The 57252-nt window shown below is 44.3% G+C and carries 63 protein-coding genes and 1 pseudogene (2 of these 64 cut by a window edge); 49 read left to right on the plus strand and 15 right to left on the minus strand.

Annotated elements, in window-relative coordinates:
- Window positions 1–510: the 3' portion of an FtsX-like permease family protein gene (locus ABXS75_06505; GenBank protein ID XCP86441.1), read on the plus strand. Its footprint begins 3126 nt before the window's first position; only the last 510 of its 3636 coding nucleotides appear in the window; its start codon lies off the left edge, out of view; the stop codon is at window positions 508–510.
- 255 nt (window positions 511–765) lie between these two features.
- The gene (gene htpG / locus ABXS75_06510; GenBank protein XCP86442.1) at window positions 766–2829 is read left to right on the plus strand and encodes a molecular chaperone HtpG; all 2064 of its coding nucleotides are present in this window, start codon (window positions 766–768) and stop codon (window positions 2827–2829) included.
- Between the two features lie 163 nt (window positions 2830–2992).
- On the opposite strand, the gene ABXS75_06515 is transcribed toward htpG, so the two are convergent.
- Window positions 2993–3889, minus strand: a complete 897-nt coding sequence (locus ABXS75_06515) for an AraC family transcriptional regulator (protein XCP86443.1) — start codon at window positions 3887–3889, stop codon at window positions 2993–2995.
- Between the two features lie 300 nt (window positions 3890–4189).
- Between ABXS75_06515 and ABXS75_06520 the strand changes: the two genes are divergently transcribed.
- The 4 genes from ABXS75_06520 to ABXS75_06535 are packed head-to-tail and all read left to right on the plus strand — an operon-like array spanning window position 4190 to window position 9130.
- The gene (locus ABXS75_06520; protein XCP86444.1) at window positions 4190–5470 is read left to right on the plus strand and encodes an ABC transporter substrate-binding protein; all 1281 of its coding nucleotides are present in this window, start codon (window positions 4190–4192) and stop codon (window positions 5468–5470) included.
- 28 nt (window positions 5471–5498) lie between these two features.
- A complete protein-coding gene (locus ABXS75_06525) occupies window positions 5499–6377 on the plus strand; it encodes a sugar ABC transporter permease (GenBank protein ID XCP86445.1) in 879 nt (292 codons plus the stop codon).
- Between the two features lie 12 nt (window positions 6378–6389).
- The gene (locus ABXS75_06530) at window positions 6390–7214 is read left to right on the plus strand and encodes a carbohydrate ABC transporter permease (GenBank protein XCP86446.1); all 825 of its coding nucleotides are present in this window, start codon (window positions 6390–6392) and stop codon (window positions 7212–7214) included.
- Window positions 7215–7234: 20 nt separating this feature from the next.
- Entirely contained in the window at window positions 7235–9130 is a 1896-nt protein-coding gene (locus ABXS75_06535) for a beta-L-arabinofuranosidase domain-containing protein (GenBank protein ID XCP86447.1), read from the plus strand.
- A gap of 151 nt (window positions 9131–9281) precedes the next feature.
- On the opposite strand, the gene ABXS75_06540 is transcribed toward ABXS75_06535, so the two are convergent.
- Entirely contained in the window at window positions 9282–9782 is a 501-nt protein-coding gene (locus ABXS75_06540) for a DUF5721 family protein (GenBank protein XCP86448.1), read from the minus strand.
- Window positions 9783–9950: 168 nt separating this feature from the next.
- Here ABXS75_06540 and ABXS75_06545 point away from each other — a divergent pair, with 168 nt between their 5' ends.
- From ABXS75_06545 to ABXS75_06615, 15 genes are all read left to right on the plus strand, one after another.
- The gene (locus ABXS75_06545) at window positions 9951–10817 is read left to right on the plus strand and encodes a GDSL-type esterase/lipase family protein (GenBank protein ID XCP86449.1); all 867 of its coding nucleotides are present in this window, start codon (window positions 9951–9953) and stop codon (window positions 10815–10817) included.
- Window positions 10814–11323 carry a DUF4358 domain-containing protein gene (locus tag ABXS75_06550; GenBank protein XCP86450.1) on the plus strand — a complete coding sequence of 170 codons (510 nt, stop codon included), beginning with the start codon at window positions 10814–10816 and terminating at the stop codon, window positions 11321–11323. The genes ABXS75_06545 and ABXS75_06550 overlap by 4 nt, the downstream gene beginning before the upstream one ends.
- Window positions 11324–11349: 26 nt before the next feature.
- Complete coding sequence (locus ABXS75_06555; protein XCP86451.1) at window positions 11350–12750, plus strand: MBOAT family protein; 1401 nt, start codon at window positions 11350–11352, stop codon at window positions 12748–12750.
- Between the two features lie 9 nt (window positions 12751–12759).
- Window positions 12760–14115 (plus strand): DHHW family protein, encoded by a 1356-nt coding sequence (locus ABXS75_06560; GenBank protein XCP86452.1) that lies wholly within the window; start codon window positions 12760–12762, stop codon window positions 14113–14115.
- A gap of 9 nt (window positions 14116–14124) precedes the next feature.
- Window positions 14125–14913 carry a pseudouridine synthase gene (locus tag ABXS75_06565; GenBank protein XCP86453.1) on the plus strand — a complete coding sequence of 263 codons (789 nt, stop codon included), beginning with the start codon at window positions 14125–14127 and terminating at the stop codon, window positions 14911–14913.
- Between the two features lie 112 nt (window positions 14914–15025).
- A complete protein-coding gene (ligA, locus tag ABXS75_06570; GenBank protein XCP86454.1) occupies window positions 15026–16990 on the plus strand; it encodes an NAD-dependent DNA ligase LigA in 1965 nt (654 codons plus the stop codon).
- A 253-nt stretch (window positions 16991–17243) separates the two neighbouring features.
- Complete coding sequence (gene clpX, locus ABXS75_06575; protein ID XCP86455.1) at window positions 17244–18677, plus strand: ATP-dependent Clp protease ATP-binding subunit ClpX; 1434 nt, start codon at window positions 17244–17246, stop codon at window positions 18675–18677.
- 51 nt (window positions 18678–18728) lie between these two features.
- Window positions 18729–20417, plus strand: a complete 1689-nt coding sequence (locus tag ABXS75_06580; protein XCP86456.1) for a S8 family peptidase — start codon at window positions 18729–18731, stop codon at window positions 20415–20417.
- Window positions 20418–20436: 19 nt separating this feature from the next.
- Window positions 20437–20724 carry a hypothetical protein gene (locus ABXS75_06585; GenBank protein XCP86457.1) on the plus strand — a complete coding sequence of 96 codons (288 nt, stop codon included), beginning with the start codon at window positions 20437–20439 and terminating at the stop codon, window positions 20722–20724.
- A gap of 3 nt (window positions 20725–20727) precedes the next feature.
- Window positions 20728–21213 (plus strand): signal peptidase II, encoded by a 486-nt coding sequence (locus ABXS75_06590; GenBank protein XCP86458.1) that lies wholly within the window; start codon window positions 20728–20730, stop codon window positions 21211–21213.
- A gap of 4 nt (window positions 21214–21217) precedes the next feature.
- Window positions 21218–21943: a response regulator transcription factor gene (locus tag ABXS75_06595; protein XCP86459.1), complete on the plus strand. Its 726-nt coding sequence runs from the start codon at window positions 21218–21220 to the stop codon at window positions 21941–21943.
- Complete coding sequence (locus ABXS75_06600; protein ID XCP86460.1) at window positions 21936–22994, plus strand: HAMP domain-containing sensor histidine kinase; 1059 nt, start codon at window positions 21936–21938, stop codon at window positions 22992–22994. Before ABXS75_06595 ends, ABXS75_06600 begins: the two co-directional genes overlap by 8 nt.
- 250 nt (window positions 22995–23244) lie before the next feature.
- Window positions 23245–23958 carry an ABC transporter ATP-binding protein gene (locus tag ABXS75_06605; protein ID XCP86461.1) on the plus strand — a complete coding sequence of 238 codons (714 nt, stop codon included), beginning with the start codon at window positions 23245–23247 and terminating at the stop codon, window positions 23956–23958.
- Window positions 23955–26411, plus strand: coding sequence for an ABC transporter permease (locus ABXS75_06610; protein XCP86462.1), 2457 nt, complete (start codon window positions 23955–23957; stop codon window positions 26409–26411). Before ABXS75_06605 ends, ABXS75_06610 begins: the two co-directional genes overlap by 4 nt.
- Before the next feature lie 349 nt (window positions 26412–26760).
- On the plus strand, window positions 26761–28311 hold the full coding sequence (locus ABXS75_06615; GenBank protein ID XCP86463.1) for an L-glutamate gamma-semialdehyde dehydrogenase: 1551 nt from the start codon (window positions 26761–26763) through the stop codon (window positions 28309–28311).
- 179 nt (window positions 28312–28490) lie between these two features.
- Here the strand turns inward: ABXS75_06615 and ABXS75_06620 are convergent, their stop codons facing one another.
- From ABXS75_06620 to ABXS75_06630, 3 genes and pseudogenes are all read right to left on the minus strand, one after another.
- Window positions 28491–29102, minus strand: a complete 612-nt coding sequence (locus ABXS75_06620; protein XCP86464.1) for a DUF1349 domain-containing protein — start codon at window positions 29100–29102, stop codon at window positions 28491–28493.
- Between the two features lie 178 nt (window positions 29103–29280).
- Entirely contained in the window at window positions 29281–31056 is a 1776-nt protein-coding gene (locus ABXS75_06625) for an IS1634 family transposase (protein ID XCP86465.1), read from the minus strand.
- Between the two features lie 136 nt (window positions 31057–31192).
- Window positions 31193–31438: pseudogene (locus ABXS75_06630) on the minus strand (DUF1349 domain-containing protein).
- Window positions 31439–31472: 34 nt separating this feature from the next.
- On the opposite strand from ABXS75_06630, the gene ABXS75_06635 reads away from it, so the two are divergent.
- From ABXS75_06635 to ABXS75_06675, 9 genes are all read left to right on the plus strand, one after another.
- The gene (locus tag ABXS75_06635) at window positions 31473–31679 is read left to right on the plus strand and encodes a DUF2200 family protein (protein XCP86466.1); all 207 of its coding nucleotides are present in this window, start codon (window positions 31473–31475) and stop codon (window positions 31677–31679) included.
- A gap of 342 nt (window positions 31680–32021) precedes the next feature.
- On the plus strand, window positions 32022–32477 hold the full coding sequence (locus ABXS75_06640) for a GNAT family N-acetyltransferase (protein XCP86467.1): 456 nt from the start codon (window positions 32022–32024) through the stop codon (window positions 32475–32477).
- A 90-nt stretch (window positions 32478–32567) separates the two neighbouring features.
- Window positions 32568–33296: a class I SAM-dependent methyltransferase gene (locus ABXS75_06645; protein ID XCP86468.1), complete on the plus strand. Its 729-nt coding sequence runs from the start codon at window positions 32568–32570 to the stop codon at window positions 33294–33296.
- 30 nt (window positions 33297–33326) lie between these two features.
- Window positions 33327–33983 (plus strand): phage head-tail adapter protein, encoded by a 657-nt coding sequence (locus ABXS75_06650; GenBank protein ID XCP86469.1) that lies wholly within the window; start codon window positions 33327–33329, stop codon window positions 33981–33983.
- A gap of 257 nt (window positions 33984–34240) precedes the next feature.
- Window positions 34241–34546, plus strand: a complete 306-nt coding sequence (locus tag ABXS75_06655) for a CD3324 family protein (protein XCP86470.1) — start codon at window positions 34241–34243, stop codon at window positions 34544–34546.
- Window positions 34539–34961: an RNHCP domain-containing protein gene (locus tag ABXS75_06660; protein ID XCP86471.1), complete on the plus strand. Its 423-nt coding sequence runs from the start codon at window positions 34539–34541 to the stop codon at window positions 34959–34961. The genes ABXS75_06655 and ABXS75_06660 overlap by 8 nt, the downstream gene beginning before the upstream one ends.
- 14 nt (window positions 34962–34975) lie before the next feature.
- Complete coding sequence (locus ABXS75_06665) at window positions 34976–35170, plus strand: hypothetical protein (protein ID XCP86472.1); 195 nt, start codon at window positions 34976–34978, stop codon at window positions 35168–35170.
- A 76-nt stretch (window positions 35171–35246) separates the two neighbouring features.
- A complete protein-coding gene (locus ABXS75_06670; GenBank protein ID XCP86473.1) occupies window positions 35247–35804 on the plus strand; it encodes a GNAT family N-acetyltransferase in 558 nt (185 codons plus the stop codon).
- Between the two features lie 60 nt (window positions 35805–35864).
- Window positions 35865–36479: a Type 1 glutamine amidotransferase-like domain-containing protein gene (locus ABXS75_06675; protein XCP86474.1), complete on the plus strand. Its 615-nt coding sequence runs from the start codon at window positions 35865–35867 to the stop codon at window positions 36477–36479.
- 365 nt (window positions 36480–36844) lie between these two features.
- Here ABXS75_06675 and ABXS75_06680 read toward each other — a convergent pair whose 3' ends face one another.
- Together ABXS75_06680 and ABXS75_06685 are read right to left on the minus strand one after the other, a co-directional pair.
- Window positions 36845–38020 (minus strand): IS91 family transposase, encoded by a 1176-nt coding sequence (locus ABXS75_06680; protein ID XCP86475.1) that lies wholly within the window; start codon window positions 38018–38020, stop codon window positions 36845–36847.
- Window positions 38017–38865, minus strand: a complete 849-nt coding sequence (locus tag ABXS75_06685) for a site-specific integrase (GenBank protein ID XCP86476.1) — start codon at window positions 38863–38865, stop codon at window positions 38017–38019. Before ABXS75_06685 ends, ABXS75_06680 begins: the two co-directional genes overlap by 4 nt.
- Window positions 38866–39012: 147 nt before the next feature.
- On the opposite strand from ABXS75_06685, the gene ABXS75_06690 reads away from it, so the two are divergent.
- Entirely contained in the window at window positions 39013–39621 is a 609-nt protein-coding gene (locus tag ABXS75_06690; GenBank protein XCP87100.1) for a GNAT family N-acetyltransferase, read from the plus strand.
- A 420-nt stretch (window positions 39622–40041) separates the two neighbouring features.
- On the opposite strand, the gene ABXS75_06695 is transcribed toward ABXS75_06690, so the two are convergent.
- Window positions 40042–41337, minus strand: coding sequence for an IS110 family transposase (locus ABXS75_06695; GenBank protein XCP86477.1), 1296 nt, complete (start codon window positions 41335–41337; stop codon window positions 40042–40044).
- 385 nt (window positions 41338–41722) lie between these two features.
- Here ABXS75_06695 and ABXS75_06700 point away from each other — a divergent pair, with 385 nt between their 5' ends.
- The 4 genes from ABXS75_06700 to ABXS75_06715 all read left to right on the plus strand — a co-directional run bounded on the left by ABXS75_06700 (window position 41723) and on the right by ABXS75_06715 (window position 44383).
- Window positions 41723–42643, plus strand: a complete 921-nt coding sequence (locus ABXS75_06700; protein ID XCP86478.1) for an alpha/beta hydrolase — start codon at window positions 41723–41725, stop codon at window positions 42641–42643.
- A 32-nt stretch (window positions 42644–42675) separates the two neighbouring features.
- Complete coding sequence (locus ABXS75_06705) at window positions 42676–43233, plus strand: GNAT family N-acetyltransferase (GenBank protein ID XCP86479.1); 558 nt, start codon at window positions 42676–42678, stop codon at window positions 43231–43233.
- A gap of 106 nt (window positions 43234–43339) precedes the next feature.
- A complete protein-coding gene (locus ABXS75_06710) occupies window positions 43340–43519 on the plus strand; it encodes a hypothetical protein (protein XCP86480.1) in 180 nt (59 codons plus the stop codon).
- A gap of 84 nt (window positions 43520–43603) precedes the next feature.
- Window positions 43604–44383 carry an EFR1 family ferrodoxin gene (locus ABXS75_06715; protein ID XCP86481.1) on the plus strand — a complete coding sequence of 260 codons (780 nt, stop codon included), beginning with the start codon at window positions 43604–43606 and terminating at the stop codon, window positions 44381–44383.
- 349 nt (window positions 44384–44732) lie between these two features.
- Here ABXS75_06715 and ABXS75_06720 read toward each other — a convergent pair whose 3' ends face one another.
- The 4 genes from ABXS75_06720 to ABXS75_06735 all read right to left on the minus strand — a co-directional run bounded on the left by ABXS75_06720 (window position 44733) and on the right by ABXS75_06735 (window position 48016).
- Window positions 44733–45047, minus strand: coding sequence for a DUF6618 family protein (locus ABXS75_06720; GenBank protein XCP86482.1), 315 nt, complete (start codon window positions 45045–45047; stop codon window positions 44733–44735).
- Between the two features lie 19 nt (window positions 45048–45066).
- A complete protein-coding gene (locus ABXS75_06725; GenBank protein ID XCP86483.1) occupies window positions 45067–45873 on the minus strand; it encodes an AAA family ATPase in 807 nt (268 codons plus the stop codon).
- Entirely contained in the window at window positions 45873–47141 is a 1269-nt protein-coding gene (locus ABXS75_06730) for a DDE-type integrase/transposase/recombinase (GenBank protein ID XCP86484.1), read from the minus strand. Before ABXS75_06730 ends, ABXS75_06725 begins: the two co-directional genes overlap by 1 nt.
- An 89-nt stretch (window positions 47142–47230) precedes the next feature.
- The gene (locus ABXS75_06735) at window positions 47231–48016 is read right to left on the minus strand and encodes a DUF6431 domain-containing protein (GenBank protein ID XCP86485.1); all 786 of its coding nucleotides are present in this window, start codon (window positions 48014–48016) and stop codon (window positions 47231–47233) included.
- Between the two features lie 76 nt (window positions 48017–48092).
- Between ABXS75_06735 and ABXS75_06740 the strand changes: the two genes are divergently transcribed.
- From ABXS75_06740 to ABXS75_06805, 14 genes are all read left to right on the plus strand, one after another.
- Entirely contained in the window at window positions 48093–48728 is a 636-nt protein-coding gene (locus ABXS75_06740) for a flavodoxin family protein (GenBank protein XCP86486.1), read from the plus strand.
- 92 nt (window positions 48729–48820) lie between these two features.
- Window positions 48821–48964, plus strand: a complete 144-nt coding sequence (locus ABXS75_06745) for a hypothetical protein (protein ID XCP86487.1) — start codon at window positions 48821–48823, stop codon at window positions 48962–48964.
- Window positions 48948–49421 (plus strand): LURP-one-related family protein, encoded by a 474-nt coding sequence (locus ABXS75_06750; protein ID XCP86488.1) that lies wholly within the window; start codon window positions 48948–48950, stop codon window positions 49419–49421. Before ABXS75_06745 ends, ABXS75_06750 begins: the two co-directional genes overlap by 17 nt.
- Window positions 49422–49470: 49 nt before the next feature.
- The gene (locus ABXS75_06755) at window positions 49471–50025 is read left to right on the plus strand and encodes a GNAT family protein (GenBank protein XCP86489.1); all 555 of its coding nucleotides are present in this window, start codon (window positions 49471–49473) and stop codon (window positions 50023–50025) included.
- Between the two features lie 57 nt (window positions 50026–50082).
- A complete protein-coding gene (locus ABXS75_06760) occupies window positions 50083–50649 on the plus strand; it encodes a hypothetical protein (GenBank protein XCP86490.1) in 567 nt (188 codons plus the stop codon).
- A 48-nt stretch (window positions 50650–50697) separates the two neighbouring features.
- Window positions 50698–51558 carry an alpha/beta hydrolase gene (locus ABXS75_06765; protein ID XCP86491.1) on the plus strand — a complete coding sequence of 287 codons (861 nt, stop codon included), beginning with the start codon at window positions 50698–50700 and terminating at the stop codon, window positions 51556–51558.
- Window positions 51559–51614: 56 nt separating this feature from the next.
- Window positions 51615–51872, plus strand: a complete 258-nt coding sequence (locus ABXS75_06770) for a TfoX/Sxy family DNA transformation protein (GenBank protein XCP86492.1) — start codon at window positions 51615–51617, stop codon at window positions 51870–51872.
- 108 nt (window positions 51873–51980) lie between these two features.
- Entirely contained in the window at window positions 51981–52469 is a 489-nt protein-coding gene (locus ABXS75_06775) for a flavodoxin family protein (protein XCP86493.1), read from the plus strand.
- Complete coding sequence (locus ABXS75_06780; protein ID XCP86494.1) at window positions 52466–53098, plus strand: hypothetical protein; 633 nt, start codon at window positions 52466–52468, stop codon at window positions 53096–53098. Before ABXS75_06775 ends, ABXS75_06780 begins: the two co-directional genes overlap by 4 nt.
- A 76-nt stretch (window positions 53099–53174) precedes the next feature.
- Window positions 53175–53549 (plus strand): DUF3795 domain-containing protein, encoded by a 375-nt coding sequence (locus ABXS75_06785; GenBank protein XCP87101.1) that lies wholly within the window; start codon window positions 53175–53177, stop codon window positions 53547–53549.
- Window positions 53550–53578: 29 nt separating this feature from the next.
- Complete coding sequence (locus ABXS75_06790; GenBank protein ID XCP86495.1) at window positions 53579–53704, plus strand: hypothetical protein; 126 nt, start codon at window positions 53579–53581, stop codon at window positions 53702–53704.
- An 876-nt stretch (window positions 53705–54580) separates the two neighbouring features.
- Window positions 54581–54811: a PF20097 family protein gene (locus ABXS75_06795; GenBank protein XCP86496.1), complete on the plus strand. Its 231-nt coding sequence runs from the start codon at window positions 54581–54583 to the stop codon at window positions 54809–54811.
- 57 nt (window positions 54812–54868) lie between these two features.
- On the plus strand, window positions 54869–55018 hold the full coding sequence (locus tag ABXS75_06800) for an AAA family ATPase (protein XCP86497.1): 150 nt from the start codon (window positions 54869–54871) through the stop codon (window positions 55016–55018).
- A 130-nt stretch (window positions 55019–55148) separates the two neighbouring features.
- Window positions 55149–55580 carry a GNAT family N-acetyltransferase gene (locus tag ABXS75_06805; GenBank protein XCP86498.1) on the plus strand — a complete coding sequence of 144 codons (432 nt, stop codon included), beginning with the start codon at window positions 55149–55151 and terminating at the stop codon, window positions 55578–55580.
- Window positions 55581–56021: 441 nt separating this feature from the next.
- Here ABXS75_06805 and ABXS75_06810 read toward each other — a convergent pair whose 3' ends face one another.
- The 3 genes in view from ABXS75_06810 to ABXS75_06820 are tightly spaced (at most 19 nt apart) and all read right to left on the minus strand, a layout consistent with a single transcriptional unit that may run on beyond the window.
- Window positions 56022–56336 carry a DUF6618 family protein gene (locus ABXS75_06810; GenBank protein ID XCP86499.1) on the minus strand — a complete coding sequence of 105 codons (315 nt, stop codon included), beginning with the start codon at window positions 56334–56336 and terminating at the stop codon, window positions 56022–56024.
- 19 nt (window positions 56337–56355) lie between these two features.
- The gene (locus ABXS75_06815) at window positions 56356–57162 is read right to left on the minus strand and encodes an AAA family ATPase (protein ID XCP86500.1); all 807 of its coding nucleotides are present in this window, start codon (window positions 57160–57162) and stop codon (window positions 56356–56358) included.
- Window positions 57162–57252, minus strand: the final stretch of a protein-coding gene (locus ABXS75_06820) for a DDE-type integrase/transposase/recombinase (protein ID XCP86501.1). The gene runs 1178 nt beyond the window's last position; only the last 91 of its 1269 coding nucleotides appear in the window; its start codon lies beyond the right edge, outside the window; the stop codon is at window positions 57162–57164. Before ABXS75_06820 ends, ABXS75_06815 begins: the two co-directional genes overlap by 1 nt.

Consider the following 57252-nt stretch of genomic DNA (forward strand, 5'->3'; position numbering starts at 1 on the left):
GAAAAGGAAATCGAAGAGATAGGAACGACGCTCCTTTCCCATGATCAGGTGCTGAACGTAAGTTATACCAGCAGTATTGAGAGCCGTCTGGACGATATGTTAAAGAGCCTCAACCTGGTAATCGTGGTGCTGATCATTTCGGCCGGATTACTTGCGTTCGTCGTGCTCTATAATCTGAATAATATCAATATCACGGAGAGGCGGCGGGAGCTTGCCACGCTCAAGGTTCTGGGATTTTACGATATGGAAGTGGCCTCCTATGTTTATAGGGAAAATGTGCTGCTTACCATCATCGGAGCTGTTTTAGGAATGGGGCTTGGAAATTTACTGCATCGTTACGTAATCGTGACAGTCGAAGTGGAGGAGGCCATGTTCGGAAGAACCATTCACTGGCCCAGCTACTTATACAGCTTCCTGTTTACCGTGGCGTTTTCTGTATTTGTAAACCTGATCATGTTCTACAAGCTCAGGAAAATCGATATGGTGGAATCTTTGAAGAGCGTGGAGTAGGCGCCAGGGGAAGTTTATAAATTGTTTATAATTTTAAGAGAATTATTAGCACTCATATTAAATGAGTGCTAATTTTCTATTGACATTTGGAAATTTGGGTATTAAGATATTTCATAGACAAGATAAGAAGGTATCGGTCGGGCGTGAGACTGGAAGGTTTCGGACGTAAAAGACCGGAATTTTATGGCGCAGAAAGGGATACGCTTTACTCTAAGATACCTGCAAATATAAAAATATTTTAAGGAGTGAATCAAAATGGCAGCAAAAAAAGGAAGTCTTTCTATCAGCAGCGAAAACATTTTCCCGATTATTAAAAAATGGGTGTATTCAGACCACGACATTTTCGTGCGTGAGTTGGTTTCCAATGGTTGTGATGCGATTACTAAATTAAAGAAACTGGATATGATGGGCGAATACGAGATACCCGATGATTATATGGCTAAGATTCAGGTACTCGTGAACCCGGAAGAGAAGACCCTCAAATTCATCGACAATGGTCTTGGTATGACGGCGGAAGAAGTAGAGGAATATATTACGCAGATCGCATTCTCAGGGGCGACGGAATTCCTGGAGAAATATAAGGATAAGACGACGGACGATGAGATGATCGGACACTTTGGTCTGGGATTTTATTCTGCATTTATGGTTGCGGACGAAGTTCATATCGATACGCTTTCCTATAGAGAAGGTGCTTCTCCGGTACATTGGGTGAGCAACGGCGGAACCGAGTACGAGATGGAAGAGGGAAGTAAAGAGGGCGTCGGTACAGAGATTACCCTGTTCCTGAATGAGGACAGCGTGCAGTTCGCGAATGAATACCGCGTCCGCGAGGTCCTGGAAAAATATTGTTCCTTTATGCCGGTAGAGATTTTCCTTGCCAAGGAGAACGCCGAGCCGGAGTATGAGACGATTCCGGAGGAAGAGCTTCTGGATACGGACGAGGTCGTAGAACATATTCATGAAGACGCCAAGATGGAAGAAAAAGAGAATGAGAACGGCGAGAAGGAAATGGTAGAGGTTTCCCCGGCGTCTGACAAGGTGAAGATCATAAAGCGCCCGGTTTCCTTAAGCGACACAAAACCTCTTTGGACCAAGCACCCGAATGAATGCAGCAAGGAGGACTATATCGAGTTCTACCGCAAGGTATTTTTAGATTACAAGGAGCCGTTATTCTGGATTCATCTGAATATGGATTATCCATTCAACCTGAAAGGAATCCTGTATTTCCCGAAGATTAATACGGAGTACGATTCCATTGAAGGTACAATCAAGCTGTATAACAACCAGGTATTTATCGCGGACAATATTAAAGAGGTCATTCCGGAATTCTTGATGGTATTAAAGGGCGTGATCGACTGCCCGGATCTGCCGCTGAACGTATCAAGAAGCGCTTTACAGAATGATGGATTTGTACAGAAGGTGGCGGACTACATTTCCAAGAAGGTAGCGGATAAGCTGTCCGGTATGTGCAAGACGGATAAGGAAAACTACGAGAAATACTGGGACGATATCAGTCCGTTCATCAAGTTCGGCTGCCTGAAGGACGAGAAGTTCTGCGACAAGATGATGGATTATGTTCTGTTCAAGAATCTGGATCATAATTACCTGACTTTAAAAGAGTGCATCGAGAAAAACGGCGGCACGATCGTGGAGCCGAATGAGGACAAGGAAAAAGACGGGGAAGATGCAAATAAGGTGACAGAGGACACCAAGACTACCGTTTACTACGTGACCGACGAGCAGCAGCAGAGCCAGTATATCAATATGTTCAAGAAAGAGGGATTAGATGCGGTGATTCTTTCCCACAATATTGACTCTCCGTTTATCACACAGTTAGAGCAGAAGAACGAGCATGTACGGTTCCAGAGAATTGATGCGGATCTGACGGATCACTTTAAAGAAGAGGTTTCGGAGGAAGAGAAAGAGGCGTTCAAAGAAAAGACTGACAGCCTGATGGAGATTTTCCGGAAAGCTCTTGGAAATGACAAGCTGAACGTGAATGTGGAGAAGATGAAAGATGACAGCGTTGCCGCTATGATCACGCTGTCCGAGCAGTCACGCCGTATGCAGGAAATGATAAAGATGTACGGCATGGGCGGTATGGACGCATCAATGTTCGGAACGGATTCCACTCTGGTGCTGAATGCAAATCACCCGCTGGTACAGTATGTGGTGGAGAATAAGGAAGGTGAAAACACCGACATGATCTGCCATCAGCTCTATGATCTGGCTATGCTGGCGCATAAGCCGCTCAGCCCGGAAGAGATGACAGCGTTTGTAAAACGAAGCAATGATATTATGATGATGCTGACAAAATAATAAGAAATATAAAATGTTTAGTGAGGGTCTAAGAAAAAATGTGGACATTTTGAGGAAGATTCTATTGGAATTTAGATAGCGATAGTTGAAATAAGACCGCTCCGTCGGAAAGCCCGTGCCAAAAGGCATGGATTTCTGCGGGGCGGTCTTATTGGGTTGAAAATCAGGTGGCTTCCGGCTCCTTAGCTTCCCGAAAAGCTTTCGGAGATATGCCGGTATGTTCCCGGAACACTTTATTGAAATAGGAAGGCGTAGAAAATCCGACCAATTCGGAAATTTTGCTGATGTTTAAATCCGAAGTGATCAATAATTTTTTGGAGTTTTCGATCCGAACCTGCATGATTACCTTGTTCGGGGTGAGCCCGAATTCTTTCTTGAGACAGCGGATAATATGTACCGGATGAAAGCTAAAATAATCCGCGATGCTCTCCAACGTAATCTGCGTGTGATAGTTTTGAGAAATATATTCCATAATGTTAGCAGCCAGCAGCTCGGAGGAATTCTGCTGGGGCTGGAACACTTGCACGAAGCCGAGTAGCCGCAGAAAGAGAATCTGGCATTCCAGAGGAGTGGGGATGGCCTGCCCTCGAATCTCGGTCTGCTGGTATTTGTCAATATTGGCGGAAACAAGTTTGGAGAAGATGGACAAAAACTCGCTGCTGGCAAGTGGCGTCAGCTTTTTGTAGAGAGGGAGCGCCAAGGTGGCAGGCTTGTCCGTGTAATAGCTTCCGGGCTTTTGTGGCTTTTTCTCCAGGCGAAACTCGGGGGAGTAGTAGTACGTGCCGTCGGTTCGAAAATGCAGCCAGTAAAATTTGGTTTTTTCGGAAACGATCTTGTGCCCGAAATGGGCGGAGTCTGGCTTTAGAATCAGCAGATCGTTTTGTTTTAAGTGGTAGCTCTGCGTCCCATCTGTGATATAAAGCTCACCGTATTCAATGAAAATCAGGTCGAAGACACCGATATTTTCCCTCTTGCCGTGGGAGTCCCCCGGGCGGTAGAGTGCCATCCCGGCGACAATAAAATGAGGGTATGGAGGTGTCAAAAAATTCACATATTCCATATAGTATTACCTCCTTTTTGCTACAAAAATGTTTAAATGAATGTTTCGATAGCTAATAATTTGATATTATTTTATGTCATTTGATGTATATAAACAAGTGTTTATAAAAGAAATTTGGAAAAATGGTGAAATCGGAAGATGTTAATAATTTGCTAAAACTAAATGTTAATATTTTGCAATTTTCAGTCAGGAATCTCAATTTACAGTGCATGTTGAATTTTGTATAATATATCCAAGATATCGGACCGATAAAAGAAAAATTAAGAGAAAATGAGCAATGTATAGAAAAGGAGGATGTTTATGAAGAAATTAAATGTCAAAAGATTATTGTCGGCGGTGCTGGCAGTGGCTATGATTGCCACTCTGGTCACAGGGTGTGGGGGAAACACTAAGGAGACGAGCGAGAACAGCGATGGGAAGGAAGAAATTGTGGTTTGGGTTAGAAATACTACCGCGGCATGTGTTAAGGATGCGGCAGACAAATACAATGCAAGTCATTCAGACGTGGAAGTGAAGGTGGTCGAGCAGGTGAATACCCAGATGGCGGATCAGTTTTCACTAGCCCTTTCCGCACAGGAGGCTCCGGACATCGTGGCTATCGACTGTACAAAGGTACCGTATTTTATATCGGTAGGTGCGTTTGTCGATATCACTGACAAATACGAGGCGCTGGATTTCAAGGACACATTCGGAAAGGGAATGATGAAGTCTGGCCAGATGGGCGGAAAGACCTATGCAGTACCGTTCGCACCAGACGTATCGGTTCTTCTGTACAATAAGGATCACTACGAGGAAGCAGGTCTGGACCCGGAGACACCACCCACAACATGGGATGAACTGGTTGAGTACTCGCAGAAATTGACCAACGATGATCACTATGGATATGTATATGCGGGAGGACATTCCGGTGCTTACACATTTACCATCATGCCGTATGTGTGGAACAACGGAGGAGAATTCCTGACAGAGGACGGAAAGACCTGCAAACTGGATTCTGAAAATGCGATAGAAGCGGTACAGCTTTTCTATGACCTCACCAATACATATAAGGTGACACCGCCGAGCTCGGTGACCTATTCCTGGGGCGAGGCACAGGATGCGTTCCTTACCGGAAAAGCCAGCCAGATCGTGCTGGGCAGTGCGGCAGTGTATAATTTTGTAAACGGAACCAGCAATATGAACTGGGGAGCAGCCTTGATTCCGAAGGGACCCAAGGGAATGGAGTATGCTTCCTTCTCAGGCGGAGACTCCATCGGTATCACATCCCAGTGTAAAAACGTGGAAGCAGCGTGGGATTTCATCGAGTATTCTCTATCAGATGAAGTACAGGTTGACGAATTTGCAAAAGGCGGACTTCTGCCGGCGAGAAGTGACCAGTTTGACAATGAATATTTTGAGAGCACACCGCAGTATCAGGTGCTGAGAGAAGCGTTGGAGGTAGCACACACTCCGGTGGCAGTGAAATATGATGAAATGTATGATCCGCTGCTAACTACGATGCAGAACTGCCTGAACGGAAAAATCTCACCGGAAGATGCGGTAAAGAAAGTGAAAACAGATATCGAGGCGATTCTGAACTAACTTTTTGACAAAGGAGAATGTGAAGAGAATGAAACAGAGAAAAAAACTGAATCTCATATCATATTTGTTTGTACTTCCGGCTATGGTGCTGAATCTGGTGTTTTTTATCTATCCTTTCATTCAGACGGTAGTGATGTCTTTCTTTGACTGGCCGATGTTAGGAGAAAAGACGTTTGTTTTCTTGGATAACTATATCAACTTATTTCAGGATGGACAGTTTTGGAATTCTCTGTTCTTCACATTGAAATATGCGTTATTTGTGACACCATGCCTCTTTATTCTGGCATTTGTCCTGGCTACCTTGATCAACGGAAGCTTTGCGGGGGTAAATTTATTTCGGTCAATATACTACGCTCCAGTGGTTATTTCCATGACCTGCTGCAGCATGGTCTGGCTGTGGATCTATAACGATTTATACGGCGTGCTGAACTATATCATGCAGTTTTTGGGAATTATTGATGAGCCGGTTCTGTGGATGAATTCGGCAGAGACCTCACTTCCGGCGGTCATCTTTATGGTCACCTGGAAGATGGCGGGCTTCTCGATGCTGATTATTCTCGCGGCATTCCAGACGGTGGACGACCAGGTCTATGAGGCGGCAGCCGTTGACGGCGCGGGGAAGATTACACAGTTTATCCGAATCACACTGCCGATTATCCGTCCGCAGGTTGCGCTGGCTCTGATTATGTCGGTTATCGGATCGGTACTCGCATTTGAACAGTTCCTGATCATGACAAAAGGCGGCCCGGCACAGACGACCACGACGATTGTACACTATATTTACAATACATCATTTAAATACTTTAAGATGGGATATGGCTCCGCAATCACCATGGTATTGCTGGCTGTGTTGGGAGCTTTGAGTCTGGTGGAGTACAAGTTTTTAAATGATCCGACAATCAACTAGAGGAGGGGAAAGATGAGACCTGTTACGAAAAAAACATGGATTAATGCAGTGCTGGGTGTTGTTTTTATTCTCCCACTATATTGGACGATTGTGACATCACTGAAGGACAGAACGGAAATTTACGGCACACCGCCGAGCCTGTTTCCCAAAAAGCCGACACTTTCCAACTATATCCGAATTTTCACCTTGGAGGACGGACTGTATCTGGGATACTTTAAAAACACCGTGATCATAACAATCATAACGATCATCGTGATTGTCGTGGTGAGCGTGTTGGCGGGATATGGACTCTCAAAGCTGAAACTCAAAGGAAAAGGTCTGATGCTTGCCAGCATCATGGCAGCGATTATGATTCCGTTTCAGGCATTATTGAATCCGCTGTATTCGACCATGTCAAAGCTGGGCCTTTTAAATACGATGACGAGTATGGTTTTGATTTATGCGACCTTCCACTCTCCGTTCTGCATTTATATGATGAAAAATGCATTTGATATGATACCGGATAGTCTGCTGGAATCGGCAAAGCTGGATGGAGCCGGTTCGTTCAAAGTGTTCCTGAAAATATGCCTGCCGTTTACATGGTCATCCGTCGCCACAATCGCCGTTTATGCCGCGTACACGACATGGAATGACTATCTGATTGCTTTGGTGTTCGGCAACAGTGATGCAATTAAGACGTTTAATGTGGGGCTTACGAACCTGGCAATCAGCCAATACGGAACCGACTGGGGGCTTCTGACATCCAGCTCGATCGTAGGGCTGGTACCGATTTTGATCATGTTTGTATTTTTACAGAAGTATTTCATCAAGGGCATGTTGAGCGGTGCCTTAAAATAAAGAATGTTCGGAGGACGACTATGATAAAAAGAAACAACAAGGCTATGAAAACATTTCTGATTCCGGAGGTGAAGGCGGAGGGATGGCTGAAAAGACAGCTTCAGGTTCAGATGGATGGTCTTACCGGGTGCCTGCATGAAGTCTGGGACAGTGTGGGAAGCTATTCCGGGTGGCTTGGAGGAACAGGGGAAAATTGGGAGAGAGCGCCTTATTATCTGGACGGACTTTTGCCGATTGCCTGGTACCTGAAAGACGAGAAGCGTTGGAATCTGGCCATGCGCTTTATTGAATGGACACTGAACAGCCAGGATGAAGAGGGAAACTTCGGCCCGGAGGCGAGCAAGCATGATTATTGGTCGCGGTATGTGATGCTGAAAGTTCTGATACAGTATTACGAGATCAAGGAAGATGAGAGAGTCATTGAGTTTTTCGAGAATTACTTCAAGTATCTGTACAAGAAACTGCAACTTGTACCGGCAAAGCAGTGGTCCAGGGCCAGAGTCGGGGATTTGCTCTACTGTATTGAGTGGTATCTTGAAAAAAAGCCGAATGAAAATGTTTATTATCTGGTTGATATCTTGCGGGAACAGGCTCTGGACTGGGTGGACATCTTTGAAGAATTCCCGTTCGTGAGACCGGTGGGGTACTATTATAACTGGGAGAAGGAACTTGACCGTAATTCCAAGGATAATCTTGATGAGATGATCAACTATCATACACACCACATTGTGAATGTGACGATGGGATTTAAGTATCCGGCGATGCTGTCTTATTTTTACAGTGATAAGGATTATGAGGCGATTTCGATTAAGGGGATGAAAAGCGCGGAAAAGTATCACGGGGTGGCGACAGGTGCCGTCAATGGAGACGAGCATTTGAGCGGAAACGATCCGTCGCAGGGGGCGGAGCTATGCTCAATCGTGGAATATATGTTCAGCCTTCAGACGATGCTTGAGAGATTCGGCAATCCGTATTTTGGGGACAAATTGGAGCAGCTTGCCTACAACACACTCCCGGCGACGATTACCGAAGACTTCATGGCACACCAGTATTTGCAGCAGGCGAACCAGGTGCTGGTGAGTAAGGCACCGAGACAGTGGTTCAACAATAATGAGGAGGCAAACATGTTTGGCCTTGAGCCCAATTTTGGGTGCTGTACGGCGAACATGCATCAGGGATGGCCGAAGTTCGTGAAAAGCCTTTGGTATCTGGAAGGGGACAGGACGGTCGTATCCATGGTGTTTGCGCCGAGCAGCCTGAACACGAGGGTGGAAGGAAATGATGTGTACATACAAATGCGCACGGAATATCCGTTTAAAAATAAAATCGAGTACAAGATTGAGAAAGCCGAAAATCTCAGCATGAAGATCCGGGTGCCGGGCTGGTGCAAAGAATTTGAACTGAAAAAGAACGGCGAGTGGATTGCGGGTCAAAACTCCGGCTTCTATGTGGATGGCTTTGTGATGGTGGAAGGTCTGACAGGCGGGGACAATCTTGAATTCACTTTGCAGATGGAGATTCGCCGTTCCAAATGGTTTCGTGACAGTATGGCGATTGAGAGAGGTCCACTGGTTTATGCGCTGGATATGAAAGAGAACTGGCATGTTGTAAAGGAGGTCGCGGGAGTGAAGGACTATGAAGTGTACCCGGAAAGTCCTTGGAATTACGCGATTGGGGCGAACTGTGAGATTGAGGTGGAAGAGCAGGAGGTGGGAGCTATACCGTTCTCAAAGAAAACGCCACCTGTGATTCTGACCACGAAAGGCAGACGCCTGGAAGACTGGGGAATCGAAAGAAACAGCGCGGGACCTGTGCCTGCAAGTCCTGTGGTGACAAGTAGCGGGGAGGAAAAGATACAGTTGATTCCATATGGCTGTACGAAGCTTCGGGTCACACAATTTCCTTATTATAATTAAATTATTTCTATCGTATAGAAAAGCACCGACGGGGCAGTTCAAAATGGCTGTCCCGCCGACGCTTTGTCCGGTTATGAGGTTGTCCTTGCGGAGCTTGTGGTCCCTCCGATGTGAAGGAGATGACTGCCGGGGACTGTGGATGGCCGATACCTTAGCCGAGGATTTCAAAAGGGATCTCATACTTGACAAAGATTCTCTGTGCCATCTTATCCCACGCCTGTTCCAGCGATTTGTCCAGTGTAAAGAGATTCAAGGAGGTTCCCGTCGTGCAGGCAAGCTGTGTGCCGTCGTATTTAAAATTCAGATATAGACCCTGTACATCTCCCGCTGAGAAGGCAAGCTCTTCCCGAGCGATCAAACGTGCGATGTTCGGCGCAGCAAGCGACAGCACAATGTGAAATCCAAGAGGGGTGCGCTTCCCCCTGATGATGGAGAAGCAGAATTCCCGCTGCTCTTTCCACAGTGCATATTCCCGCTCAGGAACCGCAGGATCGTCCTGCGTTTGACGGTAGAATTCTTTTTTTAACCGTCCGTCGATCTGAAAGGTATTGAATGTCGTGATTTCCCCTTCTATGAATAAAAAAGAGTCAAATGCAGAGCTAAGTAAAAGCTGGTTCATGCATTTTTTGGTATCCAGTGAAAAAATAAGCATAAGTCCTCCTGATGACAAGCCAAAGATCATTGAAAAAATTCATATAGATTCCTGTGCTTTAGTATAGCACACCGGAAGATAAAATGCATTGTATTTTTCGGTGATTACAAAACGAAAAATGAGTTGTGTAATGAAGGCAAATCGGCTATACTTTTAGGTAGGCATAAAATGCATCACGCGGTTTTGGACATTGCGATATCGGGAGAGTGGTGCGTGGGTGCAAGGCTTAAGCGAAAGGAACAGTGGAATGTGATGAAGCACGTACACGTGGACAAAGAACGTCTTGAAGATATCAAACGAAAAAAGATGTTTATCGTTATAGCAGCCGTCATTGTTGTATTGACTGTGATTCTGTGCGTTGTATTAGGGCGGATGGCGGCCCTCGAGGTGGATACGAAGAAAGGTATCGAGAAGATCAGAGAACTGGAAAAAACGGATATCACGCCAATAGAGGGAGCAATCAGCCAGATTGAAGAAAAAGACAGGAAAGAAGAGGAGGACTGGAAGAATCGTCCCCTTTCTGAAAAATTTGCAAATGCGGTGATTCTGGGCGACTCTATTACCAGTGGCTTTTTGGATTATCAGGTGCTTGATTCGTCGACAGTAGTGGCGGAGCTGGGAGTACATTTGCATGAGCTTGACCCGCTGATTGAGACTACGGCAAACTTAAAGCCCAAAGTGTTATTTCTGGCGTTGGGGCTCAATGACGTTTCAGCGACCAAGGGAGATACAGGGCTGTTCATTGAGCGGTATGATGCGGTAATAAAGACCTTGCGGGAAAAACTTCCGGGGACGCAGATTTATGTAAATCTGATTCTACCGGTGAAAGAAAAGGCGATCGAGAAGTATCCGGATTATGCAAGGATAGCGGAGTATAATGAAGCGCTTTCAAAGTATTGTAAGGAGCAGAAGATACCGGTCATTGATAATAGTAGTCTGGTGAAGGACGAGTATTATGAGCCGGACGGAGAGCATGTGAAAAAGGAGTATTACCCCTTGTGGGCAGAACATATGGCGGAGGAAGCCGGAATATGACGGAGATAAAAGAGAAAAATAGGCGCAAACGTTCCGTAGATATCCTTAGTATCCTGCGTTATGGAATGCTGGCGGTTTTAGTGATCTATGTCGGGCTTTTGTTTTGGACGAGCGACGATAAAGACGCCGCGTTTGATACGGTGGCGTCCGAAATAGAAAAAGTAGTGGATACGGAAGCGATGAAGCGGGCGGGGAGCCAGGAACTCAAGCGCCTGTACGGATTAAATGAGAAAGATTACGACGGGGTCCTCCTGTATTACAATCAGGCGACCATGAATGTGGAAGAGGTATTTGTGGTGCGCGCAAAGACAAAGAAGGAGGCGCGTGAGGTACTGGACGCGGCGATTTCCCGCCGGGATATTCAGATTCAGAATTTTGAGGGATATGGAGCAGAGCAGGTGGATTTGCTAAAGAACGCAATCGTGAAGCAAAAAGGGCACTATGTACTGTTTGTCGTTTCGCCGGAAGCGGCAAAATACGAGAAGGCCTTTGAACGTGCTTTGTAGTAAGATGCCTGGAAGGAAGTAGGAACATGTTATTCAGCAGCGTTACGTTTTTATTTACATTTTTGCCAATTACATTACTGATTTATTATCTGGTGCCGCGGAAGGGAAAGAATGTGGTGCTTTTGATCTGTTCGCTCCTGTTCTATGCCTGGGGCGAGCCGGTATACCTGTTCCTGATGGTGATCTCTATTTTGTTTAACTATTTCAGTGGGATCGATATTGCCAGGAATGAGGGAAGGCCGGGGGCAAGGAGGCGAAGCCTTGTATTTACGGTCGTCGTGAATTTGTTGATTCTGGGATTCTTTAAATATTATGGATTTGTGCTGGAGAATCTGAATGCGGTACTGCCGTTCCACATTCCCTACAGAGAGCTGGCACTTCCGATTGGAATCTCCTTCTATACGTTCCAGACACTTTCTTATATAATAGATGTATATCGGGGTAAGGTCCCGGTGCAGGTAAATCCGATTGATTTCGGAGCATACGTCTCCATGTTTCCGCAGCTTATTGCGGGGCCGATCGTGCGGTATGCGGATGTGGAAAAACAGCTTAAGGACAGGCAGGAGACCTGGGAGAAGTTCGGCCAGGGCGTGATTTTCTTTATCATCGGGCTGGCAAAAAAGATTCTGCTTGCCAATACCATCGGGGCGATCCACACGGAGATTACGGGTATGGCAGATAAGTCGGTCCTGACCGCCTGGTTAGGGGCGCTGGCATTTACCTTCCAGATTTATTTTGATTTTAGTGGATATTCCGATATGGCGGTGGGATTGGGAAAAATGTTCGGGTTTGAGTTCATTCGGAATTTCAATTATCCTTACATTTCCCACAGTGTGACGGAATTCTGGAGGAGATGGCACATTTCTCTTGGTAGCTGGTTCCGGGAGTACGTGTATATCCCGCTGGGGGGAAATCGTGTTTCCGTGCCTCGCCATTTGCTGAACCTTCTGATTGTCTGGTTCCTGACGGGACTTTGGCACGGGGCAAGCTGGAATTTTGTGGCGTGGGGAATGTACTACGGACTGATACTGATCATTGAGAAATATGTGACCGGAAGGCTGCTTGCGAAGCTGCCGGAGATAGCCCAGATCGTGTATAATATGTTGCTTGTGATCATAGGCTGGGTATTCTTTTTCAGCCCAGGACTTTCGGAGGCCGTCACATATCTTGGCAATATGGTGGGAGCCGGTGCGGCTGGAATCGTGGACAGGGAAGCCTTCTATCTGATCACGACCCACTGGCTGTTGTGGGTGATGGTGATCGTGGGCAGTACGCCGGTCATGCATCGCTTGGTCAGAGTGCTGTGTTTCGACGAGGAACGCCCCAGGACCGCTGTTTGCAGCGTGCTTTATATGGGAATATTTTTACTGAGCATTGCATATCTGGTAACGGAAACTTATAATCCATTTTTATATTTTAGATTTTAAAGGAATAGTATGGAAGCAGATAACGAGAGACGAAAGAGAAAAAAGACAGAGAAAGGCAAGAGAAAAAGGTCAGATAGAAAAGCGGTGGCTCTAAAGGGGCAGAAGCGCATTTATGTGACGATGACGGGTGTATTTTTGCTGGTTATGGTGATTTTTTGTGCTTTGAATCTGCTGCATAAGGACCAGGCATTTTCAGAGAAGGAGAACCGGGTATTGTCCCAGCGTCCGCAGGTCACTTTTGGAAATATTTCAAACGGACGGTTCATGGAGCAGTATGAGAGCTACCGGGCCGATCAGATGACCGGGCGGAATCTCTGGGTGCAGGTGAAGACTTTTGCGGACAGCGTTGGCGGGAAAAAGGAGGAGAACGGCATATTTAACGGAAAAGACAGCTATCTCCTGGAGGATATTGCCGTGCCGGACGAAGAGAATCTGAAGGAGAATCTGGAAGCGATGCAGAATTTCCGCAGCGCGTATGGCGAGGTGCCTATGCACGTGATACTTGTGCCCAATGCGGCAAATATTTTGAAAAATAAACTTCCTATGCTGGCTGTGACGGCAGATCAGAGTAAGCTGATCGAGGGCGTGCATGCCAAGTTGGGGGCGGAGTTTGATTGGATCGACGCACAGAAGGCGCTTAAGGCACAGAAGGATCTGGCAATTTATTATCGGACGGATCATCACTGGACGACGCTGGGGGCTTATGAGGTGTTCAAAGCCGCGAAAGAGCAGCTTGGACTGGCCGAGAAAGAGGAAATTCCGATGAAGGCCTACGGGGTGTCCAATACGTTTAACGGGACACTTTCGGCGGTGAGCGGGTATCAGACAGGTTATAAAGAAGCAATCTACATTTACCTTCCCGAAGGGGAGAACGTGCCGCAGATCGTGGTAAATTATGTGGAGGAGCAGAAGAAGACGGCGTCGCTTTATGATTCCGAAAAGCTCGGCGAGCGAGACCAGTACGCGGTGTTCCTTGGTGGAAATCATGCGGTCGTGGACATCAAATCCACGCTGGAGGGCGGTGAGAGGCTTCTGGTAATCAAGGATTCTTATGCGAATTGTTTTATCCCGTTCCTTGCACCATATTATAGGGAGATCGTGGTGGTAGACCCCAGATATTATACTGGGGATCTGGATCAGATCATGGTGGAAAAAAAGATTGACAGGGTATTATTTCTCTATAGCGGGAATACATTTTTTGAAGACAGGGTGTTGTCCGGCGTGCTTAATACAGCGGGCGATATTATGGAAAATATGGAGAATGACTCCGAAAGCGGCGAGGGGAATTCCGCTGAAAGTGGTGAAGAGAATTCCTCTGAAAGCGGTGGGGAAGATGCCGGAAACCAGGAAGAGAGCAAAGAGTAGGTTGAGAGTGTGGCAAATAAAATAGAAGAACAGTTTCAAAATAAACAGACAGGCGGCCAGGTCCGCCTGAACAAATTTATAAGCGAGGCAGGAATCTGTTCCCGCAGGGAGGCGGATCGGCTGATCGCAGAAGGGCGCGTCACGGTGGACGGGGTGAAGGCGCAGCCTGGAATGAAGGTGGAACCATATCAGGAGGTGCGTGTGGGCCGCAAGGTGATTGCACGCCGGGAGAAGATGGTCGTGCTTGCCGTCAATAAGCCCCGTGGTATTGTGTGTACGGAGGAGAGAAGAGAGCGGGACAGTATCGTGCGTTTCCTAAACTATCCGACCAGGATCACATACGTAGGAAGGCTTGACAAGGATTCAGAGGGGCTGCTTCTGATGACGAATAACGGGGATATCATCAATAAAATGATGCGCGCCGGAAATCGTCATGAAAAGGAGTACAAGGTGACGGTGGATAAGCTGGTTACAGAGGAATTTCTTCGGAACATGTCTAAGGGAGTTCCGATTCTGGATACCGTGACAAGACCGTGTAAAACGGAGAAAATCGGGAAATATAAGTTCAGGATCATTCTGACCCAGGGGCTGAACCGCCAGATTCGCCGTATGTGTGAGGCGTTGGGATATCAGGTGAAGTCTCTTCTGCGTGTGCGGGTGATGAATATTGAATTGGGGGATCTAAAGCCGGGAGAATACAGAAATCTGACGGACCAGGAGTTGAATGAATTGTACAACGGTATTAAAGATTCCTCGAATGAAACATTGTATAAGAAGATAGAGGATACGAAACGGTAAAAGGAGTAAAATGGTAAGAGTCACGTGAAAAGTTCAGAGTGAAATTTCCAAGAAATAAATGATAGAAAGTAAATGATAGGATATAAATAATAGAAGAGCAGGAATGACGGATATGGACAAGAAACAAAGAATGCAGGAATTGGTAGACCTTCTGAACAAGGCGGGAAGAGCCTATTATCAGGAGTCTCATGAGATTATGAGCAATTATGAATATGATGCGCTTTACGACGAACTGAAGGCGCTGGAAGAGGAACTGGGAATCGTGCTGGCTTCAAGTCCCACGGTGAATGTGGGGTATGAGGTGTTAAGTGAGCTCCCCAAAGAGCGGCATGAATCGCCGATGCTTTCCCTGGATAAGACCAAAGAGGCAGCAAGGCTTGCCGAGTTCGTGGGGAATCAAAAGGCAGTGATCTCCTGGAAAATGGACGGTCTGACCATCGTTCTGACCTATCGTGACGGGAGTCTTTTTAAGGCAGTCACCCGGGGAAATGGCGAAGTGGGCGAGGTTATTACCAATAATGCCAGAGTATTTAAAAATGTTCCGCTGCACATTTCCTATAAAGGAGAACTAATCCTGCGCGGGGAGGCTGTGATCAGTTACGAGGATTTTGAGAGGATCAACGCCACCATAGAAGATGTAGATGCGAAATACAAGAATCCGAGAAATCTTTGCAGCGGTTCCGTGCGCCAGCTTAACAATGAGATCACGGCCCAAAGAAATGTAAAGTTTTACGCATTTACTCTGGTAAAAGCGGACGGGGTCGATTTTCAAAATTCCAGATTGTGCCAGCTTGACTGGCTTTCTTCCCAGGGCTTCGACGTGGTGGAGCATTATCTGGTGACCCGGGAAGATTTGGAACAAAGAGTGACGTATTTTGCAGAAAAGATAGAGGAAAATGATTTTCCATCGGACGGCCTGGTCCTGGTCTATGATGATATCGCTTATGGACGTTCCCTTGGACGTACCGCAAAGTTCCCGCGGGATTCATTTGCGTTTAAATGGGCGGACGAGGTGAGACAGACACACCTCCTGGAAATCGAATGGAGCCCGTCAAGGACGGGGCTGATTAATCCGGTGGCGATCTTTGAACCTGTGGAGCTGGAAGGGACCACAGTGAGCCGTGCAAGTGTCCACAACCTAAGTATTATGGAGGAACTGGGGCTGGGAATCGGAGATACGATAGAGGTCTACAAGGCTAATATGATCATTCCTCAGATTGCCCGGAACCTGACCCGAAGCGGAAAGATTGAGATACCGAAGGTCTGTCCGGTATGCGGCGGGGATACCCAGGTGCGCCAGCAAAATGACGCTCGCTCGCTATACTGCACGAATCCGGATTGTCAGGCGAAACGGGTGAAGGCATTTGCGCTTTTCGCCAGCAGGGACGCTCTGAATATTGACGGCCTTTCCGAGGCAACGCTGGAAAAACTGATCGCGAAGGGCCTCATTCACAAGTACGCCGATATGTTCCATCTGGACCGTTATCAGGAAGAGATTCAGGAGATGGAGGGATTTGGCGAGAAATCCTACGTGAATCTGATAGAAAGTGTGAGGGCGGCCCGCACCACCACGCTGCCCCGTGTGATCTATGCGCTGGGGATCGCGGGGGTAGGACTTGCTAACGCGAAACTGATTTGTCGCCATTTTGACCAGGATACGGAGAAGCTCTTAAATGCCACCGAGGAGGAGGTCGCAGAGATTCAGGGTGTTGGACCGGTGATCGCCAAGGCGTTTACCGAGTATTTTGCCGTGCCGAAGAAGCGGCAGGAGTTCCTGGAGCTCATGGAAGAGCTTACGATTCCAAAAGAAGAACAAAAGGCAGAGCAGACGCTTGCGGGAGTGAATTTCGTGATCACCGGAAGCGTGGAGCATTTTGCGAACCGGGCGGAAGTGAAGGAACTGATCGAGAATCTGGGCGGCAAGGTGACCGGGTCTGTGACCGGGAAAACGAATTATCTGATAAATAATGACGTGAATTCCACTTCTTCAAAGAATAAAAAGGCCAGGGAATTGGGCGTGGAGATTCTCTCGGAAGAGGACTTTATGGAGAGGTTTGGGATTTCACCTACGATATAAGGCGAACACTTGGCGAGGTGGTACGTGAGCTTAGTGTCCATGGTAAAGTTTTATCTGTATGTGAATATCCCAGAATTTAGAAAAAGACTAAAAGTTATATAAACTTTTAAGGCTTCTACTGGACAAAGAACCAGGGATACAGGTATAGTAGGAGGAGAGAATGAAAAGTTCAGGTGAATGTATCACGTATATATAGATAGAGGAAATAAGTGAAATTCATAGAGGCAACTTGAAAAACAGGAGGTTACGCTTAATGTCAGGTTATGACGATTTGAATGATAAGAATAAATTAGAGCCTGTGAACACAGACGATAAGAAGCAGGATAAAAAGGACGAATATGAAAAGATCTGTTTTATCTGCCGCCGCCCGGAGAGTAAGGCGGGCAAGATGATCGATCTTCCTACGAATATCTGCGTCTGCTCCGATTGTATGCAGAAGAGCTTTGACGCCATGAATAACGGTGGATTTGATTATAGTCAGTTCATGAATATGGGAATGCCGCCGATGATGAATTTTGGCGATATGGAGGAGCAGATTCCCAAAAAGCAGAGAATCAAGAAGAAAAAGCCCCAGGAGAAAAGCCAGCCGATCATCAATATCCGGGATATACCGGCTCCCCACAAGATCAAGGCGAGGCTGGACGAATATGTGGTGGGACAGGAGCATGCGAAGAAAGCCATGGCAGTGGCGGTCTATAACCATTATAAAAGAGTGGCGACGGATACCATGGACGAGATCGAGATTGAGAAATCCAATATGCTCATGATCGGACCTACCGGCTCCGGGAAGACCTATCTGGTCAAGACTCTGGCGCGGCTTCTGGACGTGCCGCTTGCGATCACGGACGCGACTTCTCTTACGGAAGCGGGCTACATAGGAGACGACATCGAGAGCGTTGTCTCGAAACTGCTGGCCGCGGCGGATAATGATGTGGACAAGGCGGAGCAGGGAATCATTTTCATTGATGAGATCGACAAGATCGCCAAGAAGAAGAATACCAGCCAGAGAGATGTGAGTGGTGAGTCCGTACAGCAGGGAATGTTAAAGCTCCTCGAGGGAAGCGAGGTGGAAGTACCGGTGGGGGCGAACAGCAAGAACGCGATGGTTCCCCTTACCACGGTAAATACAAGAAATATTCTGTTTATCTGCGGAGGCGCGTTCCCGGATCTGGAGCAGATCATAAAAGAGAGATTGACGAAGAATGCCTCCATGGGATTTGGGGCGGACCTAAAGGATAAATACGATCATGACAAGACGGTGCTGGAGAAGGTGACCACGGAGGATTTGCGGAATTTTGGTATGATTCCGGAGTTCCTGGGACGTCTCCCGGTCGTATTTACCCTGCAGGGACTGAATGAAGAGATGTTGGTACAGATTTTAAGAGAGCCGAAGAATGCGATCCTGAAGCAGTACCAGAAACTTTTGGCGCTTGACGAGGTGAAGCTGGAATTTGACGAGGATTCCCTTCATGCGATTGCAAAGCGGGCAATGGAGAAGGACACCGGAGCCAGAGCGCTCCGCGCGATCATCGAGGAATTCATGCTGGATATCATGTATGAGATCCCGAAAGATGACAGCATCGGCCAGGTGACCATCACGCAGGCGTATATCGAAGGGACCGGCGGACCGATCATTCGTCTCAGAGGCCAGGAAATTCCAATGCTTGAGAGTGCGCAAGGAGTATAGATGGAGCAGAAACCTCATATACTTAGGGGAAAAAGTATATGAGGTTTTTTTATGCCTGATCTTAAGGAGTGTAAGGAACGGATTCTGTCGGAGGATATCCGGGATTTTATTGTGGGGAGAGATGCGTCCCTCTGGCAGGGGCTGTTGGAAACGGAGGTATGCCGCCAGGAGCTGGAATACGCATTTCAGATTGTCTACGCAACAGAAGAAGAGGTTGGGATGCCGCTGTATGAGCTTCCCTATTCTGCCGTGCCGCTTGTGTTTGCACCAACGGATATGGAGGCTCTTGCTCAGGCGGGGATATCTCAGGTGCAGAGCCTGCCGGGGCTTGAACTGACAGGGGAAGGGGTCATGGTGGCCTTTGTGGATACGGGAATTCATTATGAAGATCCGGTGTTCCGCAATCTGGACGGCAGCAGCCGCATTTTCCGCATTTGGGACCAGACCGAGCAGAGCGGGACACCGCCGGAAGGACTGCTATATGGAAGTGAATATACAAGAGAAATGCTTGACGCGGCGCTGCGTGCAGAAAATCCGCAGGAGATCGTTCCATCAAGGGATACAGACGGACACGGGACATTCGTGGCAAGTGTGGCCTGCGGCGGGGGGAGCCCGGAAAATCGTTTTATTGGGGCTGCGCCGGAGGCGGATATTGTGGTCGTAAAGTTAAAAGAAGCGAAACAGTATCTGCGGGACTATTATTTTATTTCCCAGGGCCAGGTCTGTTTTCAGGAAAATGATATCATGGCCGCGCTTTACTATCTGCGTCAGATTGTAAGGAAGGAGAAACGGCCGATGGTGATCTGTATGGCTCTCGGGAGCAGCTTCGGAGGGCACAGCGGGGCCACGCCACTTGCCGCCTATATGGAGGTCATGGCCAATACGACGATGATCTCATTTACGGTAGGGACGGGAAATGAGGCGGACAAACGGCATCATTACCTGGGGGAGATTCGTGATGAGAGTGGGGAAGAATTTGAACTGAGTGTGGGAGACGGCGTGGACGGTTTTTCGATGGAACTGTGGACCGAGATTCCCAATATTTTTTCTATTTCTATCATATCTCCCACGGGGGACAGAAGCGGCAGGATTCCGGTGAGGGAGCGCACGGGGACTTATGATTTCGTGTTTGAACAGACGGAGGTGCTGGTAAGCTATAAGATTCTAGTTCAGAGTACCAACTCCGAGGTGATTTTCCTGCGTTTTGAAAATCCACAGTCCGGGATATGGCGGCTGCGGGCTGAACCGGTGCAATTGGAGGACGGGAGGTTCCATGTATGGCTGATGCAGCAGGACTTGATGAGGGGAGAGGCGTATTTTCTGCGCCCCAGCCCGGAATATACGATTATGGAGCCGGGAAATGTTTCCTCTGCGGCGGCTTCGGCATTTTATAACGGGGCGGATAATAGTATTGCAGCAAGTTCGGGAAGAGGGTATACTAGACTTAATAGGATCAAACCGGATTTTGCCGCGCCGGGGGTGGGCGTGTTGGGAGTGAATCTGCGCGGACAGTTTGTGACGCGTTCCGGCTCCAGTATCTCGGCCGCCATTACAGCCGGAGCGGAAGCGCTTTTGGCAGAATGGCTTGCCCGGCAGGGAGTGTACCTGGATTCCGTGCAGTTCAAGAACCTGTTGATTTTGGGAGCTGCAAGAAGAACAGACCGCATGTATCCCAATCGGGAATGGGGAAACGGAGAATTGAATCTGTACCAGACCTTTGAGGTAATCCGGCGGTTTTAGACAGAAAGGAGAACGAAAGATGGGAGATTTTTTTGATAACCTGGGAAAGAGATTTACAGAGACGGTAGATGATCTCGGGAAGAAGGCAGAAGATACGTTGGAGGTGCAGAAGCTGAAGAGTAATGTGCGGACGTTAAAACGTAGGAATGAACGGGATTTGATCGAGATTGGCAAAATGGTATATGGAAAATTCAGGGAGGGGCAGATCGATGACCTGGAATATGTTCCTTTCTGCGAAGAGATTGAAAAACGCGATGAGCTGATCAGAGGGAAGGAACAGGAGATTTCACGGATACAAGGGGTATAGCCTATGATTACATTGAGTTTGCTGATTGTATCGGTGATCTTCGGTATGGATCAGGGAATGAAGTATTATGTGGAGAAGCATGTAAAAGACGGAAAGGATCAGGGATTTTTCCGGCAGAGAGGGATTCTCAGGAAAGTGCATAATCGCGGAATGATGATGAATTACCTGGAGCAGCATCCTCTTTTGGTCCAGCTTGCTTCCGTATTTGCGATGGGAATTCTTCTGATCTGGCAGGCTCTGACGCTTAAAAAGAGAGGGCATATCTGGGAGAAGCTGGGAATCGCGTTCATGACCGGCGGCGCCTTAAGCAATACCTTTGACCGGGTGAAGCGCGGGTATGTGGTAGATTTCCTGGCTGTGAAGGCGAAACAGAAAAAGCTGACGGATATGACTTTCAATGTGGGAGATTTTGCTATATTTGGCGGGGCCATTCTGACTGCTGCGGGAGTGGTGCGCTCTTGTTTGGGAGAAGGAGAAGAACGGGAATAGAAGAATGAAAGAAAGAATACTTGTCGTAGAAGATGACAGGGTGATGAGCGCGGGATTGTGTCTGAACTTGCGGGAAGCAGGGTATGAGCCATATCCCGTGTTTACTGTGGCCGAGGCAAAGCAGGCCTGCTTTGGAGGTGAGATGGGGGAGAACTATGCCCTCGTCATACTGGACGTGGGTCTGCCGGATGGGAGCGGGCTGGAATTGGCGAAAGAGATAAGAGGGGCATGTGGGATTCCTCTTATAATGCTGACGGCCTGTGATCTGGATACGGACGTGATGCGCGGGTTTGAAGCCGGGGCCGATGATTATATCACAAAGCCCTTTCATGTAGGGGTACTCCTCTGCAGGATTCGGGCTCTGCTAAGAAGGAGTGCGGATAGCGGGAGTAAGAAGGAGAGTAGGGAGCAGGTGAAGGCCGACCTGTTGTCCGTGGGAAATCTGGAAATTGATTATCACGGGTACCAGGTGAAGAAGAGAGGGAAAATCGTGAACCTTACCCCTACGGAATTCGACCTTCTCTTTCGCCTCAGCCGAAATCCGGGGAGGGTGATCACCCGGAAAATGCTGCTTGATGAGGTGTGGGACGTGAAAGGAAATTATGTAGATGAACATGCTCTGACTGTGCAGATGAGCCGTCTGAAGCAGAAGATCGCAGATGAGGAATTCTCCTATATTAAAACGGTGTACGGCATGGGATATCAGTGGATTGGGGAAGAAGATGAGTGATTTTTCGGGAAAAGAGTGGTTCTGTTTTGGGCTGATGCTTGTGGGGGCCTGCATGGTGTTCTGCGTGGCTGTCTGGTTCTGTATGAGGAGGAAATACGTTCGTTTTACGGAAAAAATGGAAGAAGTCATTGAGCAGATCATGAGGAGAAATGCGGAGAACTTTCGTTGTCAGCCATACCTGAGCGAACACCCGGAGGGACGTCATCTCGGTGGGCAAAATAGTGTAGAGGGAAGGACGGAAAAGCACCCGTCCCTTGATTTGCATAGCAGTGGCGTGCACGATATGGTAAATGAAGATACCCTGCCATCAAGACTTATCTGGCAGATTGTGCAGCTTGATAAGTGGTGTCAGTATGCCAGGGAGAGTGCACTATCTCAAAAGCAAGAGATTCAGCAGATGGTATCCGACATTTCCCACCAGCTTAAGACGCCGATCGCTAATATTATGATGTATCAGGATATGCTGGCGATGCACAGTCTTTCAAAAGAAAAAGAAGATGCGTGCATTTGTATTTTACAGCAAGAGGTGAGGAAGCTGGATTTTCTGGTACAGGCTCTGATGAAGATGTCCCGCCTGGAAAGCGCGATGATCGTTCTGGAGCAGAAAAGAGCAGACCTGTGCCAATGCGTGGCACAGGCGCTGGCCGGAATCACCAGGAGGGCCGGCGAGAAGCTGTTGGCAGTACGGACGGAATGCCCGGAAGAATGTATGGCTTGCATAGACCGGAAATGGACTGTGGAGGCGATTGAAAATGTGCTGGATAATGCCGTGAAATATTCCGGGGACGGCAAAAGCATAGAAATATCCATTACGGAGCTGGAGATGTATGCGAGACTGGATATCCGTGACGAAGGGCCCGGAATAGCGGAGGAACAATTTGAAAAAATATTCCGGCGATTTTACCGCGCACCGGAGGTACATGATGCGGAAGGCGTTGGAATCGGACTGTATCTGACAAGAGAGATTTTGTCCAGGCAGGGCGGTTATATAAAAGTAGAGTCTAAGGTCGGTGAGGGAAGTTGTTTTTCTCTGTATTTTTTAAAAGAATAGAATGCAACCGAGACAAACGATTGATGTGTGTTTGTCCCGGTTGTTTTTTTATACAGCGTATTTCTAAAGACTTCATAAAGAGGATTTTCAGGGAATTTTCTATTTTCTGAGAGAATTTTGAGACATTTTCCTGTTATCCTGTTACCAGACAGTAAGAAAAAATGTATTTGCAAAAGAGGGTAAAAGGACGCCGTATCGATCCGGCGGGTTTGCCTGTTACGGAAAACGATGAGGAAAGGACAGAAGGAAAATGGCAATATTAGAGACCAGAAATCTAAAAAAATATTATGGTAAGGAGCCAAATCTGGTGCGTGCGTTAGATGGCGTGGATCTGGATATAGAGGAAGGGGAATTCGTAGCAATCGTAGGCACCAGCGGAAGCGGGAAATCGACGCTGCTCCATATGCTGGGTGGTCTTGATTATCCTACAGAAGGGAAGGTGACCGTAAGAGGCAAGGATATTTCGGGCCTGGACGATGATAAGCTGACGATATTCAGAAGACGCCAGATCGGTTTCATTTTTCAGAATTATAACCTGGTTCCGATGCTGAATGTGTATGAGAATCTGGTGCTTCCGCTGGAGCTTGACGGAAGAAAAAGAGATGAGGAGTATCTGGCGAGGGTAATTGAAATGCTGGGCCTTGAGGAAAAATTAAAGAGTTTGCCGTCCCAGCTCTCAGGAGGACAGCAGCAGAGGGTTGCGATCGGGCGGGCACTTGCCGCGAAACCCAGCATCATTCTGGCTGACGAGCCGACCGGAAATCTGGATTCCCGGACCAGTCAGGACGTGCTTGGTCTTCTTAAGATGACCGGGCGCACCTTTGATCAGACGATTGTGATGATCACTCACAATGAGGAAATCGCCCAGCTTGCAGATCGGAGGATCCATATAGAGGATGGAAGAATCGTGGCCGGGCAGCAGGTGCGGGATAAAAATGCAGAAGTCAGGAGGAATCGGGTATGAAACTTGAGGCAAATGCCAACCGAAACGTCATTATGCATCTGGCAAAAAGCAGTGTAAAGAACAATAGAATGCGAAATTTTTTCGCAATATTTGCAATCGTGCTTTCCGTCAGTCTGATGACGGTCATGAGTCTTTTTACGCTGGGAATCGAGACGGCAGAAATACGGCAGGTATCGCAGATGCAGCAGGTGATTTATGAGCAGATCGAGGAGAAACGGGCGGCTAAGATGGCAGAGGAGGAGTCGGTAGGATTTTTGATGCTGATGAAAAGCGGTGCGGGGATTGAAGTGGGAAACAAGATTTTAAGCCCGCTCTATTATGCATGGAGCCCGCTTAAGGGGGAAACAGGAACGATAAAAACTTCTTCCGTTAAAGAAGGTGGACGTATGCCAGAAAGCTATCGGGAGGTGGCAGTGACAGAAGAGTATTGCTCTGTTGCGGGAATTCCAGCAAAAATCGGGACTTCTTTTTCGATCACTTCGATTGATGGCGTGACAGAGGAATTTGTGATCACTGGTTTTATTGCCGGAGAGTGGTCCTCTTCCAGTGTCTACCCGGTGATATTTTCGGAGAGTTATGCGAGGGAAGGGCATATGCTAAAAGAAGTGCCATTCAGTGCTCTTGTCAATTTAAAAGACGGAGATCAGATGCGCCAGGACGAATTTAAACAGAACATCGTAGAACTGGGCGCGAAATACGGGGTAGAGCGGAAGTATGTAAATGAGAATAATTATTTTACCGGGACGCTTAAAGGAGATGCACTGAAACAGCAGGAGAGAATGGTCATGGCAGGAGTGGACGCCGGAATCTTATTTGCAAGTATTCTGGTGATTTACAGCGTGTTTTATCTGTCCGTCATCGGAAGAATCCGCCAGTTCGGCCAGCTTCGGACTCTGGGCATGACGCGCGGGCAGATTCGGAGAATGGTGAGCCGGGAGGGTATGATCCTTGGCAGTATCGGAATTCCGGCAGGGCTTCTTATCGGCGGCGTGGTCGGTTATTTCCTGAAGCCGGAGGGCTGGGACTTAAGGAATACTCTGGCGGTCATGGGAGCGGTGGCCGTGGCAGATATCGTGACGATTTGGCTTTCCCTATTAAAACCGGCGTCGATGGCGGCGAAGATTTCACCGATCGAGGCAGCAAAATATGCAGGGAATTTGGGCAGGAGAACGAAGGAAGAAAAGCGAAGCAGCAAACTTAAGCGGAGCCTTACTCCGGCGGGTCTTGCCAGGATTAGTGCGGCAAGGAACCGGAAAAAGACATTTCTTACCATGTGTTCTCTTGGAATTGGCGGAATTCTTTTTATGATTGCAGCTACATTTGTAGTCTCTTTGAATCAGGAAGAGTATTCCCGGCAGAGTGGCTTCCGACATGGCGAGTATGTCATATATTTGTCGCAGAATGCCAAGGAGACGACAGAGCACGGGCAAGCGGGGCTTCAGAGAAATAATCCGCTTAATGAGGAATTTAAGAAGCGGCTTCTGGAGATAGACGGCGTGAGAGAAGTGTTCGCTTACCAGAATATGGAGGTATCCTGGGAGAGTCACGGTGAACTGGAAAAGGACGAAATAAGTGGTTTTGATGAAGAACTATTTAAACGGATTCAGAAAAAATATGCAGATTCCACAGAAAATCTGCAGCAATTAAAATATGAAGATATGGTAAAAAATGATCAAATTTTTGTTTTGGGTAATAGCACGGTGGAAGAGGTATTTGGCTGGAAATTTAAGATTGGAGATGAAGTAACGTTCACCTTTGATAATGGGGAAACGATCATCGAAAGGGAGTGTAAGGTGGCTGGATTCATTAAAAATGGTGATTTTCTGCACGATGAGATCGTGTTAAACCACTGGTTCTATGTGCCGCAGGCACTGTTAGATGAAGTGAGTGAGGGCCTGAACTTAAATAGCCAAATGGTAGTGAGTACAGATGAAAAAAAGGAAAAGACGATTACGCCGGTCATCACGGAATTAGTGGAAGAAAATCCGAACCTGATTCTGGATACCTTGAAAGAGAGGCGGGAGAGGGATAAAAAGAGTTTCCAGATGATGTATATGGTGGTGCTTGGACTTAGTCTGTTCGTGATCGGGTTCAGCTTCCTGAACCTGATCAATACACTGATTACCAATATTGTTACCCGCAAGCAGGAATTTGCGATGCTGGAATCTGTAGGCATGACCCGCAGGCAGCTGGGACATATGGTGAGTCTGGAAGGAATCCTGCTTTCTGCCGGAAATGCTCTTATTACCCTGGCACTGGGAAGTGCGGCCGGGTATGGAGGTGTCATGCTGATGCACAATCTTTCCGCAACCTATATGCATTTCCATTTTCCACTCTGGTTTTATCTGGGATATCTGTTCGTGTTGGTGCTGGTACCGCTTACGGTCTCAGGCGGAGTGCTCAGAAATTTTGAAAAACAGGCGTTGACGGAAAGGCTGCGGATTGAAGATTAGGGGATTGAGATATGTTTCACAAAACCTTTTGATATGTAAAAATTTCTTTTATTAAGTTAAAGTTTCTTCAAGTGATAGATAGGATTTTGCTATAAAGCTATACCGAAATTATTTTCCTGTACATCTTGCAAGTGCAAAGATTACCTGTTAAAATAGTATACATGTATGCGGAAAGAAAATGTACAATAGTTTAAACTTCGGTCTAATGCAAAAAAACTGTCAACCACGCAGTTTTTGGGAATGTTTCTTATATTTTCAAATATGCTTTTGAAATGAAAAGATTGACGCATAAAAAAATTGTTGTTACAATACTTTCCATATAACAAAGAAAAACAGGAGGTACTGACAGATGCTAAAAGGATTTAAGAACGCCGCAGAATTGGATTTCACATTGGAAGAGAATAAGCAGAAAATGGAAGAAGCCTTTCGTCAGCTAGACGCAGAGAAGGGATCCGTTTACCCACTGATCATCGGAGGAGAGAGAATCGAGACAGAGAAGAAGATCGCTTCTTTATCTCCGGCTACAAAGGAAGTGTTGGGATATGCATGCTCTTGCAGCCAGGAATTAGCGGAGAAAGCAATTTTGGCAGCAAACGAGGCATTTAAAAAGTGGAGCATTACTCCGGTTGAGGAGAGAATCCGCTGCCTGAGAAAGCTGGCTGCCCTGCTCGATGAGAATCGTTTCATCATCGACGCATGGAATGTAGAAGAAAGCGGAAAGAACTGGGGAGAAGCTGACGGAGAATTGTGCGAGCAGCTTGATTTCATCAATTCCTATGTGATGCATATGGCAGAACTGGATAAGGGACTGGAACTGGTGCCGACAGACGAATACACCAAGTGTATCTATATCCCGATTGGCGTTGGCGTGGCGGTTCCGCCGTGGAACTTCCCGCTGTCACTTTTAGGCGGTATGGTCGCAGCAGCAGTCGTAACAGGAAATGCGATCGTTTGTAAACCGTCATCTGACACGCCGATTGTTGCATATAAATTTGTAGAGCTTTGCGAGAAAGCAGGCATTCCGGCAGGCGTTGTAAACTATATTCCGGGTTCCGGTTCAGAAATCGGCGACTACATCGTAGAGCACCCGCTGACAAGATTTATCAACTTCACCGGATCTAAAGCAGTAGGCTGCCGTATTAATGAGCACGCAGCTAAGATTGCCGATGGTCAGAAATGGATCAAGAGAGTGGTAGCTGAGATGGGCGGAAAGAATGCGATCATCGTTGATTCTTCTGCAAATATCAAGAAAGCAGCACAGGGAATCGTAAATTCCGCATTTACCTTCCAGGGACAGAAATGCTCCGCATGCTCCAGAGCAATCGTTATGAGTGACGTGTATGACGAGCTTGTAGATGCAGTGGTAGAATGTGCAAAAGAGCTTCATGAGAATCAGGGGTCCGGTAGAAGCAATGCACCGATGGGACCGGTCATCAACCAGGGAGCATACAACAGCATCACTAAGTACATTGAGGTTGCACGCGGCGAAGGAAATATCGTTTATGGCGGTACATACAGCGACGCAGAAGGCTACTATATCGCACCTACCGTAGTTCGTGATATCACAAGAGATGCACGTATTGCCAACGAAGAAATCTTCGGACCGGTACTTGCAGTGATCAAAGTGGAGTCCTTCGATGAGGCTCTTGATATCGCAAACCAGACCGAATACGGCCTGACCGGTTCTGTTTACAGCGCAAACCGTGAAAATATCATGAAGGCTAAAGTAGGCTTCCATGTAGGGAATCTGTATTTCAACAGAAAATCAACAGCGGCTGTTGTCCTTCAGCACCCGTTCGGCGGCTTCAATATGTCCGGTACAGATGCCAAGACAGGAACAAGCGATTACCTGACCAACTTCCTGAACCTGAAGTCTATCACAGAGGATCTGTCAGAGTAAGCATTTATAAATAAAACCTATAAACGGGTCATTGGTACAGAATTATCAATTAACAAAAACAGAGGAATTCCTAAGGGGGATTCCTCTGTTTTTAATAATATGTTCGGCAGCATTCTTGCTGCCACACCTGACTTTACTATTTAGTATGTTTCATTGTCAACTATTGAAGTGCCAAAGCACTACAAGTTATTATCCGGAGCCTGACCGTCATGTGCCGGCCATTTGCATTCAGTGAGTTCCATGTTGGTAAAAGTGGCCAGAAAAGAGGAGTCTTCCGGGCTGCAGGCATAGATACCAAATGCAATTTCTCCATTTCCCTCTAATAGGTGGCAGATCCGAATCTGACGGTAGGTAACACCATCTTCCGAGCATTCGATGCGGAAATCATCTTCCCGCCGACTCAAACGATACCACATAGATTTTATATTGGCATCAATTTCCGTTGTGGCCCAGTCAGAATAACCGTGATTAGTTACTACGCTTCCAAGATGCTGGAATTGGTCATTTTCATATTCGATAGAACCTTTGATCCAGTTTTCGCTGTCCAGATAAACGACAACACCACACTGATCAAAACGATGTTGACTGGCAAATTCCGTTTTAACAATAAAAGAAAAAAATGGATCGCTGGTTTTCATCTGGAGTACGGGAGCATTGTCATTGCGGAAATGGTAATAGGTTCTTTGCCACAAATCCGTATTCGGCTTTGTGGTAATCTCGATTTTCTCCGGGGAAATCCGGTAGTTTTCCGGTTCTCTTGTCCATTGCAATTTTGTGACATCGAATTTCATTTTGCATTCCTCCAAAGATTTCAAAATTTCATTCATGGTTAAAACCCTTTCAAGAGTATTGGTTGCATTTTTTCTGTTTACAGGTATAATCCCATCTTTGACAGTAAAAATCCGTAGATTGCTGTAAAATCAAGCTTTCTACGGATTTTTTTGTTGTTCAAAATGTAGCTATATATTATTACTTTTTCTTCTTTGAGGCTCGTATTATTTTCCTCATATTTACATCAGTTATGATTTGATAATCGGTACGGAATCCGGCTGTTTCGTGTAGTCTGTCCGTCAGATCCGTCCTTGTATAAACGGGTGTGTACCCCAGTTTCTCACCGGGGCGGGCCATCATCATGTTCTTTAAAGTATCTATGATTTCCTCACATGTATAGGCTTCTTTGAGTTCCTTTTCCAGAATCCTGTAGATAACAAGTGCTATAAAACAAGTGATGAAATGGGCACGGATATGGTCTTCTGTCTGAAGGTATACGGGGCGGGCCCTGAATTCCGTTTTCATGACCCGGAAACATTCTTCAATCTCCCAGCGCTTCTTGTTGATTCTTACGATCTCTTCTACACTCATATCATCCAGGTTCGTGCATACAGCATAGAAACCATCATAACGTTCTTCTTCCCGGATTGCATCTGTATTAAGATACACGATCTCTTCTGAGCAGACTTCTCCATCTTTGGTTGCTTTCTCTCTGGAGATAAATCTGTGCGGGTCATTCTGGTTCTTGGGACGCTGTTTATACTTCCCATCATTAATAAGCTGCTGTGCACGCTCGACCTGCCCGTTCCGGATCTTCCTCTGATAAGCTTTATATTTTGGAGAAAAAGAAACGACCAGATGTTGTTCTAATGGCTGGGCTCCTTTTTTGATCTTCCGTTGGGAGAGGTCCTCTTTGATCCAGCGATCCTTATAAAAAATGTTTTTATAATTCTTTGCTTCATCGATCTCGTTGAGATTAAAGGTTTCATCAGAACCTGGCAGGTGCCATCCGTCTGGATCAAGTGCAAAATCCTTGAGATAGTCAGGCAGCTGTTTTATGGATTGTATGGTAATAAAACTACGGAGCTGTACACCATTAATCTTTCTGTCATTGAACTTCCGGTTTGTCTTGGAAGAAAGCCCTGCATCTGTACAGACGATGATCTGGTCAAGTCCGTAATCGCGGAGTACTTTTTGCTCCAGTGGTTTCAAAGTGGGCTGTTCATTTTTGTTTCCGGGATAAATATCGAAGGCCAGCGGAATGCCGTCGTGATCCATGAACAGTCCCATACCAACGATAGGGAGGGGCTGGTGCTGTTTGGATTTTCCATAGCGGCGCAGATCATCTGCCTCTTCAATCTCAAAGAAGTAATTCGTACAGTCATAATAAAGGACATCTTTCCTGCGTTCGCAGACCTTCTGGCTGTTTTTATAAAGCTGTGCCTGTATAAGATCATTTTCTTCCGAAAGGACAGAAAGGGTCCTGTAGATGTCATGCAGTTCGAATGTGGGCTGCTCAATAAATTTCGTGGCCTGTCTGTTGGAGGACAGTTTTGAAGATGGATAAAGAATTCTTGTATAAATAAGCTTCGAAAGGACATCATTCAAATCATAAGCAAAAGAATGACGGGAGGAAATATCCCTGCATATTTTGTCCAGCCCCAAACTATAATAAATGTTCTGCAGGAAGAGATAACCGCAGTTAAAAAGCTTCTGTTCATTTTTCTTCAGGAGCTTTGAAGGAGAATAGCTGATAAGGATTTCTTTGTTCTCATCATACTCTTTGCGATTTAATTCATTGACATACTCCTGTGCCCATACATAGGGATCCTTACCACCGGCTTTTGCGGTGACTTCTGTCAGGTTGCCAAGTTTTTCAACTGTGACAGTGGTCACACGGCCATCTGGTTTTCGGATTGTTTTCTGTACATAAAAGGATGCAGAATTTTTCGATTTGCTTACTGTAAGTTTCATGGCAAACACCTCCTAATCCTTATTATACCACATATAGCTACAAATAGCCACAACAAAACGAATAAGATTTGACAAAAAAATACAGGCTTTATGGGGCCTGCAAGTACTTTTTCCATTATTTAACTGTCAAACTCCCGAGATAAACGACAACACCACACTGATCAAAACGATGTTGACTGGCAAATTCCGTTTTAACAATAAAAGAAAAAAATGGATCGCTGGTTTTCATCTGGAGTACGGGAGCATTGTCATTGCGGAAATGGTAATAGGTTCTTTGCCACAAATCCGTATTCGGCTTTGTGGTAATCTCGATTTTCTCCGGGGAAATCCGGTAGTTTTCCGGTTCTCTTGTCCATTGCAATTTTGTGACATCGAATTTCATTTTGCATTCCTCCAAAGATTTCAAAATTTCATTCATGGTTAAAACCCTTTCAAGAGTATTGGTTGCATTTTTTCTGTTTACAGGTATAATTATATATCACAAGAGTAATAGTGCAAGTACAATATGTGGAATCCGCGTAGAAGAAATCAAAGACCCATTGATGCAGAAGATCAGATATTTGGATAAATTAATTGATGTGTTGGCTAAAGGGAAGCCAATGGATAAAATATTGCGAGTATAATGGCAATATATGAGGTTTCAGTTTCATGAGATGGAAAAATCAAAAGTTGCGAAGGTATTTGTTATGTTGAAAAAAGTAAATCATATTTTGAATATAGTAATTAGTTCACTCATCGGAGTTTTCATTGGACATGCTATATATGTATTCTGGGATTACAAAACACATCCTGATTTGTATGCTATGCTGTCAGCGCCATGGTACACGAGCATTTTAGTTTATCTCAGATTTACGACTGCTCTTTTGGCAGCGGTTATTATTATAAAGCTGATGATTCGGAGGAAGCTAAAGTAGATTCCAGTTTTACAAACTGGAAAATCAAGAGTTACGGAGGGGCTTATTCAAGTGGATTATGAAATAATACGGCTAATAGACAGGCCAGAAATGAAAGAACAGGCTGCACAATGGTTTCATGAAAAATGGGGGATTCCGTTGGAAGCATATATAGAAAGTATGGAAGAGTGTCTAACAAAAAGAGAACCAGTTCCCCAATGGTACATAGCAATGGAGGGAAGTAGAATTATTGGTGGCTTGGGGGTCATTGAAAACGATTTTCATGATAGAAAAGACCTTGCCCCCAATGTTTGTGCAGTTTATACGGAAGAAGACAAACGGTGTAATGGAATCGCTGGTGCTTTATTAAATTATGTATGTGCTGACATGAAAGAAAAAGGAATTGTTACCTTATATCTTATAACAGACCACACCTCTTTTTATGAGCGTTATGGATGGGAGTTTTTATGCACGGTACAGGGCGATGATGAAACTGATATGTCAAGAATGTATATTCACAGAGGTTGATAACTTCTAGCTTTTCGGAGAGTTGGAATCAACAGAAGATTTGAAGTTTTACGAACTGGGAAATCGAAATTTTGGAGGAGGGTACTCTTGATGAATAACATTTATGATAACAAAGAATTTTACGATGCTTATGCACAAATGTCACGGAGCAAAGATGGTTTGAAAGCGGCTGGAGAATGGTATCAACTTCAGGCCCTCTTTCCGCCTTTGGAAGGAAAATCTGTGCTTGACCTTGGTTGTGGCTATGGATGGCACAGCAAATATGCCGCCGACGAAGGGGCGCTATCCGTTTTGGGCTTGGATTTGAGTGAACGCATGATCGGAGAAGCCCGAAAGCGTAACTCTGCGGATAATGTTACTTATAAAGTATGCGGTGTGGAAGAATACGAGTATCCGGAGGCCAGCTATGATTTTGTGATTTCTAATCTGGTGTTGCATTACATCGCAGATTTAGATCCCATTTTTGAAAAAGTGTTCCAAACGCTGAGGCCGGGTGGTATTTTTTTGTTTAATATTGAGCACCCGGTCTTTACAGCCGGCGTCAATGAAGATTGGCTTTATGGTGAAGATGGTACACCCACGGTATGGCCTATAGATAACTATTTTTATCCGGGGGAACGGCAAACCTTGTTTCTGGGGCAGCATGTTACCAAACAACATCATACCTTAACACAAATATTGATGGGTGTGATCCATACCGGATTTATCCTTGAGCACATCGAGGAAGCAAAGCCTTCGAAAGAAATGATGAATATGGCTGGGATGAAAGATGAAATGCGAAGACCTATGATGCTATTGGTCAGGGTAAGGAAGCAGTAAGACAAACTCTAGTTTGAGAGGGAATTGAATATGAATAAGGAATGGTCTGAACTTAATAAAACAATGCAGGCACAAATAAAAAAGAAAGATACTTATAAGATGGGTATTGATACTTTACTTAGTTTACGAAGTCAGTTAATGCAAACCTTAGTATCTTTCAAAGAGGAATTATGCAGAGAAGCTTTTAACTCAATCCCCTTCATAAACGCTGATGGTTATCATAGTAAGACGATTGCTTATTCTATTTGGCATATTTTTCGCATTGAAGATATAGTTGTGCATACAGTGATAAATGAAGATGAACAAGTTTTTTTTGCAGGCAATTATCAAGAGCGTATCAACTCACCCATCATTACAACAGGAAATGAACTCATTAAACAGCAGATTGCAGACTTTTCAAAACAGCTTAATCTGGAAGAATTATATTCATATATTTTTGAAGTACGTGAAAGCACTGAGAAAATGCTTGAACGGTTATCTTATGACGAATTAAAAAGAAAAATACCAGAAGAAAGAAAAGGATACTTAGAATCGTTGAATGTAGTAAACGACAATGAAAAAGCAATTTGGCTGATTGATTATTGGTGTAATAAAGATATTCGTGGACTAATTCAAATGCCGTTTTCAAGACATTGGATTATGCACACAGAAGCCTGTCTGCGTATAAAGAACAAGATACATTCATAAGCAAAAGTTCCAGTTTTACGAATTGGGAAATCATCGAGCTGTTTGACTCGATGATGCCTTTCTCGAAAATAGATATAATTGAAGTTAAGGTTGCGGAAATCTTTGCGTAAATAGTATTATGTAGTTATTATAATTAGAAAGGTTCAAAGAGTGTTTTATGAAGAAATATAAGGCTATTGAGCGATAGCAATGGCTATTGCAAATACAAATTCTATGCTATAGCCATTGCATCCTAAAGAGATTTTAGGAGGGAGCATATGAGCTATGTAAATGCAGATGATGTTTTGCCAGAACATTTGGTAAAGGAAATTCAAAGATATATTGATGGACAGCTTATCTACATTTCAAGAAAAGACGAAAATTCAAAGTCTTGGGGAGAAAAAAGCGGTATCAGAGATAAAATGGCAGAACGTAATCGTGAAATAGTTGAACTTTACTATTCGGGTGAAACTGTTGCTAATTTGTGCGATTTATTTTTCCTTTCGGAAAAAAGAATCCGAGGGATAATACGCAAATATGAAACCTCAACGCAGGAAGAGAACGGAGGATTCAAAGATGAATAGAGAAAATAAGCGTAAATTGTACGAAAAAGGCTATTATAAAACGCATCCATGTAATGAGACCTTTGTCTGTAAGAATTGTGGCAGGATTGTTGTACCGGAAGGAGCAGGAAGCGATCATAGGAATCATTGCCCAAACTGTCTGTACAGTCTGCATGTAGACAATAAGCCAGGCGATAGGGAATCAGATTGTGGCGGACACATGGAACCTGTGTCTGTGTGGGTACGAAAAAATGGTGAGTGGGCGATTATTCATAGATGCAAAATGTGTGGAGCATTAAGTTCCAATCGAGTTGCAGCTGATGATAATCCTATGAAATTGATTTCCATTGCAATGAGACCTATAGGACATCCGCCTTTCCCAATCGAAAGAATTGAGGAAATGACGAGAATGATGGGTGGGGAAGGTAGTCTGTAAGTCACATATGGAAAATGAAGAAAAGAGCGCATTTCACTGTTGAAATGACTCAAGATGCCATTGCCAACCCCACAAAAATAGAGCAAGAGGATGATAAGATATTTATTGTTCGTGCTAAGAAAATTTTTAAAGCGAAATTAGAAGTCAGAGATGATGCCGCCATTTTGATTCATTGGATAGAATACAATAAAGTTCAGTTCTTTGGTTAAAAGGTATTTTGAAGATTTTACACATCCCGGTATTGGGAAAACGGAAGTTGCTGAAATAAAGGAAGGAAAATAGGATATGATAATTGAAACTGAAAGATTGATTTTGCGTCCCTTTACAGAGGATGATGCAGAAGATGTATATGAGTATCTTAAAGAGCCCACAGTTAATTGTTTTGCTTGCATGAAACTAAACTCGCTTAATGAAGCAAAAGAAGAGATGAAAAAACGTGTATGTGAAACAGAGTATTATTTTGCAATTACTCTTAAAGATTCGGGTAAAGTGATTGGTGAGATAGATGCATATCCAGAAACAGGACAACCACACGCTGATGAAAATTCAATCCGTGATACATTTAGTCCATGTTGGATGCTGAATGTTGACTATCAAGGAAAAGGCTATGCCTTTGAAGCAGCACATGCTTTTTTTGATTATTTGTTCAGCAAGAAAGGTGCAAGGCGTATTTATGCATATGTTGAAGATTATAACCTGTCTAGTCAACATCTGTGTGAAAAACTTGGTATGCGCCAAGAGGGCTTGTTTATGGAATTTGTATCATTTGTGGATAACCCAGATGGAACTCCGCACTATGAAAATACTTGTCAGTATGCTGTTTTAAAAAAAGAATGGCATTGATAAATTCTGGTTTTACGAACTGGGAAATCGGTATTTATGTAATCAGAGGTGAGAAGGTCAATGAGAACACTTTTTTTAAGTTCAAGTGGTTTGAATGAAAAGACTACTAAGTTTTTTTGGGAATGTATCGGCAAAGAACCCCAAAATACAAAAGTGATTTTTGTTCCATCTGCTGCAATTGGAAATGATGGCGCAAGAGAAGGCATTATCGTATGCTTGGAGCGACTTATGAGTATGGGGATACCTATAAGTAATATCTTTATATATGATTTAGCACTTCTGCTCTCCGACGGATACAAAAGGACGTATTCAAGTTATGTTGATGACATACCCACACAGATTCGTTTAATGAATGTTGAAGAACTTTCTCAGTATGACATGATTGTTTTTTGCGGTGGAAATGCCTCAGTACTTCTGGGTGAAGTAAACAGAACAGGGTTTTCAAAACCTTTAAAACAAGCAATAGAGAATGGGTTGGTATATCTGGGGATTAGTGCAGGAAGTATGATTGCCGCAGGAAATTTTGCTGATGGATTAGGCTATTTAACAAATCCGCTGATACCGCACGCTGAAATAGGAAATCCTTGTGGGGAAATATCTAACAACGATTCGATAGAATTGTCTGATGGTCAAATTGTATTGATTCAGGGAGAGCGTCAGGAAATTATTTGCTAACTTCCCAATTTTCGGAGGACGATGAAAGATGGAAATGGAATTTTCAAAGGATGACTTATAGATTATGAACCGGTGTAGTAGATTTTGTTCAATCGTTAAGGAAAGAATCGAAGATGGTGCAAACGAAAAAGCAGCCTTGAACTCTTTGATAACTGCCCTTTCGTTTGCATCAATTTCGATTTTTCCTGGTTGAACAAAGCGCATCCGGGCGGCCGCTATATATGGGCTTTCAATTCTGACGCTCTTTGCAAAACAGTATATCGCATGCCTGTGCAGATGGAGAAAAATCCCTTTAAAATCATTTCCAGAGCACCACGAATAAGCCTCCATAGGAAGCTTTTTTGAAAATATTCAGTTGCAGGTGTTTAACATAATAGGTGTGGCTCAGGCCTTGTGTAATACCTGCCAGACGGCAGAGGAATGATGTTTCCACCGCAGGATGAGCATTTGCAGACATCCTTGTTATAGAGCAGTTTGATAATAGCGGGCGCATCAAGATCTTTAAGTCTGGAAATGTATTTCTTACAGCCAAGCAGATTGCGGCATAGTATAATCTTCTTGTTTTTATTCCGAGAAGAAAGCAGGCCGTAATGCCGAATCCGCACAAAACGTTTTGGAGGAACATGCATCAGAAATCTCCGGATGAATTCTTCCCCAGGAAGTGTAAGCTCCTTCCACTGGCCTTGATTTTTGTAATCCTTAACAGTAAACGTAACCGTGGAATCCGTCATACCCTTTATTCGGTAGTTGCTTATGGCAATCCTGTGAGTATATTTGCCAAGATATTTGATAACAGACTCCGCACCACGGAATGGCTTCTTGCAATAAGGAATCCATTCTTTGGCATAGCAGGTGTCCAAAAGTTCCATGAAGGCATAATGATTTTTGTAAGGTTCCGCTGTTCCATGGAACTCCAGCTTTCCATCCGTCCATAGCTGTTTTAGCCCGGCAAGATACTTGCCCCGAAAAACCCTGGAAATGACTTTGACAGGGAGAAAAAAATCCTCACCGTTATCTTTCCAGTGGTTCTTGGCATCCAGCCCTCCGCCTAACACGATGGTGTGGATATGGGGATGGAAATTCATCGCACTTCCCCAAGTGTGGAGAATACAGATATAACCGATGTCTGCCCCAAGGTATTTTTTATCTCTGGCAAGTTCGCTTAAAGTATCTGAAGCTGCATGATACAAGGCATTATAGAGTGACTTCTGGTTGCTGTAAATGACAGGATTTAATTCCTCAGGCACAGTGAAAACCACATGAAAGTATGGGGCGTCCAGTATATCCTCCCTGCGGGCATCTACCCACTTTTCCTTCGGAAACTCCTGACACATGGGACAACACCTGTCCCTGCAGGAATTATAATGGACGGAGATACAGCCGCAGTCCTCGCAAACACTTACATTAACACCAAATGCACCGGTTTTGCAATTCATGATGTGATAAGCTGCTTTTCGCTGTGCCGCAGACAGTTCATGAGTTTTCTCATAGTCAGAATAAAAGCGGTTAAACACATCCTGTATCGTGCAGTTTTCGCTCATGATTCACCGCCTTCCGGAGCATCAAAAGGGCTGCGGATACCAAGAAGAGTTTTGTTGCTTACATGAAGGTATATATCCGTAGAGCGGGGATCAACATGACCAAGAAGGGACTGGATATATTTGATATCCGTTCCACTTTCAAACAGGTGGCTTGCAAAACTATGGCGGCACGCATGGGAAGAAACACGGCGGGTAATACCGGCGCGTCTGGCACTTTCTTTAAAGAACTGGTTGATACTGTTCGGCTCAAGGTATCCACCGGTCCATGAGCTTGGGAAAAGAATGCCTTTCGGACGGCCGCACTGATACCAGTACTCTGTGAGAAGATCCAGATTTCTCCGGGAAAGGATCGTATACCGGTCGATCCTTCCCTTTGTCTCACGGACATGAATGGTCAAGTTGGTACGGGAAATATCATCATAGTGGAGATGGATCACCTCGGATACGCGCAATCCAGAGGAATACATGGTCGCAATGATGGCTTTATGCTTCAGGTTCGTTGTTGCATCAATGATGGCATTTATCTCCTGATGGGTAAGGACTGTTGGAAGATTACGTTCCCGCTTCATTGCAGGAATTTCATCATCGTCCCAGCGTATCTTCAATACTCTTTTGTAGAAGAACTTGATTGCTGAACGATAATGATTATGTGTTTCCGGCGATCTGCCTTCCAGACGTTTCATGGTAAGAAAGGCATCTGCATCCTCGAGTGTGAGGTCAGTAACAGGCTTATTGGTGCAGCGCAGGAAATAGCTGACATCACTGCAATACAGTTGAATGGTCCGTTCTCTAAGGTTGCGTTTTTCCGCAGCTTGGCGGATGGAATTAAAAATATCTTCGTACATTATAAAACCTCCATGAATAAGTAGTTGTTAATAGTGGCAGCTACCTATCAAGGAGGTGCATTGGCATCATAATTCCGATTGCGGAAGACACCAAAAAGTGCTATTGTATTCATAGGCAGTGGGAGTCTCCGTGTTTGATTGTTTTGTGTGGTAACTGAACAATACCGTATTACGGGAGATTTTTCCACTGCTTTTTATTTGTTGTTAAAGAAAAACTGCGCCCCAGCCTTGGCAGGCCATCGCGCAGCGATTTTGTTCAATCGGAATTTGCGGAGGGATGACAGTATGATTGTTCCATATAAACCTAAGCTTGAGGATTTGTGGTTTAGAGAAGAATTTATGAATGATCCAGAAACTATGTCCTATAATATAGCATGGGGTGGGACGATTCCCTTTCCAAAAGAGGAGTGGAGGGATTGGTACGACAGATGGATTGTGCACGATGATGGAAATCAGAGGTACTATCGTTATCTGCTAGATAAAGATCGTAATGAATTTGTTGGAGAAATCGCTTATCATCTTGATTCAGAGAAAAATATTTATCTTGCAAACATTATTATATATTCAAAATATCGCGGCAAAAGCTATGGAAAAAGAGGCTTGAACCTTTTATGTCAGGCTGCAAAGGAAAATGGTTGCATTGAACTTTATGATGACATTGCCGCAGATAACCCTTCTGTTCAATTGTTTCTCAACATGGGTTTTGTTGTCGATTATGCAACAGAAGAAGTTGTTATGATGAAGAAAGTATTATAATGCAACTTCTGATTGAACAAAATCGCTGCGCGATGGCCAGCCAAGGCTGTGGCGCAGTTTTTACTTTAAAATATTAAAAAGCAGTGGCGGCCAAGTCCTAAAAGTAGTATTGTTAATTCACCACAAATAAACAATCAAACAGGATCGACACCACCACTGCCATGAATAGAATACCGCCCCTTTGCGACTGTTGCAAGCAGATTTCGGAATAAGCATGGAAAATTTTCCGGTTATCCAGTATAATCAAGAATAGTAGCCGACGGATAAAAAGTCCATAAGTGCTGGCTATCCGGACGCTCACTTTGTTCAATTAGGTCAAATCGAAAATTATTGAGATTTGATTGTGATGTAAAAAGTGTGAATCCATAACCTGAATTTTGGGCGCACTTCCCCCTTGATGGAAAACAGCTTTTTTAAAGCTTATCCGGTTTGCGCAGCACATTGCTGCTGTATGAGTTTTAAGGTTTCAGGATCAGCTCCTTGCTCTCTCAGGAACTGAAGGGTATTGTCAAGAGTAAGAATAACCGGTTTCTGCTTCGGCGGATTGACTGTGGCTTCGTAGTCATCCGGATGAAAATCTTCGCTGTCTGACAACATGTGGTAAATGCTGGTAAGCATCATCCTTGCAATGGCAATAATGGCTTTTTTCTTGCCGCGCCGTTTGGCGATACGTTGATATTTGATTGCAAAGTATGGTTCTTTTTTGCTTTTGACAGCGGCAAGGGCACACTGGATCAGTAAAGGCTTCAGATATTGTCCAGCTTTTGAACATTTGGTGGATTTCTTTTTGTTGGCACTCTCGTTATTCGCAGGGGTAAGTCCAGCCCATGAACACAGATGCCTGTCGGATTCAAAGACAGACATGTCAGCACCGATTTCTGAAAGGATGAACAAGGCAGAAAGTTCCGTGATTCCCGTAACAGTAGCAATCCGCTTGATATGTGCATCATACTGACGGCTGCGCAGAAAGAGTTCTGCTTCGATTTCATCTATGGATTTGTTGATGAAATCCATGTGTGCCTTTGCGTGTGTCATTTTAAATTTTTGCTCCTCCAGGATGTGATACCCGTGTACGGCGTCCATAACTTCGTCCGGGGAAGCCTTTACCCGGCGGTCAATCAGGGAACGGCATTTTGCCTCATCGAACGGTTCGTCAGAAAGCAGGTAATCCATGATCCGCGTGGCGGACAGGCCAAACGGGTCGGTGAGTACACAGTCAATGCGTATCCGCGAGATCGTCATGCTGTTCTGATAGCGGTTTTTCTCGGCAGTACGCATATAGGAAAGCTTCAGGCGGTAGCGGGAAAGCTCCCGCAAGGCACGTATATCAGCAGGAGGGATAAAAGATGCTTTTACAATATCAAATCGGAACAGGTTAGCGATCCATTTCGCATCACGCTTGTCTGTCTTCTTGCCTTTGATGGCTTTCACATATTTGGGATGTGTGAGGACGACATGCATGTGCGGTTCAAGGATATTAAAAATGGGAATCCAGTATTTACCAGTGGATTCCATACAGACATCGCGGCAGTCCAGTGCGAGAAGCCAGTCGCGCAGGGCGGCGATATCTGAATTGGTGGTGTTAAAGACTTTAGTCTTGTAAGAGGCCGTCAAAGTGACAGGGTCGGAGGTACAGACAGCGGAAACAACCGATTTTTTATGTACGTCAAGGCCGGCACATTTGGGGCGGATCACCTCAAACTGTTGTGAGTCCATAAGGTTCCTCCTTTCGCAAAGGGATGAGAGCATAAAAAGAGGACAGCAGCATTGACTGTCACCCAAGCGAAAAGACTTATCTCAGAACACATGGGTTCTGCCATCTTAAATGATAAGTGTACGGACTCGAAGTCTCAATTGTTTGTGCTTGAAGAGGATGACGGCACAAATAAGTTTTCGGGATAAGATGGTCTTTCGCCACTCACCACACCGTGCTCTGTAGTATACTGATGTCCTCATGGACATTATAGCACGAAACAGGAATAAGAGAAACTATAAACTGGCTGGTGATTCATGTATTGTTTGTGCCGGAAGGCAGGAACGACGTAAGGAGGGCATGCCGCCCGGCATGTTTGGAAGTTAGAAAGAGAAAAATGGCAATATTATGAAATACGAAATAGATAGTGATTTATCAAAGGTTGCAAAGCAGAAAGCACCATCTAATATATACTTATATCCGGTTGTGAATATGGTGATGAAATTGTCTACATGTACGTCAGATGATAAAGTTACCGTTAATAAATATGTAACGCCTGGATATGAGAACGGAAAACTTTCTACTTTTCTTATTGAACCAAGGAAGGCTGGCGGTGTTCTTCCGTGTATTATATTTTATCATGGCGGAGGATTTTTACTAAAAGCGTCAAAGGCACACTATCAGATTGCAAAATGGTACGCGGAAATGGCGAAATGTAAGGTGGTTTTTACAGATTACAGATTATTGCCCCAAAATAAGTACCCTGTTCCTGTTGAAGATTGCTATTGCACCTATAAATGGATACTTAATTATGCCGATATGCTAAAAATCAATAAGGATAAAATAATTGTGGCGGGTGATAGCTCTGGAGGAAACCTTGCCGCTGCGGTTGCGTTGATGTTATGGGATAGAATTCAGATTTCTCCTTTGGGAGCAATGCTAATATATCCTGTCACGGATAGACGTATGATAACGGAATCAATGAAGAAATTCACGGATACGCCTGTTTGGGACGCAAAGTTAACAGAAATGTTTTGGAAGGCATATTTAGGAAATCAAGAGCCTAAACAGATTCAATATGCTTCGCCTATAGAAGCAGAATCATTGGAACATTTTCCGAATACTTATATTGAAGTGGCTGAGTTTGATAGTCTTCGTGATGAGGGAATTGCCTTTGCAAAAAGGTTACGATCAGAAGGTGTTTTTACAGAATTTCATGAAGTGAAAGGTGCGTGTCATGGCTTTGAAGCAGCACTTGAAAGTAGAATTGTAGAAGAATCCATGCAGAGAAGAATTCATTGGATTCAATCTGTTTTGAACAAGGATTAGGAGAATGCGAACCCGAGATTGGAGGAAAAATAATGAATGCAGAGATAGATATACATGATGTTGTCCTGACTACAGAGCGGTTGACACTGCGGCCGTGGCAATTGTCGGATCTGGACGATTTCTATGAATATGCGTCGGTGGACGGTGTGGGTCAGATGGCGGGATGGAAACCGCATGAGAATAGAGAAGAATCGCTTGAAATACTGCACCATTTTATTGACGAAAAGAAGACCTTTGCTCTCGAATATGAGGGCAAAGTAATCGGCTCGCTGGGGATTGAACGATATAATGAAGAGAAATTCCCGGAGTTTTATGATAAGCGTTGCCGTGAAATCGGATATGTATTGTCAAAGGAGTACTGGGGGCGTGGCCTGATGCCGGAGGCTGTGCAGAAGGTCATAGAATATCTTTTTGAAAAGGTAAAGCTGGATGTGATTTTCTGCGGACATTTTTTAAGCAACCATCAATCTGCCCGTGTACAGGAAAAATGCGGATTCCATCACTACGCCTTTGGTAAGTACGAGACAAGAATGGGGACGGTAGAAGACGAAGAGGTGAATGTGATATGGAAAGAAGAATACATGAAATAACGACAGAAACGACTATATGTGACAATGAAGTCGGATATTGCATTTTACAATGAAGATTGTTAAAATGAAACAAACTAATAACTCGGTATTTACGAGGAGTTCTCATATGAATCGTTTTAAAAGATTATTGATACTTGCACTTGCGTTGACTGTCAGCGGAGGATTGGCATATATGTTTGTGCCGAATTTTGAGCCTATTAAGATGATTGTTTTTGCTATTGTAATCCTGATAGGGAGTGAAATCTTTTGCCAAATAGATAAGCTCTTACCTTATAGGAATAAATAGCAACTTCCTATTTTTGTGAGTTGTTGAGCACTCATCAAGAAGGAATTATGGGGATAAACATTCCGCAGTGAGGGGGATAATATTTTGATTTTTTATTTTACCGGAAGTGGAAATTCCATGTGGATTGCTAAAGAATTAGAGGGGAAATTAAATCAAGTAGCAAAGAATATTGCTGCATATAGAGAAGAAACAGAAGTGATAACAAGCGACAAAATCATTGGATTTGTATTTCCGACTTATATGAACGATTTACCTTGGATTGCTAAAGAATTTCTTCTTAAATTAAAGGTCTCTAAAGATGCCTATTGCTTTGCCATTATGACTTCCAATCATGGAAAGAGTGGAAGAGCATTTAGTAGTATGAATCAAGGGCTTGCCGCATCAGGAGCAGTGTTATCAGCAGCATTTAATATACAAATGCCTGGAAATTGCATTCCAAGCACTGAGGAAGAAAATCAGCAACGACTAAAGAACGCTCCTGCGCGTATTGAAGAAGTATGTAGAGCGGTTCAAGAGCGTGCTATTAACTTCCAGATGAACAGCAAAAAGCCATCTATAGATTTTGTGAAAAAATCATATTTATATGGAACACATTCACTAAAGAGTCTGACATTACTAAAAAAATTTTCTTGCACAGAGAATTGTTCCGGCTGCGGGATATGTGCAAAAGTTTGTCCTATGGATAATATAAAAATCACCAGAAAAGGAGCAATTCATGGAAAGAATTGTGCCTCCTGTTATGCGTGTGTGCACTGGTGCCCCCAGCATGCAATTCTACCTGTCATTCCAACCTTAAAGAAACGTAAACAGTATACACACCCGGAAGTTTCAGTGAGAGCTTTAATAGAATCAAAAGACAGATGATAAAATGAGGGGGTGGTGTAATTATTTCTTTGTTTTATTGGCGTGACAATATATTAGGTAAATACAATTCCAGTTTTATGAAATGGGGAATCGGTAGTTGTATGAATCTGGCAAATTAATATTTTTAAAGGAGATAAAGGAAATGAAAGTGTTGGACGGCAAATTGAAGGAGACATAAACGGCGAATTATTTTTCTGATTTTTATCCCGTTGACTGCGCAGTGCAACCTGCAAATGCATTCTTCTATCAAAAACGCGGCACGCTGTTGGCAACAGGGAGACTGCTCTGAAATACAAAGAGCTGTGGAATCCATTGTGGGATCCACAGCCCATGTAAAATTCGTAATCTTTCAAATATTATCAGCCAGGGCAGGCAGATACACCAGGGCGGTGGCCACGGTTACTGCGTCTACCTTCCGCATCAGACTGCGGAGCCTTTCTTCGTTCCAGAAGATATCGGAGAAATCAGATAATTCGCACCCGATATCATGGTTGGGGATGCACAGGTAATTCCCATATTTATGCCGCCCGGCAAGGATGTGGAAGTAAGTCCCTCTCCCGCTGATTTCTGCTTCGTACTGGCCGGGAAGTTTCCGCAGCAGCGTAAGTTTTCCAGTCCAGCATTCTTTCCGTGAACCGTGCCTGAGAATACAGGTGTATTCCATAAACAGTACCCCTCCTTCCTTAGCCGAGGTTCTGGCTGCTGACGGAAGCCAGGATGACCTCTGTATCAATGACCTTCTTTTCCATCTGTGCCCCAAGTGTCAGCGCGTTGGTCATCAGGTTATCAACAAGCCTGGGACTGCCCTGGGAGTGGCTGTGGACAGCACACAGGGCTGCATGGTCAATAATGGAGGAAGCTCCGCCAGCACAGGCGATCTTGTGGAGGACATACTGCCCGACTTCCGAATCGGAGAGCCCGGAGAAGTTATAGTGGACGGTAACACGCTGCCGCAGTGCCTCATGGACGGGCTTTTTGAGCGTATTGTTCAGATGGGGCTCCCCACAGAGTATGAGAGTAAAGCAGTTGAGGGAATCATAGCCGTAATTCATGAGCATCTTGATATCCTCCAGAATGCCGGTAGAGAGATACTGTGCCTCATCGATGGCAAGGAGGAGGGGCTGCTTCTTTTCACGGTAGAGATAGAGGACCTGCTCCTGGATCGCCCGGAACATGCCGGGTTTGCCGCCTTTGGGTTCTATACCAAGCGTAGAACAGAACTGGCGGTAGAACTCCATGACACTGACGGTAGAGAGGCAGAGATACTCCATGTGGTAAAGATTCGGGTTCAGGCTTTTGGCAAAACAGCGCAGTGCGAAGGACTTGCCCATGCCGGGGCGTGCGGTGAACAGCCCGATGCCCCTGGTATCCTTGAGGTAGTCCAGCCGTGAGAGCATCTCCGAGATGTCTTTCGAGAGGAAACGGTCCTTCTCAGAGGCCATCTGTTTGTCAAAAGGGTTGAAGGCCAGCCCATAGTAAGTGCGGAACATCAGCAGGCACCTCCTATCTTTGAATAATCAATAGAAGGGGTGTTGTTACGTTTTGTCCTGCAGTTTTCATTTTTATCTGTCGGCCGGATGGGATAATGCTCCCCCTCATAAAGGATGTAGGCAGAGGACATATCGTCGGGAAGGAAGCGGATCTCAACTTTGGATGAGATGAACTGCATGGGGACGTCATAGGAGACCTTGTCGATGGAGACAGTGGAATCCTTATTCACCTTCCTGTTGATGCGGTTTAAGAAACATTCCTCCAGCCATTCCCTGGACTTTGGCATCTGTATGGCACAGCGCGTCTTCTGGTAACGTTCCATGGGGGTACAGCCGATGCCGGAATGCATGGAAGTATTGTAGGTGCGGATATAGTCCCGCAGGAGGGAATTGAACTGTGCCAGGGACGTGATGGAATCCATGTCCAGCGTATAAAGCCAGGTCTCCTTGAATGTCCTGAACTGGCGTTCGATCTTGGCCTTGCTGGCGCCGTCCCGCACTTTTGTATGAAGGAGGACCGTGCCGATGGAGCCGCAGATCAGGGAGAGCTGTTCATTTGAGTAGCTGCAGCCATTGTCGACATAGAGTTTCGCCGGAATGCCGTGGGAGGCAACTGCGTTTTTTAAAACTTTCTGGAAGTTATAGGCGTTATCGTTATAAAAAAGGCCGCCGCCCACCAGGAAACGCGAGTGGTCATCAATGATCATAATGCAGTAAACCCTCCTGCGCTGCCCGCCTTCCGTGATATAAGGGAGGTAACAGGTATCCGCCTGCCACATTTTCCCAAAGGCATCTTCCTCAAAAGCTTTCCTGTCCCTCATAGATGGATTGCGCGCCGACTTCAGGTCATGCTTTTTCACGAAGCGCTGGACGGCGCAGACGCTGACAGAGGCGGGGATAAAAGCTTCCTCCACAAGATGGCGGTGGATCTGGGTTGCGTTTAAGCGTGGGAAAGCCTCTTTCAGCCGGTAGATCTCTTCAATGGCCGTGTCCGGCAAGGCGCGTGTGGAGCCTTTGTCGGAACGTTCCCGGGGCATGAGCGCGTCAATGCCGCCATTCTGGTAAAGAGAGGCCCACTTGCTGAGGGTCTTGGGGCTGTACTGGAATACAGAGCCGTCAGGCAGGGTGAGGGGTTTTTCCGTTACCCGCTGGTAATAGGCGTTTCTGGACGCATCCGGATAAAGGCCATGGATGACCGGTGCAATGAGTGCGAGCCGGAACTGTGCCATAGCAGATGCGTCTGAAAAGTTTTTGGTGTTGTAATGCATAAAAAAATCCTCCTTTACTGTTTTCTATCAGCATATAGGAAGAACAGCCTGGAGACCATCCCTGTGTTATGTGGTGTCTGGGAAACGGTTCAGGGGCCGAACTGCTGTTGGCAGTAAGCCGCCGGATTTCTGTGGGACTGGAGGAAGGAGACAGAGAAGCGGCGGACAAAACCGGATGCAAAGCCGGAATAAGCGGGCATCCGAAAAAGGCCTTTCAGGAAAGAGAGGCCGGAGGACTCCCTGGAAGAGAGAAGGCCCAGCCACTCTTCCTTCTGCTTTTTGAACAGGGAAAGCCAATGGTAGAGCTGGTTTTGGTTAATACAGAAGCGTGCGCAGATTTTTTCTACGGAAGCAAGCCGAAGGAAATATTCCGCCAGGACACGGAGGATAAAGAAAAGGCCGTAGGAGGAATAAGGGATGATGAAATCCGGAAGGATGGCATGGGTATGGCCGCAGGAACAGACAAGGCGCAGGATACAGAGGCTGTGCCAGACAGGCTTTCCACCAACGAAATCAGCCAGGGAACGTTCATAATAGGCATGGACGGAACAAGCTCCCTTTGCCCCACAACAGGGGCAGGTCTGTAGTTCAGGCCGGAAACCGTCCATGAAGGAGTCAAAAAGCTTTTTTGATGAAGATTTTATACGAATTAACTTGCAAAACAGGGAATTATTTCTTATCATAATAAATGTCAGTGATGCCAAAGCCTCATGAGTGGGACATGATCCCGTATATGGCAGGTATGCTGGTGTATGAGAGAAAGAACGAACTGTAGGAGGGGCTGTTCTTTCTCTTTTTTGTTCCATAAAAACTATACTGGAATAGAGCAGGATGGTCAAGATAAAAGTGTGCTGTTTTTTACTGCACGCTGACATAGATAATAATTAAATGTTGAGATTTTAATTTGCTGTATTTGTGCAGGAGACAGGAACTTTAATTTGCTGGCTGACAATGAAAGTAATAGCGATAAATGGAAGTCCCAGGAAAAGATGGAATACAGCCCAACTATTGCAGCAGGCACTCAAAGGGGCAGAATCAGTTGGAGCAGAAACGGAATTTATTAATTTGTACGATTTGAAATATCGGGGCTGCGTTAGTTGTTTTGGATGCAAACGCAAAGATGCTGTTCCGTGTAAATGTTATATGAAAGATGATTTAACTTCCGCACTTGAAAAGGTGCATAATGCAGACGCTCTTTTATTGGGGAGTCCGATTTACTTTGGTGACATTACTGGGCAGATGCGTTGTTTCCTGGAACGTCTGTCCTTCCCTGCCATGACCTACGATGATTATGGAAAACAGCTTTATAACGGACAAATAAATGTTGCATTTTTCTTTACTATGAATGTTGGTGATGAATATGCGGAAATGTATAAGTCGGTTTTTGAGAACAACACTAATTTATTAAAAAAATTTGGCGGAATGACGGAATATTATCTGGCTACAGATACACTTCAATTTGATGATTATTCTAAATTCCAAACGGGACAGTTTGATGAAAATGCTAAACGTCAACGTCATGAGGAGCAGTTTCCGAAGGATTTAGAGAATGCATTTGAGATTGGTAAGCGATTAGTGAGCAAATAAACAGCTTCCGGCTTTTCGGAGAGTTGGAAGCAACAGAAGATTAGATGTTTCACGAACTGGAAAATCGGAATTGGAAAAGGAGATAAACGGACATGAAAAAGAAAAACAGCTATATAGAGAATATTTACCGTGTTAATTTAGGAGTACGCAGAGATACCTTTATAAAAATGTTTGGCCATTTACCCAAACGGCCATGGGACAACAGAAGGAGTGATAAGTGTGAAACTGTTATTTAAACAAAGGTTTTTTTCGTGGTTTGACAGCTACGATATTTATAACGAGGCTGGCGAAACCGTCTATGTCGTAAGAGGTCAGCTTTCTTGGGGACACTGTCTTAAGATCTTTGATACAAACGGTTATGAGATTGGAACGGTTAAAGAGCGCGTCTTTACCTTCCTGCCGAAGTTTGAGATGTATATGGGCCAGCAGTATATCGGCTGCATCAGCAAGGAGTTCTCTTTATTCAAACCCCAATACAATATTGACTGCAACGGCTGGCATATTGAAGGTAATTTTTTTGAGTGGGATTATAGTATCATCGGCGCAAACGGGCAACCGGTAGCCACTGTGTCAAAGGAATTGTTTAATTGGACAGATACCTATACAATCAATGTTTATAATCCGCAGGATGCCATTTATGCGCTTATGTTGGTGCTTGCAATCGATGCCGAAAAATGTTCAAGGAATGATTGAGATGCCGAAGTATGAGATAAACATTGATTTATGGAGGTAAGCAGTTACCATGTATATTAATACCATGATTATAAAAGATAAAAAAGATAGGGAGATAATTCTTAGAACTGCTGAGGAAAATGATGCTGAGAAGTTAATAGATTATTTAAAAATTACAGCAGCCGAAACACCATTTTTGATTCGTGAACCTGATGAAATAACATTGTCAATAAAACAAGAACAAGACTTTATAAGGACTAAAAAGGATAGCGAGAATGAATTATTACTGATTGCTGAAATCGGAGGCAGACATATAGGGAATTGTTCTCTAATGAGTATTGGAGGATATAAAAGATATAGGCATAGATGTGATATTGCGATTGCGCTATATAAAGAATATTGCGGCTTAGGAATTGGAAAAGCAATGTTGGAAACTGTTTTAGATATTGCTGAAAAGGCTGGATATGAACAGGCGGAACTTGAGGTGATTGTGGATAATAAACCTGCGATAGCTTTATATGAGAAACTTGGATTTAAAATATATGGAACCTTTCCAGATAACATGAAGTATGAAGATGGTTCATATGTTGATGCGTATTGGATGATGAAAAAGCTTGGAATTTAAATCAAATAATTCACGTTTCACGTATTGGAAAAATCGAAATTTAAGGGGGAAACCGCTATGATATTATATCATGGAAGTAACACCGGAAATATTAAAGTATTAAAACCCAATCAAGCTGACCATGACCGGCCATATGTATATATGACCACAATGGATGTGGTTGCCGCATTCTATTTATGTAACGCCGTAGAAAGGCCCTATTATTGGTTTCCTTATGGTTTTGAAGGCGGCAGTGATATACCAGTCTACCATGAACTGTACCCGAATGCGCTAAAAGAAGTATCGGAAGGTGTCAGCGGATATATCTACGAAGTCTTTGTAGAAGAAAGTCAAGTCATTCCATTCAAAAATATTCCATGTGCAAGACTGGCGACAGAACCTGTTGAAGTAACAAACTGTGTCTGGGTAGAAAATGCGTATGCTCTATTTATGGAATATGTGAAGCAGGGCAAAATGAAGGTAAGTCGTTTTGAGGATAAATCAAAGCAGCAGCTGGAATGGTGGTATTCTTGCTGTATCGAATATTTAAAGGAAAAACATATGATAGAAACCCCTGATTGCTCCTATGCTTCTTTTATAAAATCAAAAATACCACAAGTATGGGAAAGATATGTTGCCAAATAGAAATCCCAGTTTTACGAATTGGGAAATCGGTGTCTATAGGGAAGATGTATGAGTATATATAAGACAATAAACGGACGTGAAATATCGCTTGAATTATATGATAGGCAGTTATCAAAATTAGGAAAATCATTTTCAGATGTTTATGTTCAAACTTCATTTGGAAAGACGCACATAGTAGAGATTGGAAATAGTAATGAAACTCCATTGCTTGTTTTTCATGGTGGCAACAGTACTTCTGCATATAATCTGTTAATGTGCAGATTTCTGTTAGAAGATTTTCATGTATATGCAGTTGATATTATCGGACATCCCGGGAAAAGCGATGAGGTGTGCTTATCACATATAGGATACGATTATGGAAAGTGGGCAAGTGAAGTTATTGACAAATTGGGATATGATAAAATGCCTTGCTTCGGTGGCTCATTTGGTGGCGGAGTACTGGCAAAACTTATATGTGTTGCACCAGAAAAGATTGAAAAAGCGGTCTTGGTTGTTCCTGCTGGAATTAGTAATGCTTTGCCCGTATCATCAATAAAGATGATGATACCCTTATTAAAGTACCGCATAACAAAAAAAGAGAAATATCTTATAAAAACGGTTTTATGTATGGCATTAGATAAATCTATTCTTGATGAAGATACTTTAGATATAGTAAAGGATAGCTTTGACAATGTAAAAACGAAAGTTGGTATGCCAACTAATATTCAAGAAAAAAAGTTGTCTGGTTATAGTGCGCCTACACTTGTTATCGCGTCCGAAAAGGATTGTTTGTTTCCTGCTAAAAAGGTTTTATCAAGGGCAAAACGAATTTTTATAAATTGTCGAACTTATGAACTAAAAGGAAGCGGTCATATGCACGTTTTACCACCAAATATCAAAAATGTTATTGTAGACTTTTTGAAGAAATAATTATGTATATTCCTATTTTGTGGGGATAAGTAAATCATGGAAAGTTGGAGATAAACATGTCAGAATTAACATCAATGATGAATATTGGAAAAGAAATGGCGAAAAAGCTAACATCCGTTGGTATTGAATCTTCCGAGAAACTTATTGAGGTAGGTGCAAAAGACGCATTTCTTAGGCTAAAGCAGAAATATCCGAATGTGTGTCTGGTACATTTATATACTTTAGAAGGAGCAATTCATGATACAGAATTTAACAGACTTTCAGAAGATACAAAAAAAGAATTGAAAGAATTCAGCGATTTTCTGAAAAAATAGCGGTAATGTAATTTCCGGTTTATTAGGAAGAACAACATATTTGGGTTATCGATGATTGGACAAACGAATAACTATGAACCCGAATGATTTGGTCAAGGAGACATCACAATGAAACTCATCATAACAGATATTGAGAACTTTAATGTTCCCGTTGAGGGCGAATATAAGGTCATTAAACCACAGGGAGAGATCCGTCATTGTATTGGTTGTTTTGGATGCTGGGTCAAAACGCCGGGCAAGTGTGTGCTTCATGATGGTTACGAAGGAACCGGGAGCGACATGGGTAAATGTACTGAACTCATTCTGATCAGCCGCTGTTATTACGGTAGTGTAAGTCCTTTCGTAAAAATGGTACAGGATCGTGCAATCTCCTACATCCATGCGGATTTTGTGATTCGAAAAGGAAAGATGCACCATAAACGAAGATATAAAAATATCATCACGTTGTCTGCACACCTCTATGGCGAAAATATTACAGATATAGAAAAAGAAACAGCCAGAGAACTGTTGAAAGCAAATGCGGATAATTATGATGGTCTGGTAAAGGAGGTTTACTTCTATAAATCTGTAGAAGAATTGGAGGGCGTTATTTTATGAGAATTGCGTTAATCAATGGAAGTCCAAAAGTAAACAACAGTGCTAGTAGTGTACTCTTAGAAGATTTGAAAGGATATTGGGGAGAAGAAACAGAGGTTGTGAATTTTGGATTTCATTCAACTGCAGTTTCTAAAGAAGTAATCGAAGAATTGGCGAGAACAGATGCATGGGTATTTGCTTATCCTCTTTATGTGGATGGAATTCCGGGGCACCTGCTGTCCTGCTTAATTCAGTTAGAAGAAACACGTTTACAAAATCGACAGATACACATTTATGGTATTGTGAATTGTGGTTTCTACGAAGGGATACAAGCGCAATTGGCATTGAAGCTTTTACGGAATTGGAGTTTAAAGGCAGGCTTTATTTGGAGTGGCGGCATTGGTGTCGGCGGAGGCGGCGGACTGGCCATGATGCCCAAACTGGAACCCGGACGTGGACCTAAGGCGCCAATCGACAAAGCGTTAGCAGATTTTTCGGATATTATTCTTAAGAAGAAAGTACAAGAAAATAGTTATGTGTCCGTCGCTTTTCCACGTTTTCTATATAAAATGGGTGCGCAGATAGGATGGCGTCAGATGATTAAGGCAAATGGCGGGAAAAGTAAGGATTTAGGAAAAATCCCCGAATAAAATGTAACAAAAATTATTCTTGTCTTAGTATTGCAATTCCAATTTGTATGAAAAGCGAGATTCGGAGGAGTATATGATGAAAAGAGAATTTGGGATAGCAAGATGTGGTTTCGCTTGTTGCTTATGCAGTGGGAACGAACATTGCAGTGGATGCAATACAGGTGAATGTCCTGATAAAGATTGGTGTGAAAACAGAAAATGTTCCATAGAAAAACAGTATGGACATTGTTACGAATGTGAATCGGAATGCAGAAAAGGCTTACTGTCAAAGATTAAACCCTATGGATTTACATTATTTATAAAAAGATATGGAGAAAACGAGCTGTTGGATTGCCTCGAAAGAAATGAAAACAACGGAATTGTTTATCATCGTGTAGGTATAAATGGGGATTATGACAACTTCGATGACGTTGAAACATTGATTCATTTCATAAAAACAGGGCAAAGATAATTTCCATCCCTGTAGGGAGATCTTCCTATGTGAGGGATTATTGTGTGCAGGTTGATGACAGTAAGGACGGTTCTGTACCGGGACTTGGAAATGGTGGAATAGGTGACAGAGCATGGTGGCATCGTTATGGAACGGTGCCATTTTCTTTGGCATAGAATTGGTGAATGTGCAGATACTATGAAAAAAATCTGAGGTGAATCAGGTGAATCATATGGCAGTTGCTTAAACTTGTCAAAATAAGCGGATTCTGGTAGAATACAGATGGGCACTACTAGAAAAACGGTAGGCGGTTAGTCCTTCAACAGAGGGACTGGACCCTCTGATTACATAGAAATCCCTATATGGGAAATCTGGGAAAGGAGGGCAAGCTTTATGAGTGATTTTGAACTGCTCTCCATCGTACTGATGATACTTGGTATTGTGGTAACGATTTTGATTGCATACATAGATCATACAAAAAAGTAACCGCCCCAGCCCAAGGATATGGTTACTTTTTGTGACAATATAACTTTGGACTAACCGCTTATCGGTAGTGCCTTTTTCTATCCTTATTTTAGCAGACTTATTGCCAGATGTCAAATAATCCTTGATTTGCGGCCTGAAGAAAAAAAGGGGGACTTGATAACTCTCATCCCCGGTGTATAATCAAAGTATGAAAGGTATTCAGATGCAAGATCTGATGCCCTCAGTCAATTTAATTATTTATGTAAGATAATAGCATTCCTGACTTTGGACGGTACGGAATGCTATTTCTTATTATGTCTGTTGTCTATATAGGTCAATGCAAAAATCACCAAAAGTAAAGTTGATACTTCCATCGCATTCATGGGCATCACCCTCTTTCTAAATACTAGAGGGCGAAATCGAAATGCATCTGTCGTTCTGATTTAATTATACCTGCCCAGTATAGCACAGTGCATTTTACCAGGCAATAAGATATGGGTTTAAAGATACATCTGATATTGTATTTTGCAATGAAGACTGCTAAAATGAAACAAACCAATAACTCGGAATTTATGGGAGGAATGAAAATGAAGTGTCCATTTTGTGATATAGAAATGATACAAGGTTATTTGAATTGTGGTTTAGCCCTTTGGAGCACCAGAAAACATAAGATAAGCTTACTTCCAGATAGCAAGGAGCAATATGCTTTCCGCCTTAAACAACCAATGGTATCTCCAAATCATGTAAAAAGTGATTATTGCTCAAAATGCAAGCGAATGATTATTGACTGTACAGAGTATGAAAGTAACATAGAGTGACAAATGGTTTTATGCGATGTGAAGATGCTGAAAACTATTTAATAAAGGAGTTATACAATGATATTTCAAGATAATGTATTAAAAGAGTATTTAAAAAATGTCTATTTTGTAACCGGCACACCGTGTGGTGGGAAGACAACCGTATCCAGAGAATTAGCTAAAAGACATAATCTAGTAGTGTATGATATTACTAAAAAGCCTGAATGATAAAAGGTGCGAACAAATAAAGCATAGTGACTACTTTTGGGTCGAGCGCAATAAGCACAGTACTGTAGAAGATACCGTAAGAAAAGTGGAGCAGCATTTTGGATTCACGAATTCGCCGGAAATAAAAAAGGTGGGTAAAAATACAGAATTGGCAGATATGTTAATACGCTTTGTAGAGAACTTTTCCTGGGAAGTTGTGAAAGAACATACATTACGCATGCTTCGCAATTGGGAGTTTAGTGATTGGGAAACTATGTTTGTAGCACTGGCAGATAATCAAATTGTAGGAATGGCCTCTATCATGAAGACAGACTACTATCCATTACCTGAAGTTTTTCCATGGATATCCAGCATATTTGTAGATGAAAGTTATCGTGGACATAGAATTAGCGAAAAATTGATTGAGGCTGCTAATGAATATGCAAAATCAATTGGATTTGACAAGACGTATATTCCGTCGGAACATATTGGTTTATACGAGAAGTATGGATATCATTATCTTAAGGATATTGTAAACTATGGCAATGGAATAGATCGATTATATGTTAAGGAACTAGAGTAAAGGGTTTTCTTATTTGACAGGGGCTTGAAATTCCCGGCTTGCCGGAGGAACAGTTATTGAGCCTGAGGCTGATGACTTGAAAGTGATTTCCGAAAAAATGGAGGTTATAAACCTGCATTTTTAGAAGAAAGTACCGACGATATCCTTATGTATTTTCCCTTGTTTTTGCACTTGCGAGTTGAAACAAGGGAAAGTTTTTAGTTGCCAGGTATACCTAAGTGAACGTCCAGTGGACGTTCATTGTTGGACGGCAAATTGAAGGAGACATAAACGGCGAATTATTTTTCTGATTTTTATCCCGTTGACTGCGCAGTGCAACCTGCAAATGCATTCTTCTATCAAAAACGCGGCACGCTGTTGGCAACAGGGAGACTGCTCTGAAATACAAAGAGCTGTGGAATCCATTGTGGGATCCAAAGCCCATGTAAAATTCGTAATCTTTCAAATATTATCAGCCAGGGCAGGCAGATACACCAGGGCGGTGGCCACGGTTACTGCGTCTACCTTCCGCATCAGACTGCGGAGCCTTTCTTCGTTCCAGAAGATATCGGAGAAATCAGATAATTCGCACCCGATATCATGGTTGGGGATGCACAGGTAATTCCCATATTTATGCCGCCCGGCAAGGATGTGGAAGTAAGTCCCTCTCCCGCTGATTTCTGCTTCGTACTGGCCGGGAAGTTTCCGCAGCAGCGTAAGTTTTCCAGTCCAGCATTCTTTCCGTGAACCGTGCCTGAGAATACAGGTGTATTCCATAAACAGTACCCCTCCTTCCTTAGCCGAGGTTCTGGCTGCTGACGGAAGCCAGGATGACCTCTGTATCAATGACCTTCTTTTCCATCTGTGCCCCAAGTGTCAGCGCGTTGGTCATCAGGTTATCAACAAGCCTGGGACTGCCCTGGGAGTGGCTGTGGACAGCACACAGGGCTGCATGGTCAATAATGGAGGAAGCTCCGCCAGCACAGGCGATCTTGTGGAGGACATACTGCCCGACTTCCGAATCGGAGAGCCCGGAGAAGTTATAGTGGACGGTAACACGCTGCCGCAGTGCCTCATGGACGGGCTTTTTGAGCGTATTGTTCAGATGGGGCTCCCCACAGAGTATGAGAGTAAAGCAGTTGAGGGAATCATAGCCGTAATTCATGAGCATCTTGATATCCTCCAGAATGCCGGTAGAGAGATACTGTGCCTCATCGATGGCAAGGAGGAGGGGCTGCTTCTTTTCACGGTAGAGATAGAGGACCTGCTCCTGGATCGCCCGGAACATGCCGGGTTTGCCGCCTTTGGGTTCTATACCAAGCGTAGAACAGAACTGGCGGTAGAACTCCATGACACTGACGGTAGAGAGGCAGAGATACTCCATGTGGTAAAGATTCGGGTTCAGGCTTTTGGCAAAACAGCGCAGTGCGAAGGACTTGCCCATGCCGGGGCGTGCGGTGAACAGCCCGATGCCCCTGGTATCCTTGAGGTAGTCCAGCCGTGAGAGCATCTCCGAGATGTCTTTCGAGAGGAAACGGTCCTTCTCAGAGGCCATCTGTTTGTCAAAAGGGTTGAAGGCCAGCCCATAGTAAGTGCGGAACATCAGCAGGCACCTCCTATCTTTGAATAATCAATAGAAGGGGTGTTGTTACGTTTTGTCCTGCAGTTTTCATTTTTATCTGTCGGCCGGATG

The organism is Roseburia hominis, assembly GCA_040702975.1.
GTDB lineage: Bacteria > Bacillota > Clostridia > Lachnospirales > Lachnospiraceae > Allocoprococcus > Allocoprococcus hominis_A.

Bases quoted from the DNA above. Each gene is read 5' to 3' on its own strand.
- htpG (XCP86442.1), top strand. From the start codon at position 766: ATGGCAGCAAAAAAAGGAAGTCTTTCTATCAGCAGCGAAAACATTTTC.
- ABXS75_06515 (XCP86443.1), bottom strand. From the start codon at position 3,889: ATGGAATATGTGAATTTTTTGACACCTCCATACCCTCATTTTATTGTC.
- ABXS75_06520 (XCP86444.1), top strand. From the start codon at position 4,190: ATGAAGAAATTAAATGTCAAAAGATTATTGTCGGCGGTGCTGGCAGTG.
- ABXS75_06525 (XCP86445.1), top strand. From the start codon at position 5,499: ATGAAACAGAGAAAAAAACTGAATCTCATATCATATTTGTTTGTACTT.
- ABXS75_06530 (XCP86446.1), top strand. From the start codon at position 6,390: ATGAGACCTGTTACGAAAAAAACATGGATTAATGCAGTGCTGGGTGTT.
- ABXS75_06535 (XCP86447.1), top strand. From the start codon at position 7,235: ATGATAAAAAGAAACAACAAGGCTATGAAAACATTTCTGATTCCGGAG.
- ABXS75_06540 (XCP86448.1), bottom strand. From the start codon at position 9,782: ATGCTTATTTTTTCACTGGATACCAAAAAATGCATGAACCAGCTTTTA.
- ABXS75_06545 (XCP86449.1), top strand. From the start codon at position 9,951: ATGCATCACGCGGTTTTGGACATTGCGATATCGGGAGAGTGGTGCGTG.
- ABXS75_06550 (XCP86450.1), top strand. From the start codon at position 10,814: ATGACGGAGATAAAAGAGAAAAATAGGCGCAAACGTTCCGTAGATATC.
- ABXS75_06555 (XCP86451.1), top strand. From the start codon at position 11,350: ATGTTATTCAGCAGCGTTACGTTTTTATTTACATTTTTGCCAATTACA.
- ABXS75_06560 (XCP86452.1), top strand. From the start codon at position 12,760: ATGGAAGCAGATAACGAGAGACGAAAGAGAAAAAAGACAGAGAAAGGC.
- ligA (XCP86454.1), top strand. From the start codon at position 15,026: ATGGACAAGAAACAAAGAATGCAGGAATTGGTAGACCTTCTGAACAAG.
- clpX (XCP86455.1), top strand. From the start codon at position 17,244: ATGTCAGGTTATGACGATTTGAATGATAAGAATAAATTAGAGCCTGTG.
- ABXS75_06580 (XCP86456.1), top strand. From the start codon at position 18,729: ATGCCTGATCTTAAGGAGTGTAAGGAACGGATTCTGTCGGAGGATATC.
- ABXS75_06585 (XCP86457.1), top strand. From the start codon at position 20,437: ATGGGAGATTTTTTTGATAACCTGGGAAAGAGATTTACAGAGACGGTA.
- ABXS75_06590 (XCP86458.1), top strand. From the start codon at position 20,728: ATGATTACATTGAGTTTGCTGATTGTATCGGTGATCTTCGGTATGGAT.
- ABXS75_06595 (XCP86459.1), top strand. From the start codon at position 21,218: ATGAAAGAAAGAATACTTGTCGTAGAAGATGACAGGGTGATGAGCGCG.
- ABXS75_06600 (XCP86460.1), top strand. From the start codon at position 21,936: ATGAGTGATTTTTCGGGAAAAGAGTGGTTCTGTTTTGGGCTGATGCTT.
- ABXS75_06605 (XCP86461.1), top strand. From the start codon at position 23,245: ATGGCAATATTAGAGACCAGAAATCTAAAAAAATATTATGGTAAGGAG.
- ABXS75_06610 (XCP86462.1), top strand. From the start codon at position 23,955: ATGAAACTTGAGGCAAATGCCAACCGAAACGTCATTATGCATCTGGCA.
- ABXS75_06615 (XCP86463.1), top strand. From the start codon at position 26,761: ATGCTAAAAGGATTTAAGAACGCCGCAGAATTGGATTTCACATTGGAA.
- ABXS75_06620 (XCP86464.1), bottom strand. From the start codon at position 29,102: ATGAAATTCGATGTCACAAAATTGCAATGGACAAGAGAACCGGAAAAC.
- ABXS75_06625 (XCP86465.1), bottom strand. From the start codon at position 31,056: ATGAAACTTACAGTAAGCAAATCGAAAAATTCTGCATCCTTTTATGTA.
- ABXS75_06635 (XCP86466.1), top strand. From the start codon at position 31,473: ATGGTTAAAACCCTTTCAAGAGTATTGGTTGCATTTTTTCTGTTTACA.
- ABXS75_06645 (XCP86468.1), top strand. From the start codon at position 32,568: ATGAATAACATTTATGATAACAAAGAATTTTACGATGCTTATGCACAA.
- ABXS75_06650 (XCP86469.1), top strand. From the start codon at position 33,327: ATGAATAAGGAATGGTCTGAACTTAATAAAACAATGCAGGCACAAATA.
- ABXS75_06655 (XCP86470.1), top strand. From the start codon at position 34,241: ATGAGCTATGTAAATGCAGATGATGTTTTGCCAGAACATTTGGTAAAG.
- ABXS75_06660 (XCP86471.1), top strand. From the start codon at position 34,539: ATGAATAGAGAAAATAAGCGTAAATTGTACGAAAAAGGCTATTATAAA.
- ABXS75_06665 (XCP86472.1), top strand. From the start codon at position 34,976: ATGAAGAAAAGAGCGCATTTCACTGTTGAAATGACTCAAGATGCCATT.
- ABXS75_06670 (XCP86473.1), top strand. From the start codon at position 35,247: ATGATAATTGAAACTGAAAGATTGATTTTGCGTCCCTTTACAGAGGAT.
- ABXS75_06675 (XCP86474.1), top strand. From the start codon at position 35,865: ATGAGAACACTTTTTTTAAGTTCAAGTGGTTTGAATGAAAAGACTACT.
- ABXS75_06680 (XCP86475.1), bottom strand. From the start codon at position 38,020: ATGAGCGAAAACTGCACGATACAGGATGTGTTTAACCGCTTTTATTCT.
- ABXS75_06685 (XCP86476.1), bottom strand. From the start codon at position 38,865: ATGTACGAAGATATTTTTAATTCCATCCGCCAAGCTGCGGAAAAACGC.
- ABXS75_06695 (XCP86477.1), bottom strand. From the start codon at position 41,337: ATGGACTCACAACAGTTTGAGGTGATCCGCCCCAAATGTGCCGGCCTT.
- ABXS75_06700 (XCP86478.1), top strand. From the start codon at position 41,723: ATGAAATACGAAATAGATAGTGATTTATCAAAGGTTGCAAAGCAGAAA.
- ABXS75_06705 (XCP86479.1), top strand. From the start codon at position 42,676: ATGAATGCAGAGATAGATATACATGATGTTGTCCTGACTACAGAGCGG.
- ABXS75_06710 (XCP86480.1), top strand. From the start codon at position 43,340: ATGAATCGTTTTAAAAGATTATTGATACTTGCACTTGCGTTGACTGTC.
- ABXS75_06720 (XCP86482.1), bottom strand. From the start codon at position 45,047: ATGGAATACACCTGTATTCTCAGGCACGGTTCACGGAAAGAATGCTGG.
- ABXS75_06725 (XCP86483.1), bottom strand. From the start codon at position 45,873: ATGTTCCGCACTTACTATGGGCTGGCCTTCAACCCTTTTGACAAACAG.
- ABXS75_06730 (XCP86484.1), bottom strand. From the start codon at position 47,141: ATGCATTACAACACCAAAAACTTTTCAGACGCATCTGCTATGGCACAG.
- ABXS75_06735 (XCP86485.1), bottom strand. From the start codon at position 48,016: ATGTCAGCGTGCAGTAAAAAACAGCACACTTTTATCTTGACCATCCTG.
- ABXS75_06740 (XCP86486.1), top strand. From the start codon at position 48,093: ATGAAAGTAATAGCGATAAATGGAAGTCCCAGGAAAAGATGGAATACA.
- ABXS75_06745 (XCP86487.1), top strand. From the start codon at position 48,821: ATGAAAAAGAAAAACAGCTATATAGAGAATATTTACCGTGTTAATTTA.
- ABXS75_06755 (XCP86489.1), top strand. From the start codon at position 49,471: ATGTATATTAATACCATGATTATAAAAGATAAAAAAGATAGGGAGATA.
- ABXS75_06760 (XCP86490.1), top strand. From the start codon at position 50,083: ATGATATTATATCATGGAAGTAACACCGGAAATATTAAAGTATTAAAA.
- ABXS75_06765 (XCP86491.1), top strand. From the start codon at position 50,698: ATGAGTATATATAAGACAATAAACGGACGTGAAATATCGCTTGAATTA.
- ABXS75_06770 (XCP86492.1), top strand. From the start codon at position 51,615: ATGTCAGAATTAACATCAATGATGAATATTGGAAAAGAAATGGCGAAA.
- ABXS75_06775 (XCP86493.1), top strand. From the start codon at position 51,981: ATGAAACTCATCATAACAGATATTGAGAACTTTAATGTTCCCGTTGAG.
- ABXS75_06780 (XCP86494.1), top strand. From the start codon at position 52,466: ATGAGAATTGCGTTAATCAATGGAAGTCCAAAAGTAAACAACAGTGCT.
- ABXS75_06785 (XCP87101.1), top strand. From the start codon at position 53,175: ATGAAAAGAGAATTTGGGATAGCAAGATGTGGTTTCGCTTGTTGCTTA.
- ABXS75_06795 (XCP86496.1), top strand. From the start codon at position 54,581: ATGAAGTGTCCATTTTGTGATATAGAAATGATACAAGGTTATTTGAAT.
- ABXS75_06800 (XCP86497.1), top strand. From the start codon at position 54,869: ATGATATTTCAAGATAATGTATTAAAAGAGTATTTAAAAAATGTCTAT.
- ABXS75_06810 (XCP86499.1), bottom strand. From the start codon at position 56,336: ATGGAATACACCTGTATTCTCAGGCACGGTTCACGGAAAGAATGCTGG.
- ABXS75_06815 (XCP86500.1), bottom strand. From the start codon at position 57,162: ATGTTCCGCACTTACTATGGGCTGGCCTTCAACCCTTTTGACAAACAG.